The sequence below is a fragment of the Streptomyces sp. NPDC057307 genome (assembly GCF_042667665.1).
GTDB lineage: Bacteria > Actinomycetota > Actinomycetes > Streptomycetales > Streptomycetaceae > Streptomyces.
On the sequence record NZ_JBHUZM010000012.1, the window covers coordinates 55,993 to 110,031 of the forward strand.

Here is a 54,039-nt window from a genome sequence, read left to right on the forward strand (position 1 = left end):
CCCCACGACCGAACGGGCGACCGAACGGGCGACCGAACGGGCGGCGACCACCCCGCCACCCACCCCGCCGCCCACCCCGGCGACCGTCCCGCCGGCCGCCAACCGGAACCGCCCGCTCCCCGCGTTTCGCAGGAATCGAACGACTACGGCCGTCCGGATAGCCCGTCCGTGGCTGTTTGACTGCCTGTTTGATCACACCGAAGGGCCCCCGGGCAATCGAACCGACAAAGCGTCGCTACGATGGCCAGGGCCGGTGGACCGTACCCGGCCGGGCGCGACCGACACCACTGTGCTTCATCGAGTAGAAGATGGCGGCCGGCCCCGATCCCCGCTCCCGGAGGGCTTTTCCGTGCCGGCAGGAACGCTGTACCGCGGCCGGGAAGGAATGTGGTCATGGGTGGCTCATCGAGTCACCGGCGTCACCATCTTCTTCTTCCTGTTCGTCCATGTGCTGGACACCGCACTCGTCCGCGTCTCCCCCGAGGCATACGACGACGTCGTAGCCACCTACAAGACGCCCCTCGTCGGCGTGCTGGAGTACGGCCTCGTGGCCGCCGTCCTCTTCCACGCGCTCAACGGACTGCGTGTGATCGCCGTGGACTTCTGGTCCAAGGGCCCGCGCTACCAGAAGCAGATGCTCTGGAGCGTCGTGGGTGTCTGGCTCGTCCTCATGCTGGGCGCCATCTACCCCGTGCTCGGCCACGCAGCACGTGAACTCTGGGGGAGCTGACCGATGTCCGCAGACACCACCGCGACCGGTTCCACCGCCGCGATCAGCCAGGTCGAGAGCGTGAGCGTCTTCGACGTCGACCACCCGGCGCCGCTCATCGAGCCGCCGCGCAAGCGCACCGCCAAGACCCCCAAGTCGACGCGCGGCAACTTCGAGATGGCCGCCTGGCTGTTCATGCGCCTGTCCGGCGTCGTCCTCGTCGTCCTGGTCATCGGCCACCTGATCATCCAACTGGTCCTCGACGGCGGCGTCTCCAAGATCGGCTTCGCCTTCGTGGCCGGCCGCTGGGCGTCCCCGTTCTGGCAGGCCTGGGATCTGCTGATGCTGTGGCTGGCGATGCTGCACGGCGCCAACGGCATGCGCACGATCATCAACGACTACGCGGAGCGTGCCAACACGCGCCTGTGGCTCAAGGGCCTGCTGTACACCGCCACGGTGTTCACCATCCTTCTGGGCACGCTGGTGATCTTCACCTTCGACCCGAACATCCGCTAAAGCCGGGGCTGACGAGAGCAATGAAGATCCATAAGTACGACACCGTCATCGTCGGCGCCGGTGGCGCCGGTATGCGCGCGGCCATCGAGTCGACCAAGCGCAGCCGTACCGCCGTGCTGACGAAGCTGTATCCCACCAGGTCCCACACGGGCGCCGCGCAGGGCGGCATGGCCGCCGCGCTCGCCAACGTGGAGGAGGACAACTGGGAGTGGCACACCTTCGACACGATCAAGGGCGGCGACTACCTGGTCGACCAGGACGCCGCCGAGATCCTGGCGAAGGAGGCCATCGACGCGGTCCTCGACCTGGAGAAGATGGGCCTGCCGTTCAACAGGACGCCGGACGGCACCATCGACCAGCGACGCTTCGGCGGCCACTCCCGCAACCACGGCGAGGCCCCGGTCCGCCGGTCCTGCTACGCGGCGGACCGCACCGGCCACATGATCCTCCAGACGCTCTACCAGAACTGTGTCAAGGAGGGCGTGGAGTTCTTCAACGAGTTCTACGTCCTGGACCAGTTGATCGTGGAGATCGACGGCGTCAAGACGTCGGCGGGCGTGGTCGCCTACGAGCTGGCCACCGGCGAGATCCATGTCTTCCAGGCCAAGTCGGTCATCTACGCGTCCGGCGGCACCGGCAAGTTCTTCAAGGTGACGTCCAACGCGCACACGCTCACCGGTGACGGCCAGGCGGCCTGCTACCGGCGCGGACTGCCCCTGGAGGACATGGAGTTCTTCCAGTTCCACCCCACGGGCATCTGGCGCATGGGCATCCTCCTCACGGAGGGCGCCCGCGGCGAGGGCGGCATCCTCCGTAACAAGGACGGTGAGCGCTTCATGGAGAAGTACGCGCCCGTCATGAAGGACCTCGCGTCGCGCGACGTGGTCTCGCGGTCGATCTACACCGAGATCCGCGAGGGCCGCGGCTGCGGTCCCGAGGGCGACCACGTCTACCTCGACCTCACGCACCTGCCGCCGGAGCAACTGGACGCCAAGCTCCCGGACATCACCGAGTTCGCCCGTACGTACCTGGGCATCGAGCCGTACACGGACCCGATCCCGATCCAGCCCACCGCGCACTACGCGATGGGCGGCATCCCGACCAACGTCCAGGGCGAGGTGCTGCGCGACAACACCACGGTCGTGCCCGGTCTGTACGCGGCCGGCGAGGTCGCGTGCGTGTCGGTGCACGGCGCCAACCGTCTGGGCACCAACTCGCTGCTCGACATCAACGTCTTCGGCAAGCGCTCCGGGATCGCCGCCGCCGAGTACGCGGCCAAGCACGACCACGTCGAACTCCCGGAGAACCCGGCCGAGCTGGTCGAGGCGCAGGTCGAGCGGCTGCGCTCGGCGACGGGCCACGAGCGGGTGGCGGACATCCGCCGCGAGCTGCAGGAGACCATGGACGCGAACGTCATGGTGTTCCGCACCGAGCAGACGATCAAGACGGCCGTCGAGAAGATCGCCGAGCTGCGCGACCGCTATCTGCGGGTGTCCATCCAGGACAAGGGCCGGCGCTTCAACACGGATCTGCTGGAGGCCGTCGAGCTGGGCAACCTGCTCGACCTGGCCGAGGTGATGGCCGTGTCCGCGCTCGCCCGCAAGGAGTCGCGCGGCGGTCACTACCGCGAGGACTTCCCCAACCGGGACGACGTGAACTTCATGCGCCACACCATGGCGTACCGCGAGGTCGGCGACGACGGCACGGAGTCCATCCGTCTCGACTACAAGCCGGTCGTCCAGACCCGCTACCAGCCGATGGAGCGTAAGTACTGATGGCAACTCCCCTACTGGACAAGGTCGAGGCCGAGTCAGCGGCCTCGCCGTACATCACGGTCACGCTGCGGATCCGCCGCTTCAACCCGGAGATCTCCGACGAGTCCCACTGGGAGGACTTCTCGATCGAGATCGACCCCAAGGAGCGTGTGCTCGACGCCCTCCACAAGATCAAGTGGGACGTCGACGGCTCGCTGACCTTCCGGCGCTCCTGCGCGCACGGGATCTGCGGCTCGGACGCGATGCGGATCAACGGCAAGAACCGCCTCGCCTGCAAGACGCTGATCAAGGACATCACGTCGCTCGACAAGAAGACGGGCGTCGCGAAGCCGATCACGGTCGAGGCCATCAAGGGGCTCACGGTCCTCAAGGACCTGGTCGTGGACATGGACCCGTTCTTCCAGGCGTACCGCGACGTGATGCCGTTCCTGGTCACCACCGGCAACGAACCGACGCGCGAGCGGCTCCAGTCGGCGGAGGACCGCGAGCGGTTCGACGACACCACGAAGTGCATCCTGTGCGCCGCGTGCACGTCGTCGTGCCCGGTGTTCTGGAACGACGGGCAGTACTTCGGCCCGGCGGCGATCGTCAACGCGCACCGGTTCATCTTCGACTCGCGTGACGAGGCGGGCGAGCAGCGCCTGGAGATCCTCAACGACAAGGACGGCGTGTGGCGTTGCCGCACGACGTTCAACTGCACGGACGCCTGCCCGCGCGGTATCGAGGTCACCAAGGCGATCCAGGAAGTGAAGCGCGCGCTGATCACCCGGCGCTTCTGAGGGCCGCGCGCCCTCCTGGCGGGTGAGGGCCCGTTTCCGTACAAAGCCGTAACGGCCCGTACGGAGCGGGCCCTTTCTGTGCCAGGATTCAGCCAGACCAAGCAGCAGGGGAAGCGGGGAGACATGAGTCAGGCGAATCCGAACCCGAATCAGGACGGCTCGGACGGAGCGTACGGATGGGGCCCCACCCAGCCGGGCTACGGCTATCCGAACCCGGCGCCGGGTTACGGCTATCCCGGCCAGGGCAGTCCGGGCTACGACCCGACACTGGCCGCCGGTCTGCCCGTCCCCGCGCCGCAGGGCGGCGGGGCGCCGCTGGTGTCGATCGGGGACATCACCGTCATGAACCACGGGATCGTGACACCGTCCGGCACGCTGCCGATCCAGGGAGCGGTGTGGAACGCGACGGACATGTCGCGTACGGAGGAGAAGATCCCGGCGCACGCCATCGTCCTGGCGATCGTCTTCTTCATCTTCTGTCTGCTCGGTCTGCTCTTCCTGCTGATGAAGGAGCGGAAGACCACCGGCTTCATCCAGGTGATGGTGACCAGCGGCGGCAAGCACCACTCGACGATGATCCCCGCGACCGGTCCGGAGAGCTTCCAGATCGTCATGGGGCAGATCGGCTACGCCCGTTCGCTCAGCTCCATGTGACGGTGGAGGTGGTGGCGGGCGTCTCGGCGGGCGTCTCGCCGGAGGTCGCGGCGTCCGGTTCGACGGCTCCCTCGGGCCAGACGGTCACCGCGCGCCGGCGGTAGCCGTCCTGCTCCGCCTCCTCGACGGAGAACGTGACGGCCTGGCCGACCCTGGGCTCGACGTAGTCGTCGCCCGCGACGGCCGAGAAGTGCGCCCACACGTCCTCCCGGAGGTTGGCGGCGTCCAGCACGCCCCACCCGTCCTCCTCGTGCCACGCGCGCACCCGTCCGGCCAGCGGTACGCCGAAGCGGTGGTGCAGGGCCAGGACGTCGCGTTCGTCGTCCTCGTCGATCGCGTACCCGGTGTGCGAGGCGACCTGGAACGCCGCCGTACCGCAGCCGACCCGGCGGCCCCGCACCCGCCCGCTGCCCGTCAGCGAGCCCACCGGATAGGGCAGGCCGCCGGGGCCGTACACCTCGACGCCCCGCTCGTCCGTACGGGTGACGCCGGTCAGGTCCACGGCGTGGACGTCGACCAGCCGGCCGCCGTCGTCCACCAGCACGTGGTTGTACGGTCCGTCGTCGCGGAACAGCCGGAAGCCGTGGTCGCGCATCGTCCGCCCGTAGTCGGCCAGGCTCTCGGCGCGTACGACGATGTCCAGGTCCTCGTGGGGCCGGGTCTGCTCGCACAGGAGGGCGTCGACGCCCCAGCCGCCGTCGAGCCAGACCTCGATGCCGGCCCGGTCGAGCAGGTCCAGGACGGCCAGCACATCCTCCGCACGCATCATGGGGCCGACTCTTCCCGATGAGGCGGCGGACGGCATCATATTCGGATGGGTGGTGCGACGCGCTGTCCCCCCGTTCGGACCCGAAGGATAGGAACGACATCAAGGTCTCCCGGAGCGAGCAGACCCGCACACTGATCCTCGAAACAGCGCTGCGCCTCTTCGAGGAGAACGGCTACGACCGGACGACCATGCGGGCCATCTCCAAGGAGGCGGGGGTCTCCGTCGGGAACGCGTACTACTACTTCTCCTCCAAGGAACATCTCGTCCAGGGCTTCTACGACCGGATCGCCGCCGAGCACGAGGCGGCCGTCAGGACCGTGCTGGCGGACGAACGAGATCTGACGGTCCGTCTCCGGGACGTCCTGCTCACCTGGTTGGACACGGCCGAGCCGTACCACCGCTTCGCCGCCCAGTTCTTCAAGAACGCGGCCGACCCCGACAGCCCGCTCAGCCCCTTCTCGCCGGAGTCCGCCCCGGCGCGCGAGGCCGCCGTCGCCATCCATGAGCGCGTACTCGCCGGCTCGTCGGCCCGGATGGACCCCGAACTGGCCGAGCAACTGCCGCACTTGCTGTGGCTGCTGCAGATGGGGCTCGTCCTGTACTGGGTGTACGACCGGACTCCGGGCACCGAGCGCAGCCGCCGGCTCGTCGAGCGGGCCACCCCGGTCGTCGCCCGGGTGATCACGCTCTCCCGCTACCGGCTGCTGCGCCCTGTCGTGCGTCAACTCCACGAACTGCTGGTCGAGTTCATGCCGGGTGCGATGGGGACGCGGCCTCCGAGGGGCTGAGGGTCAGGTCGTGGACGAGCGGATCGCCGCCGACCGCGAGGTGCCGGGTCCACGGCTCGTACGCCCCGGACGTCACGGCCAGCAGGTACGAGCCGCCGGCCGGGGCGCTGAGGATGTACGCGCCGTCGGCGAGCGTCGCCACCCGGTCGAGCTGCTTGCCCGCGGGCGAGACCAGGGTCAGTACGGCGTCGGGGACGGGCACGCCCTCCTCCGTACGGACGAAGCCGTGGATGACGGTGGTGCCGGAGAGGTCGGTGCCCGAGGGCCCGGTGCCGGAGGGGCCGTCCGCTGGAGAAGGCTCGTCGGCGGTCGTCGGCGGCGCGGTCTCGGGCGCCTCCACCGCCAGATGCGGGAGCCGGCTGTCCAGCCACCCCGGCAGCCACCAGTTGGCCCGTCCGAGCAGATGCATCGCCGCCGGGACCAGCGCCGTACGCAGGACGAACGCGTCGAGCGCGACGGCGGCGGCCAGCCCGACCCCCGCCACGGCCCCCTCGGTGTCACCGCTCAGCACGAACGCCCCGAAGACGCAGATCATGATGAGCGCGGCGGAGTTGATGACGCGGCTGGTCTCGGCGAGCCCGACGCGTACCGCGCGGGCGTTGTCCTTGGTGTGGACCCACTCCTCGTGCATCCGGCTGACGAGGAAGACCTGGTAATCCATCGAGAGCCCGAACAGCATCGACAGCATGATCACCGGGAGGAACGCGGTGATCGGACCCTCCTTGCCGAAGCCGAGCAGTTCGGCCCCCCAGCCCCACTGGAAGATCGCGACCAGCACGCCGAAGGACGCCGCCGCCGCGACCAGGTTCATCACGGCGGCCGTCAGCGGCACCACGACCGAACGGAAGGCCAGGAGCAGCAGCAGAAAGCCGAGGCCGATGATCGTGGCGATGAACAGGGGCATCCGGTCGGCGGTGACGGAGGAGAAGTCCTTGAAGACGGCGGTCACTCCGCCGACATGGACCTCCATCCCGGAGTCGGGGATGACGTCGTCGCGCAGCCGGTCGATGAGCCGGTCGGTCCCCGCGTCCTGCGGTGAGGTGGTGGGGACGACCTGGATGACCGTGACGGGAACCGGTGACGCGGACGGCACGGGCATCGCGGCGGCCATCGCCACGCCGTCGTCGGCGGCGACGCGTTCGACCAGCGCGTCCACGGCCGCCTTGACGTCCGGGGAGCCCGGGTCGCCGAGTTCGCCCGTCTCCGCGACGAGTTGGAGCGGTCCGTTGAAGCCGGGGCCGAAGCCCTCGGCGAGCAGGTCGTACGCCTGCCGGGTCGTCTGGCTCTCGGGGTGGTTGCCCTGGTCGGTCGCGCCGAGCCGTAGCGACAGGACCGGGATCGCCAGCGCGGCCATCACGACGACCGCGACGGCGGCGATCGCCCTCGGGCGCCGCTGGACGGTGGCCGACCAGCGGGCCGCCGGGCCCTTCGCCTCGGCGGGCTCGGGCCCGTCGGCCGCCAGCCTGCGGCGTTGCCGGCGGCTCAGTACCCGCTCGCCGAGCAGTCCGAGGAGGGCGGGCAGCAGGGTGATCGCGGCCAGCACGCTCAGGACGACGGTCAGCGACGTCGCGATGACGACGCCTTCGAGGAAGCTCATGCGCGTCACCAGCATGCCGGCGAGCGCGATGCAGACGGTGCCGCCGGCGAAGAGCACGGCCCGGCCCGCCGTGTTGAGCGCGAGGGCGGCCGAGTCCTCGGGCGATCTGCCGCCGAGGAGGGCTCTGCGGTGCCGGGTGACGATGAACAGCGCGTAGTCGATGCCGACGCCGAGACCGATCAACGAGCCGAGCAGCGAGGCCACTTCGGGTACATCGACGACATGGCTGAGCAGCAGCGTCGACATGAGCCCGGTGCCGACGCCGAAGACCGCCACGGTGATCGGCAGCAGCATCGAGAAGAGCGAGCCGAAGGCGAGGAAGAGAACGACACCCGCGGCGAGGATGCCGACCAACTCGGCCAGGCCGGTGGGCGGTTCGGAGATCCGGGTGATCGCCTGCCCGCCGAGTTCGACCTGGAGCCCGGCGCGCTCCGCGTCCCGCGCCGTGTCCACGACGTCCTGGACCAGCTCCTTCGGGACGGCGTCCGCCTGCTGGGCGAAAGTCACCTGCGCGTACGCGGTCCGCCCGTCCTCGCTGATCCGCGCCGCGCCGCCGGGCCCGGGACCGTACGGGCCGGCGACGTCCCCGACGCCCGGCAGGGATCCGATCCGGTCGAGGGCCGGTTCGAGCCGGTCCCGTACGGCGCTGTCGCCGACGGCCCCCGAGTCGACGCGCCACACCACGTTGACCGTGTCGCCCGCGCTCTCCGGGAAGACCTCGGCCATCCGGTCGTACGCCCGGGACGAGTCGGTGCCCGGGATGCCGAACATGTTCGCGTAGTTGCCGCCCGCCGTACCGCCGGCCACTCCTAGACCTGCCAGGGCCCCCACCCACAGCACCAGGACCACCAGCTTGTGCCGGTAGCACCACCGTGCCCATGCCTCCACAGTTGTTCCTTCCGTTCGTGATCGGCCGGTTCGGCCACTTCGGTCAGTGCGGCCGCTGCCGCCGGTTCGGCCGGTTCGGCCGGTTCGGTCGCTGCCGCCGGTTCGGCCGGTTCGGTCAGGACCCCAGAATCGGGGCGGGGCACCGGTGCGGGCGGGGTCGCGGGCGGGACTCTCAAGGAACTCCAAGGCGGCGCCCACCGGTCGGAGCGGGTCGCGCGCGGATACTGGAGCCATGACCCTGACGGATGGAGCGGCGACCGTGCTGCTGGTCGAGGACGAGCCGAGCATCGCCGACGTCCTGACCATCGCCCTGCGCTACCACCGGTTCGAGGTGGTGGTGGCGGGCTCGGTACGGGAGGCGGCGGAGGCGATACGGCGCACACGCCCCGACGTCGCGCTGCTCGACGTGATGCTGCCGGACGGCGATGGCCGCGACATCGCCCACCAACTGCGGCTCTCCCACCCGCGGATGGCGGTGGTCTTCCTCACCGCGCGGGACGCGCCCGCGGAGATCGTCGGCGGGCTGTCGCTCGGCGACGACTACATCACCAAGCCGTTCAACGTGGACGAGGTGGTCGCCCGGGTCCGGGCGGTGCTGCGCAGGACGCTGCCGGAGGACCGGATCGCGGTCCGGCCGCCGCTGCGGTACGGCGATCTGGAGCTGGACGAGGCGACGTACACGGTGCGCAGGGCGGGGCGCACGGTGGAGCTGACCCCGACCGAGTACGCGCTGCTGCGGTTCCTGGTGCGCAACGCCGGTGCGGTGGTGACCAAGGAGCAGTTGCTGCGGCATGTGTGGCGGTACGAGCACGCGGCCGAGTCCACGGTGGTGGAGACGTACATCAGCTATCTACGGCGCAAACTCGACGTGCACGGGCCGCCGTTGATCATGACGAGACGCGGGGTGGGCTACGGTCTCGCGAGTCCGGGCCCCGCGTGAGCCCGCGCCTCCGTTCCATGAGCCCGCGCCTCGGCTTTCGCCGGACCTTCCGGCGGCCCAGACCCCGTACCCACTCGCTGCGTTCGAAACTGACGCTCATCAACGTGGTGCTGCTCGCGCTGGGCATCACCATCGCGACCGCCGTCAGCCTCTTCGGACTGCGGCACTATCTGATGGACGCGATCGACAGCGAACTGACCATGTCCCGCGACGGGTTGCAGCGTACGGAACTCTCCATCCACCAGATCGAGTCGCTGAGTTCACTCGCCGCGATCGTGGAGAAGATCTCGCCCCGGCAGCCGGGCGCGGGCACGCTGCCGGCCCCCGAGTCGGTCTTCGTCGCCGTCGACGAGCGCGGCAGGGCGCTGGACTTCGCCGGTGTCGTCCCGACCGAGCGGCAGCGTGACCTCGCGGCGGCCATCTCCGACCCGACGGCGCTGAGCAGGGAGAAGGGCGTCCGCGAGGTGACGGTGAACGGCGACCCGTACCGGGTGGTGGGGGCCCGCCTCAGCGACGGCAGCACCGTGCTGATCTCCACCTCCACCAAGGCGGTGCAGGAGAGTGTGCTGCGCGCGCTGAAGTTCGACGCCGCCTTCGGCGGGCTGCTGCTCGTCCTGCTCGCGCTGATCACCGTGATGAGCGCGAACCGTACGCTGCGGCCGCTCGGGGACATGGTCGAGACGGCGACGGCCATCGCCGAGGGCGATCTGGCCCGCCGGGTCCCCGGGCGGCCCGACCCGGTCACGGAGATCGAACAGCTGCGGCTCGCCCTCAACGCCATGCTCCAGCAGGTCGAGTCGGCGTACGTGACGCGCGAGCGCAGCACGACGCAACTGCGGCGGTTCGTCGCCGACGCGTCGCACGAGCTGCGTACGCCGCTGTCCGCGATCCGCGGCTACCTGCAGTTGTACGAGAAGGGGATGCTGGGCGAGCCGGCCGAACGCAGCCGGGCGCTGGCCCGCATGACGGGCGAGGCGGACCGCATGGCCCGGCTCGTCGACGAACTGCTCACCCTGGCCAGGCTGGACCAACGGCCGGTGCTGCGGCTGCGCCCGGTCGACCTGAGCCGACTGGTCCGCGACGCGGCGGACGACCTGCGGGCACAGCAGCCGGACCGGCCGCTCGACGTGGCGGCGGCGGGCTCCCTGCTCGTGCAGGCGGACGAGTCCGGACTGCGCCAGGTCATCGGCAACCTGCTCACGAACATCCGCACCCACACACCGGCCGACGCACCGGTCCGGGTGGAACTGAAGCGCTCGGACGGGGGCGAGGTGCGGCTGTGCGTCTCCGACGAGGGGCCGGGGATGAACGACGAGGACGCGGACCGCATATTCGACCGCTTCTTCCGCGCGGGTGGCGGCGGCGCGGGCAGCGGCCTCGGCATGTCGATCGTGCACGCGGTGGTGCGCTCCCACGGCGGCGCGGTGACGATACGAACGTCCCCGGGCACGGGCCTGACGGTAACGGTGACGCTGCCGAACTGAGTCACCTGTCCGGCCGCCGCTGGCAGGCGTGTGCTCGGGCTGCGCCCGGGGGACATCAGCCGGTCGGCCGGCTTGTCCAGCCGACTGACGCTTGAGGACACGGGGCGGGCCGTGCCCGGCAGGCACCCGCGTGGCGGGCCGTCTTTGAGAAGTAGCGCCGCCAGCGCCCCGCTGGTGGCTTGTCGGTGCGTGCCGATCGCACGCCGGGGGGGGCCGCCCTCGTACTGGACGTACGTGGGCGACCGACGGCGGCGCGGTGGCGTGCGACCGATCAGGCCTGGCGGGACGCCAGTTGTACGACCGTGATGTCCGAGGGCGCCCCGACCCGTACCGGCGGGCCCCACGCCCCGGCCCCGCGTGTCACGTAGAGCGCCGTGTCGCCGTACTGCTCAAGACCGGCCAGGGTCGGGTTGGCGGCCTGCGCGATGTAGCTCACCGGCCACATCTGGCCGCCGTGCGTGTGGCCCGACAGCTGGAGGTCGATGCCGTGCTTCACCGCGTCGTGGATCACGACCGGCTGGTGCGCCATGAGTACGGACGCCCTCGCCGTGTCGCGGTCGCCGAGCGCCTTGGCGAAGTCGGGGCCTTCGCCCTCCTCCTCGCCCGCGATGTCGTTGACGCCGACCAGATCGAACCCGTCGATCTCCACGCGCGCGTTCTCCAGCGGGTGCAGGCCCAACTCCCGTACGTGGTCGACCCATTCGCCCGCGTCGCCGAAGTACTCGTGGTTTCCGGTGACGAAGTACGAGCCGTGCCGCGACTTCAGCCCGGCCAGCGGCTCGGCCGCCGGCCCCAGGTCGGCGACTGTCCCGTCGACCAGGTCGCCGACGACGGCGATGAGGTCGGGGTTCGTGGAGTTGATGGTGTCCACGATGCGCTGCGCGTGGGCCCTGCCCAGCAGCGGGCCGAGGTGGATGTCGCTGACGACGGCGATCCGGTAGCCGTGCGCGGCACGCGGCAGCTTCGCGAGGGGCACCGTGACGCGCTTGACGCTGGGGCCGCGGAGCACGTTCGCCGTGCCGTACCCGACGGTGGCGAGCGCGGCGGCGGCAGCGGCGCCACCGACGACGCGGGAGACGAAGAGGCGCCGGGAGTGATCGGGGCCCGGGTCCGGGCCCGGGGCCGACGGAGTCGCCGGGGCCGTCGGCGGGACGTCGGCGGAGGCACCCGGTGTCGTCGCCGCCGGGGCTCCGACGGTCGCCGGCTCCTCGACAGGCGCGGACTCCGTCGCCGTACCGCCCGCCGTCGCCGCCCGGCGGTCGAGCACCCGGCGCAGCAGCGGCCGTACGGCTTCGCCCACCAGCAGCGCCAGCAGCAGATACAGCAGCGTCGCCAGCCACATGTACGCCGGCCAGCCGAGGATCTGCTTCAGCGCGAACGGGGTGTCCGCCCGGCCGACCGACACGCCCGCGAAGGTCAGGACCGGCAGCACGATGATCACGACGGTGCCCGCCTTGCGGGCCGTACCCCCCGCCTCGGTCGTGTCGCGGACCAGGCGCCGCCATATGTAGTAATGCGCGCCCGCCACCAGCGCGATGGCGGCGAGCGCCATCAGAACAACCACGACGATCACGAGCCGATCCCCTTTATCCCTGTCACTGTCTCTGTACTACGTGCTCGTCACCGGGTTCGTTCCGCGTTTCGCCGCCGGAGTCCTGACGCGAGTCGTCGGGCAACTCACCTCGCAAGGCGCGGACTCCACGGAACCCCACCGCCCCGACTCCCGTCCCCAGAAGAAAGGACGCGATGGCGAGCAGCAGATGAACCCAGAAGTAGCCCGTGGGGTCACCGGCGTCGTCGAAGGCGAGTCCGCTGCCGTCCTGCCACAGGTTCTTGACGAAAGTGATCCAGATGAACCAGCTCCACACCCCGAACGCGAGCAGGAACCAGGACACGGGGCGGCTGAGCTTCATGGATCCAGTATCGCCGGAGTCCTCCGACGCGGGGAACGCGGGTGGCCGGGGCGGCGGCGCCGGAGCGCGCCGATGGCCGGAAAGTGGTCTGACCCGGCGGTGGCAGCGGCGGGTCCGCCCGCCGGTGTTCGGATCCCCCGTCAGGCCATGTACGTTTTCGACCGTGTCCGCATTGAAAAAGACCGCGTTGACGGTCCTCACCGCCGCGTTGCTGCCCGTTCTGACCGCCGCGCCCGTCCTGGCGGACGACGCGGACGCGGACAGGGCGGAGGACAAGCAACCGAAGCCACCGGCGGCGATGTCGACGGTCGGCGGCTCCCTCCTCGGCAGACCCGGCACCCAGGTGAATCTCGCCCCCGGCGTGCCGGTCCTGCCGAAGAAGCTGACCGGCAGGTCCTGGATCGTCGCGGACGCCGAGAGCGGCGAGGTCCTGGCCTCGCACAACGCGCACTGGCAGCTGCCGCCCGCGTCGACGCTGAAGATGCTCTTCGCCGACACGGTCCTGCCCGTCCTGCCGAAGACCCAGTCCCACAAGGTGACGACCAGCGATCTGGCCGGCGTCGGCGAGGGCAGCAGCCTCGTCGGGGTGAAGGAGGAGAGCACCTACACGGTCCACGACCTGTGGATGGGCGTCTTCCTGCGCTCGGGCAACGACGCCGTGCACGTGCTCTCCGAGATGAACGGCGGCGTCGCCAAGACGGTCGCCGACATGAACAAGCACGCGGCGGAACTGAAGGCGCTCGACACGAATGTCGTCTCGCCGGACGGTTACGACGAGAAGGGCCAGGTCTCCAGCGCGTACGACCTCACCCTGATCGCCCGCTCCGGGCTGCAGAAGCAGGACTTCCGGGAGTACTCCTCGACCGTCAGGGTGCAGTTCCCCGGCGAGGAGAAGAAGGCGAAGAAGGGCAAGAAGGCGCCGAAGCGGGAGACCTTCGAGATCCAGAACACCAACCGGCTGCTGACCGGTGACTCCGGTCTGGAGCCGTACAAGGGCATCGCCGGCGTCAAGAACGGCAACACCACCAACGCGGGCTCCACCTTCACCGGTGTCGCCGAGCGCGACGGCAAGGTCCTGCTGGTGACGGTCATGAATCCGTCCCAGGAGGAGAGCCTGGCGGTCTATCAGGAGACGGGCCGGCTGCTGGACTGGGGCTTCACCGCCGCCGGGAAGGTCAAGCCGGTCGGCGAGCTGGTGAAGCCCGGCTCCACCGGCGGTGACTCCGACAAGGAGGCCGTGGGGCAGAAGGACTCGGGCGGCGGCAAGGGCGAGGCCGGCGGCAGCAGCAGCGGTACGGACCAGGCGTCGCTGGGTGACAAGGCCGCCGCGTCGTCCGGTTCGAGCGGCATGGGGATCGCGGTGGCCATCACGGGTGGTGCGCTGCTGTTGCTGGCGGTGGCCGTGTTCCTGGTGAACCGCCGGTGGCCCCTGCCGGACCTGGTCAAGCGCCTGCCGGGCCGTTAGTCACCGGGGCAGCGGCCGGTCCTCGCGGGTCGCGCCACCGGGCCTCCCCGGCCGCTCGCCCTCCCCCGCCTCCCCCGTCTCGTCCGTCTCGTCCGGGTCCTTCTTGGGAAGGTCGTCCTCGGGCGGGTTCTCCTCGTCCGGGTCCTCCTCCGGCAGGTCGTCCTTGCTCGGCGTCGCCGTCCAGGCGGCGCAGAACAGCATCAGCTTCGCCGTGAAGTTGATCCACAGCAGCAACGCGACGGGCACCCCGAACGCGCCGTACATGCTCTTGCCCGCGACCTCCCGCACATAGCCGCCGAGCAGCAGCTTGAGCACCTCGAAGCCGACCGCGCCGATGACCGCGGCGACGATCAGCCGGCGCCGTGGCGGCCGCACGCCGGGCAGCAGCGTCAGGACGTACAGCAGGATGAGGAAGCCCGCGACGGCGGCCACGGCGATCGCCACGATCTGGAGCAGCACCCCGCCCGCGCCGCCCTCGGGGATGCCGAGCCGGTCTGCGGTCCAGCCGACAGCCGTGGAGCCGACGGTCGACGCGCCGATCGAGGCGAGACCGGTGACGCCGAGGCCGACGAGGATGACCGCGTCCTTGCCCTTCAGTACGAAGGGGTTGCCCTCGTCCGTGTCGTCCAGCTCCCAGACGGCGCGCAGGCACTCCCGCATCGAGCCGACCCAGCCGATGCCGGTGAACAGCAGCAGCGCGCCCGCCACCAGCCCCACGGTGCCCGCGTTGGCGACCAGCGAGTGAAGATCCAGTTGGTCGGAGATGCCGGGGACCTGGTCGGTGAGCTTGCGCTGGAGACGGTCGAGCTGGTCCTGGCTCAGCAGCGCCGCCCCGATCGCCGCGCTCACAGTGATCAGCGGGAAGAGCGCGAGGAAGCTGATGAAGGTGATCGCCGCCGCGAGCCGCGTCCAGTGGGTCCGGTCGAGGGTCTCGTAGGACCGCCAGGTGTGCGTCAACATCAGCCGGGCCACGAGCGGGCCGACGACGGGGAGTTTTTTCAGCCAGTCCATGACGGAGACCTGCCCTCGGATCGGAGAACCAACGGTCAGGTACCCCGAAAGCCGATTCTCACGTCATCGTTCACCGACACTCACCGAACCACCCACCGAACCACCCATTCATACGAGTACGCCATCAAATACGGCTTACAACGCAAAGAATGACGTTTAGGGCGATACCGTCTCGACCATGTCTGCCGAGATCGCCGACCCTGTGATCGCCGACGCCGTGATCGCCGACCCTGTCACCGGCTGGGGCCGCACCGCCCCCACGGCCGCCGCCCGTCTCGTACGGCCACGTTCTTATGAGGAGACGGCCCGCGCCGTACGCGACTGCGGTACGCGCGGCGGCATCCCGCGCGGTCTCGGCCGCGCGTACGGCGACGCCGCGCAGAACGCGGGCGGCTCCCTCATCGACATGACCGCGCTGGACCGCGTCGTCTCCGTGGACGCCGAGGCCGGGATCGTGGAGTGCGAGGCGGGGATCAGCCTGCACCGGCTGATGGAGGTGCTGCTGCCGCAGGGCTGGTTCCTGCCGGTGACGCCGGGGACCCGCCAGGTCACGGTCGGCGGCGCGATCGGCTCCGACATCCACGGCGGGAACCACCATGTGTCGGGCTCGTTCTCCCGTCATGTGCTCTCCCTGGACCTGCTCACCGCCGACGGGGAGGTCCGTACGGTCGTACCCGGCACCCCTCTGTTCGAGGCGACGGCCGGCGGCATGGGGCTGACGGGGGTGATCCTCGCGGCGACCTTTCGGCTGCACCCCGTCGAGACCTCGCTGATGTCCGTCGACACCGAACGCGCCACGGACCTCGACGATCTGATGGCCCGTCTCACCATGTCCGACCACCGCTACCGCTACTCGGTCGCCTGGGTCGATCTGCTGGCGCGCGGCTCCTCCTTGGGACGCGGGGTCCTCACCCGTGGCGACCACACGCCACTGGCCGCGCTGCCCGCGCGCGCCCGCAGACAGCCGCTCGCCTTCCGGCCCGGACGGCTGCCCGGCGCGCCCTCCTACGTACCCGAGGGGCTGCTGGGGCGGACCACGGTGGGGCTCCTCAACGAGCTGTGGTACCGCGGGGCGCCCCGGCGGCGGACCGGTGAACTCCAGCGCATCTCGGCCTTCTTCCACCCGCTGGACGGCGTGCCGCACTGGAACCGCCTGTACGGGCGCGGCGGCTTCGTCCGGTACCAGTTCGTCGTCGGGGACGGCCAGGAGGACGCGCTGATCCGGATCGTACGGCGCATCGTCCGGCGCGGCTGTCCCTCCCTCCTCGCCCTGCTCAAGCGCTTCGGCGTGGGCGATCCCGGCTGGCTGTCCTTCCCGATGGCCGGCTGGTCGCTCTCGCTGGACATCCCCACCGGCGGGACCGGCCTGGGCCCGTTCCTCGACGAGCTGGACGAGGACGTCGCCGCCGCCGGAGGCCGGGTCTGTCTCGCGAAGGACTCACGGCTGCGGCCCGAACTGCTGGCCGGGATGTATCCGCGGCTGGACGAATTCCGGGCACTGCGGGCCGCACTCGATCCGCGCGGAGTCTTCGTCTCCGATCTGTCCCGCCGTCTCTCGATCTGAGCCTCAGATCCCGGTCCGAGCCTCCGATCTCGGTCCGCGCCTCCAATCTCGGTCCGCGCCTCCAATCTCGGTCCGCGCCTCCAATCTCGATCCGCGCCTCCAATCTCGATCTGAGCATCCGACTCCCCCAACTCCCCCTCGCTGCAAGGAGCACCGCACCATGAAGGACGCCTTCGGTATCCCGCAGTCCCTGCTCGTCCTCGGTGGGACGTCCGAGATCGCGCTGGCCACGGCACGCCGGCTGATCGCGCGCCGTACGCGCACCGTCTGGCTGGCCGGCCGCGCGTCGCCGCAGCTCGATACCGCCGCCGAGCAGCTGCGTACCCAGGGCGCGGACGTCCGCACCGTCGACTTCGACGCGCTCGACCCGGGCTCGCACGCGGAGGTGCTCGGCAAGGTCTTCGCGGAGGGCGACATCGACATGACGCTCCTCGCCTTCGGCGTACTCGGCGACCAGGCGCACGACGAGGCCGATCCGCCCGCCGCCGTCAGGGTCGCGCAGACCAACTACACGGGCGCGGTCTCGGCCGGTCTGGTGTGCGCGGCGGCGATGCAGACGCAGGGGCACGGTTCGCTGGTGGTGCTGTCGTCGGCGGCCGGCGAGCGGGCGCGGCGCGCCAATTTCATCTACGGGTCGAGCAAGGCGGGCCTGGACGCGTTCGCGCAGGGGCTCGGGGACGCGATGTACGGCACCGGTGTGCATGTGATGGTCGTGCGGCCCGGCTTCGTACGGACGAAGATGACAGCCGGGCTGGAGGAGACGCCGCTGGCCACCACGCCGGAGGCGGTGGCGGCGGCCGTGGAACTGGGGCTGCGGCGCCGCTCGGAGACGGTGTGGGTGCCGGGGGCGCTGCGGGTCGCGATGTCGCTGCTGCGGCATCTGCCGAGGCCGCTGTTCCGGCGGCTGCCGGTCTGACTCACCGCCGGGCGGGCTGGGGATGCTGCCTGTTGCGTGCTGCCTGCCCTGCCTGCCCGTTGCTGCTTGCTACCTGCTACTTGCGCAGGGAGGAGGTCGCGGGCAGGTCGACGGGGGTGCTCTGCGAGGGCACTCCGGTGATCTCCGTACCGCCGCCGAAGGCGTACTCGTGCAGCATCCGCCACACACCGTCGGGACCCTGCTCGTAGAGGCCGAAGGAGGCGCAGCTCCAGCGTGCCGTGTAGTCGGCCAGCTCCTCGTACGCCCGGTCCATCGCCTCCTCGGAGATGCCGTGCGCGACGGTCACGTGGGGGTGGTACGGGAACTGGAGCTCACGCACCAGCGGTCCGGACGCGTCCCTGACCCGCTTCTGGAGCCAGGTGCAGGCCGAGCCGCCCTCGACGACCTGGACGAAGACGACCGGCGAGAGCGGACGGAAGGTGCCCGTCCCGTAGAGCCGCATCGGGAAGGGGCGGCCGGCGGTGGCGACCGAGGCGAGGTGGGCCTCGATCGTGGGCAGCGTCGCGGCGTCGACCTCCGTGGGAGGGAGGAGCGTGACGTGCGTGGGGATGCCGTGCGCGGCGGGATCACCGAAGCCCGCGCGGCACTCCTGGAGCAGGCTGCCGTACGGCTCCGGGACCGCGATCGAAACGCCGAGCGTTACGGTCCCCACGTCGTTCTCCTCAGTCCGTGTGTGTGCGGGTGGTGCGTCGGTGCGGGTGAAGCGGTGGTGCGGGTCAAGCGGTGGTGCGTCGGTGCGGGTACGGCCGGGGTGTGGCCGAATCCGTCCCCGCGCCAGTGTGACGCTCGCACCGCCCGGCTGGCCAGGGTCCTTGGTCAGCAGTACGCGGGCGGCGCGGATGCGGTATGGGTCCGGGCGGCCGACCGGGGCGGGCGGGCCGTGATCGGCGGACCCGCCCCGATGCCGCTCGGGTGACGCTCAGTGCTTCGCGGGCAGGAAGCCGATCCGGTCGTACGCCTGGGAAAGCGTCTCCGCGGCGACCGCGCGGGCCTTCTCGGCTCCCTCGGCCAGGATCGAGTCCAGCGTCTCCGGATCGTCGAGATATTCCTGCGTACGGCTCCGGAAAGGTGTGACGAAGTCGACCATGGCCTCGGCCAGATCCACCTTCAGGGCGCCGTACCCCTTGCCCTCGTACCGCTGCTCAAGATCCGCGATGCCCGTGCCCGTGAGCGTCGAGAAGATCGTGAGGAGATTGCTGATGCCCGGCTTGGCCTCGGCGTCGAAGCGGATCTCCGTGCCCGTGTCGGTGACGGCGCTCTTGATCTTCTTCGCCGTGACCTTGGGGTCGTCGAGCAGATTGACCAGGCCCTTCGGCGCGGACGCCGACTTGCTCATCTTGATCGACGGGTCCTGGAGGTCGTAGATCTTCGCGACCTCCTTGACGATGTGCGGCTTCGGGACCGTGAACGTGCTTCCGAAGCGGGTGTTGAACCGCTCGGCGAGGTCACGTGTCAGCTCGACGTGCTGGCGCTGGTCCTCACCGACCGGGACCGAGTCCGCCTGGTAGAGCAGGATGTCGGCGACCTGGAGGATCGGGTACGTGAAGAGTCCGACGGTGGCGCGGTCGGCGCCCTGTCTGGCCGACTTGTCCTTGAACTGCGTCATGCGCGACGCCTCGCCGAAGCCCGTCAGACAGTTCATCACCCAGCCGAGCTGGGCGTGTTCGGGCACATGACTCTGGATGAACAGGGTGCAGCGCTGCGGATCGAGGCCCGCGGCGAGGAGCTGCGCCGCCGCGAGCCTGGTGTTGGCGCGCAGGTCGGCGGGCTCCTGCGGAATGGTGATCGCGTGCAGGTCCACGACCATGTAGAACGCGTCGTGGGTTTCTTGCAGCGCCACATACTGCCGGATCGCACCGAGGTAGTTCCCGAGATGGAACGAGCCTGCGGTGGGCTGGATACCGGAGAGCGCGCGAGGACGAGTGGCCATGAGGAACATTCTCTCAGGTGGCGCAGACAGGTCGGGACAGGCCGGGAACCGATCTGCGGTGAGCGGTGTATCAAAGGCGTGAGGACACGGGAGGGGACCCTGGAGGGGGGCCGCATCCTGACGGTTGCGGATGAGTCGGCGGTGATCGCGCGTGTGCGTTCCGGGGAGCGGGAGGCGTACGCGGAGCTGGTGCGCGCGTATACGGGGATCGCTCTCCGGGTGGCGGTGGCCTGCGGGGCGGGCGCGGACGCGGAGGACGTGGTGCAGTCCGCGTTCATCAAGGCGTATCTGTCGCTGGGGAGCTTCAAGGACGGTGCGCCGTTCCGGCCCTGGCTGATACGGATCGTCGCCAACGAGACGAGGAACACCGTGCGGTCGGCGGTCCGGCTGCGGGCCGTGACGGGGCGCGAGGCGGCGCTGCTGCGGGGCGAGCCTCGGATACCGGACTCGGCGGATCCCGCGGTGGCGGCGATGGAGGAGGAGCGGAGCGCCGAGCTGTGGGCGGCGCTCGACGAGCTGAGCGACGAACATCGCGATGTGGTGGCGTGCCGCTATCTGCTGGAGATGAACGAGGCGGAGACGGCCCAGACGCTGGGCTGGCCGCGAGGCACGGTGAAGTCCCGGCTGAGTCGGGCGTTGAAGCTGATGGGCGGGCTGCTGGCGGCGGAGCCGGGATCGGAGAAGGGATCCGAGAAGGGAGGAGGTGAGGGGCAGCATGGCTGACGGTGAGCGCGAGGATCTGCCGGAGGAGTTGCGGGCGCTGGGGCGCGGTATGCGGGTCCCGGATGTGGACGGCGGGACGATGGCCGAGCGGGTGCTGGCCCAGCTCCTCGCCGACGCGGCGCCCGTCCCGTCGGCGCCGGACCCGGTGCCTGTCCCGACGCGCGCGGCGCGGCTGCGCCGTCTGCTGCGCCGCAGATGGCGTGTGCTGGCGGCCGGGCTCTCGGGGCTGCTGGTCGTGCTGGTGCTGACCCCGCCGGTGCGGGCGGCGGTGGCCGACTGGTTCGACTTCGGCGGGGTCGAGGTGCGGTACGACCCGAAGGCGACGCCCAGTCCACGCGCGCCGGTGGCGGGCTGCGCCGATCCGCTGCCGATCGGGGAGGTGGAGCGGCTGGCGGGCTTCAGGCCGCGGATCCCGGCCGAGTTCGGGGCGCCCGACCAGGTGTCGCTGGACTGGGTGTCGGCGGGGCGGCCGGTCGTGAGTCTGTGCTGGACGGACTCCGGCGGGCGGACGGTACGGCTGGACGAGTTCCCGGCCGGCCTGGACCCCGCGTTCTCGAAGCGGATCCGGCAGATGCCGGAGTGGGTGCCCCTTCATGCCGGGGAGTCGAACGAGTCGACGGGCCTGTGGTTCGCCGATCCTCATCTGCTGCGGTTCCGGATGCTCGACGGGCAGGGCGCCGGGTGGGCCCAGTCGGCGCGGACGGCGGGTCCCACGTTGCTGTGGGAGGACGGCGGACCGGGCGGGAGCACCGAGGAACGGCTGACGCTGCGGCTGGAGGGCGTGGCGTCGTTGGAGCGCGCGAAGGCGGTCGCGGAGTCGATGCCGTGACTCCGGGCCCCTGATTCGCGTCCCTGGTTCGTGCCCTGATCTCCGTGCCGGGGAATTGGGAACCGGTCCGGCTCGGGCGGTGTACAGGAAGTGACGCGAAGGCGGTCCGGACGGTCCGGGCCCGGCGTCGGCAGGGGGAATCATGCGACTGCTACGCACGAGCACGGTCCGACGGCTCGCGGCCCTGATCGCGGCGACGGCGCTGACCTGGGTGTCCGCCCCGAGCGCGGTGGCCGGTGGCCCCACGAGCGTGCTGGTCACCTCCCCGGAGAGCGCGGAGACGGCCTCGCTCTACTACAGCGACAGGGAGTACGAGGCGCTGTCGAAGCAGCTCGACGGCCAGGAGATGGGGTCGCTGCCGGAGGGCCAGGAGAAGCGTCCTTCGTCCCTGGACTCGGCGGTGGGGTCCCGACTGATCAATGTGACATGGCTGGCCCACGATGTACGGCCGTGGCGGCTGGACCGGGTGTATCCGAGCGCGGACACCTCGGCCGTATGGATACATACGTCGACGGACATGCCGGGGACGGAGAGCGGGATCTGGCACAAGGCGAAGCAACCGGCCGCTCTGCGGGCGCTGTTGACGAAGATCGGTGTCATGGGCGAGAAGCAGGGCCACGGGGTCGGTGCGGAGGTGCCGCCCCCGTGGGCGACGGACGACACGACAGCGGCGGCGGCTGACACTCCCGCGACGGACCCGACGCAGGGGCCGGAGCAGCGGGCCACGGCGGCCGGGGCTCCTTCCGGCGGCGCGGACGGCTGGTGGTGGGCGATCCCGGCGCTGGGGGCCGGGGTGGTGCTGGGGCTGGTGCTGCGTCCGCTGGCGGGGCGGCTGCCCCGGCCGCCGTTCGGACGGGGCGGGAACAGGCCGGAGGGAGGTCCCCGCCGGCAGCTGCTGGACATGTGATCCGACTGGGCCCGCCTGCGGGGTTGTCTCCCGGGGCACGCCGAGGGCAAGGTTTCTTCGTCCACACTGGCGAGTGACGATAGAAACAGGGGCGCCACCCCGCCCTGACCGGATGGCTTGTCTCGACCGATCGGAGAACCCGTGACGACAACGGACCGTGCCATCGCCTCCTCGGAGGCGCACAGCGCGCACAACTACCACCCCTTGCCCGTCGTCGTCGCCACGGCGGACGGCGCGTGGATGACCGACGTCGAGGGGCGCCGCTTCCTCGACATGCTCGCCGGCTACTCGGCGCTCAACTTCGGCCATGGCAACCGACGTCTCATCGACGCCGCCAAGGCCCAGCTGGAGCGGGTGACGCTCACCTCTCGGGCGTTCCACCACGACCGGTTCGCCGACTTCTGCACCCAGCTCGCCGAGTTGTGCGGCATGGAGATGGTGCTGCCGATGAACACGGGCGCGGAGGCGGTGGAGACCGCCGTGAAGACGGCCCGCAAGTGGGGCTATCGGACAAAGGGGGTACCGGACGGCACGGCGAAGATCATCGTCGCGGCGGACAACTTCCACGGCCGTACGACCACGATCATCAGCTTCTCCACCGACGAGGAGGCCCGAGCGGACTACGGGCCGTACACGCCGGGCTTCGAGATCGTTCCGTACGGGGATCTCGCCGCGCTCGACGCCGCCATGACGGACAACACCGTCGCCGTCCTGCTGGAGCCGATCCAGGGCGAGGCGGGGGTGCTGGTGCCGCCGCCGGGCTATCTCGCGGGGGTGCGGGAGCTGACCCGGGCCCGGAATGTGCTGTTCATCGCGGACGAGATCCAGTCCGGTCTGGGCCGGACCGGAAAGACCTTCGCCTGTGAGCACGAGGGCGTGGTGCCCGACATGTATGTGCTGGGCAAGGCGCTCGGCGGCGGGGTGGTGCCGGTGTCGGCCGTGGTGTCGTCGGCCGAGATCCTCGGGGTGTTCCGGCCCGGGGAGCACGGCTCGACGTTCGGCGGGAATCCGCTGGCGTGTGCGGTGGCCCTGGAGGTGATCGCGATGCTGCGCACCGGTGAGTATCAGCAGCGGGCGGCGGAGCTGGGTGATCATCTCCACCACGAGCTGGGGCTGATGACGACCGGTGGCGCGGTGGAGGCGGTGCGCGGCCGGGGGCTCTGGGCAGGTGTGGACATCTCCCCGTCGTACGGCACGGGCCGGGAGATCTCCGAGAAGCTGATGGATCGGGGTGTGCTGGTGAAGGACACCCATGGGTCGACGATCCGGATCGCCCCGCCGCTGGTGATCAGCAAGGAGGACCTGGACTGGGGCCTGGAGCAGTTGCGGGCGGTTCTGGCCCGGTAGATGCCGGGGCCGGGGCGGTGGTCGGCGCGGCCGGCCGCCGGCCACCGGCCTACAGGATGACGTGCGGGAGGAAGCGGGCGTACTCGTCCGTGATCAGGCCCGACGATTCACGGATGCCGAGGCCCGCCGACTCGTTCTCGACGACCCAGGCGCCGAGTACGACGCGGTTGCCGTCGAAGTCGGGCAGTGGCGCCAACGCTTGGTAGCAGCAAGCCTCTTGGCGCACGGCCGGGGCGTGGCCGGGCTCATGGACGGTGACTCCGGCGCCCTCGCGGCCGAGCAGGGGCTTGGAGACGTAGCCGCCGGTGCGAGCGAGTTCGCGGGGCCCGTCGAGATAGGCGGGCAGCAGATTCGGGTGGTCCGGGTTGAGTTCCCAGAGGATGGCCAGCAGTGCCTTGTTGGAGAGCAGCATCTTCCAGGCCGGCTCTATCCAGCAGGTGCTGCCGGTGCCGCCGCCGTTGTCGAGCGTGTCGAGTACCTGGGGGCCGAAGCGGTCCGTGGTCAGCCACTCCCACGGATACAGCTTGAAGCAGCTACGGATGAAGCGCAGCCGTTCGTCCACGAAACGGCCGGTCAGCTTGTCCCAGCCGATCTGTTCGACGGACAGGGCCTCGGTGTCGAGGCCCGCCTGCTGGGCCGTCTCCCGCAGATAGGCGACGGTCATCAGGTCCTCGCCCAGTTCGTCGCCGTCGGAGTGCGCGAAGTGCAGGGGGCCCGGAGGGAGGAGGTGGGCCTGGCGGCGCCAGGCTTCGACGAGCCGTTCATGGAGGGAGTTCCACTGGTCGGCGCCGGGAAAGCGCTCCTCCATCCAGAACCACTGCGGGCTGGCGGCCTCGACCAGGGAGGTGGGGGTGTCGGCGTTGTACTCCAGCATCTTGGCCGGGCCGGTGCCGTCGTAGCGGAGGTCGAACCGGCCGTAGATGGAAGGAAGTTCGTCCCGGCGGTGCCAGGACTCGGCGATCAGCGCGGCCAGTCGGCCGTCGGTGATGCCGAGATCGGCGAAGCGGTCGTTCTTCACGATGTGCTCGGCGGCGGCGAGGCACATCGCGTGCAGTTCCTCCACGACGACTTCGAGGGCCTCGACCTCGGGAAGGGAGAAGACGTAGTAGGCGCTCTCGTCCCAGTACGGACGCAGGGAGTCGTCCGGGTAGCGGGTGAGCGGATAGACGAGTCCCTGTTCCTCGACCGTCTGCTGCCAGCCGGGGCGGGGTTCGATGGTCCGGCGCTCCATCATCGCGCGCCTACGCCCGCTCAGCCGCCGCCGGTGCCCGAGCAGCCGAAGCCGCCGCGGTCGACCGCCGACTTGTCGAAACTGCCGTCGTGGACGCGGCCGTTGCTGCTCTTGCCGCCGTAGTAGTACGAGCCGGAGCCGCTGCTGTCGCAGTCGGAGCTGGACAGTTCCTCATAGGTGTTCCGGTCGGCGCAGCGCCGGTCCGGTTCCGAACTGCAGGAGGTGACCGTGAGTGCGAGTATCCCCATGCCGCCGAGCACCACTGTGCTCGACCGCAACCTGCGTTGTTTTACGGCGGCCATGGCCCCGTCCTCCCCCGTCTGCGGTCGATCCGTCGACCCGTCAATCCCGTGCTCGCCGCACACATTAGATGCCTGGCCGCCACGGCGGACAAGGCGGTCCGTCAACTCTCCCCAACTACCTTCCTTTTGGGCCCTTTGGAAGGATCTGTGCGCTCGATCTCGGACTTCGGGAACGGGGTCCGTTTGCTCTCCCCGAGGAGACGGCGGAAGAAGTCTCCCAGGACGAGCGCTGATCGCACGTGCCGGTCGAGGAGTGCGGCGGCCTCGGCCCGTACGTACGCGGGACGGCGGCCGGCCGCCCAGTCCCGCAGGAAGCGGGCGTGCTCCGCGTTGTCGCGCTCGCCGTCGAGCAGATGGTGACGGAGGAGATGGGTCGTGGTGTAGCAGCGGTCGTAGGAAAGGTGGTCGGTGAGGAAGTCCGCCTCCGGCGGGGTGAGTTCGAAGCGCGAGCTGAGGGCGAGCCCGAAGTCGGCGAAGTAGATCAGCCGCCCGTCGGTCAGGACGTTACGGAAGTGCGCGTCGAAGTGGACCAGGCCGCGCGCGCTCATGAAGTCGGCGCCCCGGGTCAGGGCGTCCTCGACCCAGGCGTACGGCGACACCTCCGAATCCGCCGCGACCTCCGAATCCACCTCCGCCCCCGACTCCGGCGGGGCGGCGGTCCGTCGGTCGGCCAGCCAGGTACCGAGCGTCTGCGGCACGTACTCCAGGAACAGGAACAGGCCGGCCGTCGACCCGCCGATGGCCTCCAGTCGACGGCGTACGGCGGGCGAGCCGTCCCAGTGCGCGACGGCCTTGTCGAGACCACCGAACTCGTCCAGGAAGCCGTCGGGGCTGGAGTCGGGCAGAACACGCCAGTGGTACAGCAGCGGGAAGCCCGCGTAGGCGTCGCCGTCGCCGATGACCCAGTTGGTGGTCATGGTGTGCGCGGCGAGTTCACGCCAGGCGCCGAACCCGGAGGAGCCGATGCCGTATTGGTAGAAGAGCGGTAGCTCGAAGAGGTTGGCGGTCGAGTGCAGATGCTCCGGCCGCAGTTCGAGGTCGGTCAGCGGGACGCGTTTGACGAAGACCCGCGTCCCTTCGACGTCCAGCTCCGCCGACCGCCCGCCGACGCCGGACCCGAGCGGGGTGGCCCCGGCCACGACCTCAGCGAGCCGGCGGTCGCTGAGCAGGGAGAGCGCGGTGCCGACGGCCCCGTGGGCGGCCAGCCGGGCGCCACGCGTGTCACGCGCGGCACGCGCGTCACGTGCGGCCGGTACCTGCGCGCCGTACCCGTACGGCGCATCGGGGGTGTTCATCCTCGGCTCCTCGGTCCCTCGGTCCCTCGGTCCCTCGGTTCTTCGGCTCTTCGGCTCTTCGTCGGTTCGGCTTCGGGGCGGGGTCACGGCAGCACTCGGCAGAGCGCGTCCAGCGCGCCCGCCCACGCGCTGTCCGTCGGGGCGCCGTAGCCGACGACCAGTGCGTCGCGGCCCGGGGCGACGGACGGGTGCCGGAAGCCGGAGAGCCCCTGGATCGCCAGGCCCTGCCAGGCCGCCGCCTCGATCATGGTGCGTTCGTCGGTGCCCGGCGGGAGTTCGACCACCGCGTGCAGCCCGGCGGAGATACCGGTCACCCGGCACCCCGGCGCGTGCTCGGCGAGCGCCTCCACGAGTTGGTCGCGCCGTCTGCGGTAGCGCAGCCGCATGGACCGTACGTGACGGTCGTACGCACCGCAGGAGATGAACTCGGCGAGCGTGAGCTGGTCCATCGCGCTCGGCACCGCCGCGACCTCGCCCTTCGCCTCGATCACCTCCCCCACCAGCGCCCTGGGCAGCACCATCCACGCGAGCCGCAGCCCGGGGGCGAGGGACTTGCTCGCCGTGCCCAGGTACACCACCCGCTCCGGGTCCAGGCCCTGAAGCGCGCCGACGGGCTGGCGGTCGTAGCGGAACTCCCCGTCGTAGTCGTCCTCCAGAATCAGCCCGCCCGCGCCACGCGCCCAGTCCACCACCGCCGCACGCCGGTCGGGATGGAGCGCGGCACCGGTCGGGAACTGGTGCGCCGGAGTCATCAGCACCGCGTCGACACCGCGCAACCCGCCCGGTCCGGAGGACAACTCCTCCGTGCGGGTGCCGAGTTCGTCGAGGGCGAGCGCGGGGGTGCGCAGCCCGGCGGCCGTCAGGATGTCGCGGTGGAAGTCGAGCCCGTACGACTCGACCGCCACCGCCGCCCGCCCCTTCCCACCGGCCTTCCCGCCGGCGCTCCCGGCAGCGCTCCCGGCGGCTTTCCCCGCCGCACTCCCCCGGCGGGTCGCGAGCACCTGGGCCATCAGTGCCAGGCCGTGGACGAACCCCGAGCAGAGGACGACCCGCTCCGGGTGGGCGTACACCCCGCGCGTCCGGGCCAGATAGTCGGCGAGGACGGTACGCAGTTCGACGCGCCCCAACCGGTCGCCGTAGTCGAACGCGTCGTTCGGCGCGGCGGTCAGCGCCCGGCGGGAGGCGGCGAGCCATTCGGCCCGTGGAAAGGAGCCGAGGTCAGGAGTGCCGGCCCGCAGATTGTGCGCGGGCTTGCGGTGGACGGGCCGGGCCGGCGGGCGGCCGAGGGCGGTCGTCGTACGCGGCTCGGCCCGCCGGGCGACCCGTGTCCCCGAGCCCTGCCGCGCCGTGAGCCACCCTTCGGCGACGAGTTCGGCGTACGCGTCGGCCACGGTGTTGCGCGCCATGCCCAGATCGGCGGCGAGCGTACGGGACGAGGGCAGCCGGGTGCCGGGCGTCAGCCTCCCCGTACGGACGGCTTCGCGCAGGGCGTCCATCAGCCCCGTACGGAGCCCGGGACCGCGCAGTTCAAGGTGGAGATCGGCGCCGACCGTGACAGCGGTGACCCGTCGTTCGCCGCCCGCCTCATTGGCCCACGAATCCGTCATGGAAATGGACCATACAGCTGTGCCACCGGGCGCGTAGCGTCTTATACATGACCACGAACCAGAGCGACCGGAACAGCGCAGACCACACCCACCAGCACGACCGCGTCCCCGAACACGAGCCCCGCCTGCCCTGGGCGAAGCTCGCACCCGACGTCTCCAAGGCGATGTTCGGCCTTGAGAAGGCGGTACGGCAGGGCATCGACCCGGTGGTGTACGAGCTGGTGAAGATCCGCGCGTCGCAGCTCAACCACTGCGCCTTCTGCCTGGACATGCACACGAAGGACGCGCTGGCCGCCGGGGAGTCGGCGGAACGGATCGTCCAGCTGAGCGCCTGGCAGGAGTCGCGCCACTTCTACTCGGCGAAGGAGCTCGCGGCGATCGAGCTGACCGAGGCGGTCACCGTGCTGACGGACGGCTTCGTGCCGGACGCGGTGTACGAGCGGGCGGCGGCGCACTTCGAGGAGACGGAACTCGCCTATCTGATCGCGGCGATCACCGTCATCAACTCGTGGAACCGCTTCGCGGTGACGACCCGCATGGTCCCGGGCCACTACACGCCGGGGACGTACAAGTGACGGCGTCCGACCTGGTGACGGCGTTCCGCGCGCTGCACCACGACCGGGCCGCCGATGACCCGCTCGTCCTGCCGGGGCCGTGGGACGCGGGCAGCGCGCGCGTCTTCGCGGAGGCCGGTTTCCCGGCTCTGGCCACGCCGAGCGCGGGGGTCGCGGCGTCGCTAGGGTACGAGGACGGCGCCACCCCGCCGGACGAGATGTTCGTGGCGGTGGCCCGTATCGTCCGGGCCGTCTCCGGCTCCGGCTCCCCAGGCGGCACGCCCGTGCCCGTCAGCGCCGACATCGAGGGCGGTTACGGACTGGCCCCGGCCGAGTTGGTCGCGCGCCTCCTCGACACGGGCGCCGTGGGCTGCAATCTGGAGGACTCCGCCGACGGCGGTCTCAAGGACCCGCACCGGCACGCGGACTGGCTGGCGGAGGTCCGGGCGGCGGCCGGTGACCGGCTGTTCATCAACGCCCGCGTCGACACCTTCATCCGTGGCGTGCGCGACCCGGCGAAGGCGATCGCCCGCGCCCGGCTGTACGTGGCCGCCGGGGCGGACTGCGTGTACCCGATCGCCGCCCCGCCGGAGGCGATCCCGGTCCTGCGGGCAGGCATCGAGGGCCCCATCAACGTCGGGGCGGCGCCCGCCGGTGCGGCGGAACTGTCCGAGCTGGGCAAGCTCGGCGCCACACGCATCACCTTCGGTCCGGGGCTCCAGCGGCAGGCGATGGCGGCGGTACGGGAGGGCGCCGCGCGGCTGCGTTCCTGAGCCCGAGCCCGGGCCCCGCCGCAGCGGACAGCGAGCCCCGCACGAACCGCGCCGCAGCGGACGGCGAGCACCGCGTGAACCGATCCCCGGCAGGCGACCGCCCACCGGGGATCCGCCATGCCTGGCCCCTCGCGATATCTGCCCATCCCGGACAGTGACCTTGAGAGAGCGCTCTCCCACTCGCACAGGCGGCAACTCCCCTGAATATGGGGCTACTTGACGGTCTCTGTCGCAACTATTGACACCTCTGCGGCCCACTCCTACGTTCACGTCCAGAGAGCGCTCTCTGAAAGTGATCAAAGATCAAGGAACCCCCAATTCCTCAGATTGGAGTGCCGTGCTCCACAGACCCTCCCGCACCCCCCGCACCGCCAGCACCCCCCGCCCCGCCCCATCCCTCCGCAAGGGACTCGCGTCCTGGCGCCGACGCGTCGTCGCCCTGGCTCTGGTCGCGCTCACCGCGTCGCTGCTCCAGGCCAACATGAGCAGCGCGAGCACCGACACCGTCTCGGCCGGCAAGGCCGCGTCGGGCACCAAGGGCGCCGCCGTCGTCCGGGTGTCGGAGTTCCTCGCCGAATGCCCCTACAGCCACCGCCTCCCGGACGACCCGATCGTCTTCCCCGGGCTGCCCGGCGCCTCGCACATGCACAGCTTCTTCGGCAACGACACCACCAACGGCCGCTCCGACGTCAACAGTCTGGCGAAGGGGCGCAGCACCTGCTCGCCGAAGGAAGACCTCTCGTCGTACTGGGTCCCGACCCTGTACGACGGCACGAAGGAGGTGGAGCCGACCGGCACCACCTTCTACTACCTGGGTGAAGGCGTACGGGACGACATCATCGCCCAGACCCAGCCCCTGCCGTACGGACTGCGGATCGTGGCGGGCAACGCCAAGGCGACCGGCCCCAACGACAACACGCGGGCGCGCTGGTCGTGTCTGCACCACGGCGAGGTCAACCCGTCGACCGACTTCGTCAACTGCCCGGCGGGCGCGATGCTGGAGTCGTATCTGGACTTCCCGCAGTGCTGGAACGGGCGGGATCTCGACTCGGCGGACCACAAGAGCCATATGTCGTACCCGGTGGCGGGCGCCTGCCCGTCGACCCACCCGGTGCCGGTGCCGAAGTTGCGGCAGGTGCTGAGGTATCCGGTCAACGGTGATCCGGCCCGGCTCTCGCTCGCTTCGGGTCGCGGCTACACGATGCACGGCGACTTCTTCAACGTCTGGCCCGCCGCGGAGATGGAGCGGCGCGTGCGTGACTGCATCCGTCCCATCATCAAGTGCGGTGCGAACGGAGTGCCTTCCTGACGGACCGGTCCGATCCTGTCCGGGGCCGCACAGTCCCGGACAGGCGTCCGGTCCGCCCACCACACCCCCCGAGGACTCTCCATGAAGGCGGTACACGCTACGGCGGCGGCACTCGTCGCCCTCCTGGTGGCGACGGGCTGCTCGTCCGCCCCGGAGCCGAAGACGGACTCGCCCGCGCGGCCGACTCCCGTAAGCACCCCCGACGCGTCCAGCACCCCCGGCACCCTCTCCGGTGCGACCGACGCCGCGTGGCTCCAGCTCATGACCCCCATGAACGAGGGCGCGGTCGAGCTGCTGACGATGGCCGCCGACCGGACCACCGACCCCGGGCTGCGGAGCTGGGCGAACGATCTGGCCGACGCGCACCGCGCCGAACTCGGCCGGATGCGGCCGCTGTTGAAGGAGCTGGGCCTCCCGGACACGAACGTCCACGAGGGCCATGAGATGCCCGGCATGGTGACGCCGGGCGATCTCGCCCAGGCGCGCGCCGCCAAGGGCGCTGCCTTCGAGAAGGTCTTCGTCACACAGATCCGCGAGCACCTGGAGCACTCCGCGCGCGTGTCCCGCTCGGAGGTCGACGCGGGCAGCGAGGCGGCGGCCAAGAAGCTCGCCGCCGCGCTGGTCGAGGCGAGGCGGGGCGAACTCGACGGCCTGAAGCGGGTCGCCGCGTAGGCCGTGTCCGCGGCGCCGCGCGGCGCGGTACCGACAGCCCCGGGGACCCACTCGGGGCGCCGAGTACCAACCGGTATAAAGGCTGCATGACTGCCGACGTCTCCCCGCCCGCGCGCCCGACCCTGGAGGACGTGGCCGCCGTCGCAGGCGTCTCTCGCGCCACCGTGTCCCGGGTGATCAACGGAGCGCCGACGGTGGATCCGGCGCTGCGCCGCATCGTCGAGGAGGCCATCGCGACCACGCACTACGTGCCGAACCGCGCCGCGCGCTCCCTGGTGACCCGGCGCACCGACTCGGTCGCGCTGGTCGTCTCCGAGCAGGAACGGCGGCCGGTGGCCGAGCCGTTCGTGGGCCGAATGTTCTCGGACCCGTACTTCGGCCGGGTCGTGGGCGGGCTGCTCGACGTGCTGCGGCCGGCCGGTGTCCAGATGGTGCTGATGCTGGCGGACGACGCCGCGTCGCGCGAGCAGTTGCTCTCGTATCTGCGTCAGGGCCATGTCGACGGCATCGTCCTGATCTCGTCGCACGCCGGTGATCCGCTGCCCCGGCTGGTCCACGAGACCCGGCTGCCCGCCGTGCTGGCGGGCCGGCCCGGACAGCCGTCGCCGCTCACGTACGTGGAGGCGGACCAGGCGGCGGGCGCGCGGCTGGCCGCCGGGCATCTGGCGGGGCTGGGGCGGCGCAGGATCGGTACGGTCGCGGGGCCGCAGGACATGCCGGCGGGGCAGGAACGGCTCGAAGGGTTCCGGACGGCGATGGCCTCGTACGGCATCGAGGACGTGGCCGTCGCGGAGGGCGACTTCACCCACACGGGCGGCGCGGCGGCGATGCGGCGTCTGCTGGCCGAACACCCGGATCTGGACGGGGTGTTCATCGCGTCCGACCTGATGGCGCTGGGGGCGCTGCCGGTCCTGCTCCGTGCGGGCAGACAGGTGCCCGACGAGGTGGCCGTGGTGGGCTTCGACGACAGCAACGCGGCGCTGACCTGCGATCCGGCACTGACGACGGTACGTCAGCCGGTCGAGGAGATGTCCTCGGAGATGGCCAGGCTGCTGCTGAAGCAGATCACCGCGCCGGGCAGCCCACTGCCGTCGATGATCTTCACGCCGACGCTGGTGGTGCGGGAGTCGGCGTAGGCCCCTCGACACGCCGCGCCCAGCCCCGGCCCGGTGATCGGTTCAGCCGTTCAGCCGTTCAGCCGTTCAAGCATCCAGCCGTTCGGACATTCAGGCGTTCGGGCATTCAGGCGCTCCGGCCGTGCCGTTCCTCGTCCTCCAGCGCGGCGGCCTCCTGCGACAGCCGTGTGGCCTGGAGAAGGCTCAGCCCCGGCTGCGCTTCACGGAGCGCCTTCACCGCCTGTACGGAGTCGGCGCGCCCCTTCACCCCCGCCTCGGCCATCTTCCGGCGCGCCCAGCTCCCGCGCAGCTCGGCGTCGGTGGTCTCCTTGGCCGCGGCGAGCAGTGCGGCTGCCCGCTCCAGCCCCGGCCGTTCCTCGGGACCGGCGGTCTTCAGCGCCTGGTCGACCGCCTCGGCGATCTCGTCGGCCTCGCGCACGACGAGAACCGTGAACTCTTCTTCCTTGTCCTGTCCGAATAGCTTCATCTCTGGATCCTGTCCTTCGCGTATCCGCGAGCTCAAGAGAGTTGAGCCAGTTCTGAGGTACGCACCCGCACGGACGGCCCGGACGGCTCGGAGCCGGTGAGCCCTCCGGGCCGTCCGTGCGGGTGCGACGGGTTACTTCTTGGGGAGCCATGCCTCCCAGACGGACTTGTTCGCCTTGACCCACTGCTCGGCCGCGTCCGGGCCGCTCATCTTGTCCTTGGCGATGGCCTTGGCGACCTCGTTCTGCGCCTCGGTGCTCCACTTGAAGTTCTTGATGAACTCGGCGGCGTCCCCGCCGTCCTTCGCGAAGTCCGCGTTGAGGTACTTCTGAAGCGGGGTGTTGGCGTACGCGCAGTCCGTCGCCGTCTCCGGGACGTTGCAGCCCTCCTCGTACGCGGGCAGCTTCACCTCGACCAGGTCGATGTCCGCGTTGAGCCACTGCGGGTCCCACCAGTAGGTGATGAAGGGCTGCTTGTCGCGGTACTTCTGCTGGATCTCCTTGATCTGGGCGGCCTCGTTGCCCGTCTCCTTGATCTTGAGATTCAGCTTGAGGTTCTTGACCAGGTGCTCGTCGTACGTCGTGTACGAGGGCGCCGCGCCGAGGAACTCACCCATGTCGCCGCTGTTCGCGGAGCTGAAGTCCTTGGTGAACTTGTTGAGCTTCGTCGCGTCCGTGACCTCGGGGTTGGCGTCCGCGTAGTACTTCGGGACGAACCAGCCGATGTGACCGACGACGCCGAGGTCGCCGCCCTTGACGATGGTCTTCTTGTCCTCGATGTAGAGCTTCTCCTTCTTCGGCGAGCCGCCCCAGTCCTCCAGGATCGCGTCGGCCTTGCCGTTGTTGAGCGCGTCGAAGGCGACCGGCTCGTCGAGCTGCTGCAGCTCGACCTTGACGTCCAGCTCCTGCTCCATGATCACCTTGGCGACCTCGGCGTTGGCGCGCGCGCCGACCCAGGAGGGGACGGTCAGGGTGATCTCGTCGGACGCCGACTTGGACTCGGTCTCGGCGGCGCACGCGCTGAGCGCGAGCATGCCGAGCGCGCCGACTCCGGCGACCAGGGTGGTGCTTATCCGCTTGCTGTGGTTCACGTCGTTGTTCTTTCTGTCGCGGTTTCAGTTATGGATTCAGTTGTGGATTCAGCTGTGGTTTTCAGCTCTCGGTGCGGGTGTCGGGGGCCCACGGCGCGTTCACACCAGGGCGCGTTCCTTCGCCGCCGCGCTCGGCTGCGAGATCCGGTCGAGCAGCAGCCCCAGGCACACGATCGCGATACCGGCCGTCATGCCGAGCCCGAGGTCGCCCTTGGCCAGGCCCTTCACCACGTCGACGCCGAGCGCGCCGCCGCCGATCATGCCGCCGATGACGACGATGGCCAGGACCAGCACCACGCCCTGGTTGACGGCAAGTTGGAGGGCGGGCCGGGCCAACGGGAGCTGGACCTGGCGCAGTTGCTGCCCCGTACCGGCGCCGAGCGAGCGCGCGGCCTCCAGGGCCGACGGGTCGATCTGCCGGATTCCCTGGGTGGTGATGCGTACGACGGCGGGCAGCGCGTAGACGACGGCCGCGGCGACGGCCGCCGTGCGGCCACCGCTGAACAGCGCGATCACCGGGATCAGATAGATGAACTGCGGCATCGTCTGCATGATGTCGAGCACCGGCCTGATCACCCGCTCCACCCGCTCGACGCGCGCCGCGAGGATGCCGATGGCGAAGCCGAGGACCAGGGTCACCACGAGCGCGGCGAGGACCTGGGACAGCGTGTCGAGCGAGCGGTCCCAGAGGCCCATCGCGCCGATCGCGGCCAGTGACAGCACCACCGTGACGACGGCCTTCCAGCCGGTCCGCAGCGCCAGCACACCGGCGACGAGGAGCAGCGCCCACCAGGGGGTGGCCAGCAGCGCGTCGCGCACGGGGTTGATGACGTAGTTCGCAAAGCCTTCGGACCAGGTGAGGGTGCCGCCCAGCACCGGTACGCCGGAGCCGAGTTCACGCTCGATCCAGTCGACGACGGTGTTGACCGGCTCGCTGATCGCGACGGTCCACGCCTCCGGCCACTCCTTGCGGCCGAGTACGGCTCCGAGCACCGCGCCGCCGGCGACGGCCGCGACGATGCCGGACCAGAGCGCCCACCACTTGGGACGGCGCCCGGCGGCGGGGTCCTCCAGCTGTTCGCCTGCCGCGGCGGTCGTGCGGTCCAGCCAGATCGCCAGCAGGACGACGGCGATTCCGGCGGGCAGCGCGAGGCCGACGTCCACGGTGGAGAGCGCCGTGAAGATCTCGTCGCCGAGTCCGCCCGCGCCGATCATCGAGGCGAGGACGACCATCGACAGACACATCATGATCGTCTGGTTGAGGCCGAGGAGCATCTGCTTGCGGGCGAGCGGCAGCCGCGCCGTCACCAGCCGCTGCCAGGAGCTGGCGCCCAGCGAGGCGGACGCCTCCAGTGCGGCGGCGTCCGCGCCGCGCAGCCCGAGGGCGGTCAGCCGGGCCATCGGCGGGGCCGCGTAGATCACGGTCGCGACGAAGACCGACGGGATGCCGATGTCGAAGAGCAGCACGAACGGCAGCAGGTACGAGAAGGCGGGCAGCACCTGCATGGTGTCGAAGACCGGCCGCAGCACGCGCTGGCAGCGGTCGGACAGACCGGCCGCGAGGCCGAGGAGCGCGCCGACGAGGGCCGCGACGGTGACGGAGACGATCATCAGCGCCAGCGTCTCCATCGCCGGTTCCCACATGCCGAGCAGCCCGATCACCGCGAAGGTGGCGAGGGCGGTGGCGGCGGTGCGCAGTGCGCGGCGGCGCAGGCCGGCGCCGCCGGCGTACCAGGCGATCAGTACGGCGGCCAGGGTGACACCGATGAAGCCGAGGCTCTCCAGCACGCTGAACACGCCGTCGACCGAGCTTTCGGCGGAGTTGCTGATGTGCAGGAGGAAGTAGAGAAAGAGGGGGTGGGTGGTGCGGTTGTCGACGAGCCAGCGGTTGAGGTCGTCGAGCGGCGAGCGTACGTCGACGGTCAGGTCGGCCGGCCAGGCGCCGCTGCCGGTGACGGCGGCGCTGACGATCGCGACGAGGACGGCGGCGATGAGCAGCATCGCGCGGGGGTTGCCGGCGAGGCGGGCCCAGGGGCCGGGGGCGCCGTCGGACGGGTCGGTCTTGCCCACGCGTACGTCGTCCGCGCCGCCCGTGTCCCCCGGGGCCCGGTCGGTCTTCTCGAACACCGGATTGGGAGCGGCGCTCATACCGCCGCCACCTCCTTGGGTTCCGCTTCGTCGTCCAGCCCCGCGACGACGGCGAGCAGTTCCTCGTAACCGACGACGCCGAGCGTCCGGCCCTGCTCCACGACCCGGCAGTAGGAGCCGCTGCGTGCGACGGCCTCGATGGCGTCGGAGACCAGCGTGTCCGGCTGGAGCGCGACACCCGACTCGCCCTCGCCGTCGCGTGCGGGGCGCATGGCGCGGCGTACGGAGATGACCTGCTCGCGCGGGACGTCGCGGACGAAGTCGCGTACGTAGTCGTCGGCCGGGTTGGCGACGATCTCCTCCGGGGTGCCGAGCTGTACGATCCCGCCGTCGCGCATCAGCGCGATGCGGTCGCCGAGGCGCAGCGCCTCGTTCAGGTCGTGGGTGATGAAGACCATCGTGCGGCCCTCCTCGCGGTGCAGCCGGATGACCTCCTCCTGCATGTCGCGGCGGATCAGCGGGTCGAGGGCGCTGAACGGCTCGTCGAACAGCAGGACTTGGGGGTCGACGGCGAGCGCGCGGGCGAGGCCGACGCGCTGCTGCTGGCCGCCGGAGAGCTGGCCGGGGCGGCGGTCCTCCAGGCCGGCGAGGCCGACCAGGGTGGCGACCTGGGCCGCCTTGGCGCGCCGCTCGGGGCGGCTCATGCCCTGGATCTCCAGGCCGTAGGCGACGTTGTCGAGGACGGAGCGGTGCGGCAGCAGACCGAAGTGCTGGAAGACCATGGCGGCGCGGTGCCTGCGCAGTTCGCGCAGCCGGTTCTTGTCCATGGCGATGACGTCCTCGCCGTCCATGGTCAGTTGTCCGCTCGTCGGCTCGATGAGCCGGGTCAGACAGCGTACGAGGGTCGACTTGCCCGAGCCGGAGAGGCCCATGACGACGAAGACCTCGCCCTTGTGCACGTCGAAGGAGACGTCGCGGACGGCGGCGGTGCAGCCGGTGCGCTCCCTCAACTCCTCTGCGGACAGGGCCGCGTACTCCTTGTTGCCCGGTATTCGGTCGGCCTTGGGTCCGAAGACCTTCCACAGATCGCGTACGGAGAAGACCGGTTCGGTGGCGGTCATCACGCATCACCTCCCGGTGCGGTTGTGTTGGTGGTGTCGGTTGTCGCAGGTGCGTCGGCCGTCTCGACCGTCTCGGCCGTCTCGACCGTGTCGGTTGTCGCGGTGAGCAGGTCGGCGCACTTCTCGCCGACCATCAGGACGCCGATCATCGGATTCACGGCCGGCATGGTGGGAAAGACGGACGCGTCGGCGATTCGGATCCCGGTCAGCCCACGAATCGTCAGATCCGGTCCCACGACGGCCTGTTCGTCGCCCGAAGCGCCCATCCGGCAGGTGCCGGCGGGGTGGTAGACGGTGTGGGCGACCTTGCGGGCGTACTCGCTCAGCTCCTCGTCGGAGGTGAGGTCCGGGCCCGGACAGACCTCGCGGGTCAGCCAGTTGGCGAGCGGTTCGGCGGCGGCGATCCGCCGGGCGAGCCGGATGCCGTCCACGAGGGTGCGGCCGTCGTAGTCGTCCTCGTCCGTGAAGTACCGGAAATCCAGGGCCGGTTTGACCTCGGGGTCGGCGCTCGTCAGATAGAGGCGGCCCCGGCTGCGGGGCTTGGGGATGTTCGGCGTCATCGAGACGCCGTGCGCGGGGCGTTCGTACCCCAGGCGCTCGGGGTTGTCCGTGAACGGGATCTGGTAGAAGTGGAACATCAGGTCCGGGCCCTGGACGTCCGGGTCGCGCCGGACGAAGAGGCCCGCGTCGGAGTCCATCGCCGAGTTCTCGGGGATCGGCCCGTCGGTCTCCCAGACGATGACCGACTCGGGGTGGTCGAGCAGGTTCTCTCCGACACCCGGCAGGTCGTGCGTGACGGGGATGCCGAGCGCCTCCAGATCGGCGCGCGGCCCGATGCCGGAGTGCAGGAGCAGCCGGGGGGTGTCGACGGCCCCGGCGCAGACGAGGACTTCACGCCGGGCGCGTACGTACGACTCCGTACCGTCGGCTGCCCGTACGCGCACGCCGGTCGCGCGGGTGCCGTCCAGCTCCAGCCGGTACGCCCAGGTCTCCAGCAGCAGCTGGAGGTTGGGCCGGTCCAGGAAGGGGTGCAGATACGCCACCGAGGCGGAGGACCGCTGGTTGTTCTCGGGGTGGTAGGCGAGGTCGAAGAAGCCGGCGCCTTCGTGGAAGGGCTTCTTGTTGAAGCCCTCCACGCGCGGGACGCCGAGCGCCGCCTGCGCCGCGTCGACGAAGTCGCGGGCGATGGGGTTACGGTCACGCTCGTCCACCGGAACGATGTTGTTGCGCAGCCGCCCGAAGTACGGCTCCATGGCCGCCGCGTCCCAGCCGTCGGCCCCGGCCGCCGCCCACTCGTCCCAGTCGGACGGCAGCGGCTTGAAGGCGATCAGGGTGTTGTGCGAGGAGCAGCCGCCGAGGACCCGGGCCCGGCTGTGCCGGATGTGGGAGTTGCCGCGCGGCTGTTCGGTCGTCGGGTAGTCGTAGTCCAGCTCGCCGCCGAGCAGCCCCATCCAGCGCCGGAGCGTCAGTACGTCGGGCCGGTCGATGTCGGACGGCCCTCCCTCGATGACGGCGACGGTGACGGCGGGGTCCTCGGTGAGCCGGGAGGCGATCACCGATCCCGCGGTGCCGCCTCCGACGACGACGTAGTCGTATGCGGCGTCGTGTTCGGCCATGGGTGTCGTCTACTCCACTTCCCTGGGATGGTTCAAGGTTCTTGCGCGTAACGAGGCGTAACGAGACTGAGCCGTAAGGCAGTTGACCGTCGGGCGGTTGGCCGTCACGTGGTTGGCTGTCAGGTGGTCGGGACCGCTAGGTCAGCCGGCGAACCAGCGCACCGGCCTCGGCGCGAGGTTCTGGTAGATGTGCTTGGCCTCGCGGTACTCGGCGAGACCGGCGGGCCCCAGCTCGCGCCCGATGCCGGACTTGCCGAAGCCGCCCCACTCGGCCTGTGGCAGATAGGGGTGGAAGTCGTTGATCCAGACGGTGCCGTGCCGCAGCCGTCCGGCGACGCGCCGGGCGCGGCCGGGGTCCGCCGTCCAGACACCGCCGGCCAGTCCGTACTCGGTGTCGTTGGCGAGCGCGACGGCCTCGTCCTCCGTACGGAAGGTCTCGACGGTCAGTACGGGGCCGAAGACCTCCTCGCGGACGACCCGCATCTCGCGGTGGCACTGGTCGAGGACGGTCGGCTCGTAGAAGTACCCGGTGGCGGGACGGAGTTCGGCGGACTCGGGCCGCTTGCCGCCGGACCGCAGCACGGCGCCCTCGGCGATTGCGGACGCGACGTACTCCTCGGTCTTCGCCAACTGCTGGGCGGAGACGAGCGGTCCGCACTCGACGCCCTCGCCGGTGCCCCGGCCGAGGCGGATCTTCGCGGCGCGCCGGGCGAGTTCGGCGACGAAGCGCTCGCGCAGCGACTCCTCGACGATGAGGCGCGAACCGGCGGAGCAGACCTGGCCGCTGTGGATGAACGCGGCGTTCAGGGCCTGGTCGACGGCGGTGTCGAAGCCCTCGTCGGTGGCGCAGGAGTCGGCGAAGACGACGTTCGGGTTCTTCCCGCCCAGCTCCAGCGCGACCTTCTTCACGCCGGGCGCGGCGGCCTGCATCACCTTCGTACCGCTGGCGAGTCCGCCGGTGAAGGACACGAGGTCCACGCCGGGGTGCTCGGCCATCCGGGCGCCCACGGGGTCACCGGCGCCGGTCACCAGATTGGCGACGCCCGGCGGCAGCCCGGCCTCGGTGAGCAGGTCGATCAGCGCGACGGTGCTGAGCGGGGTGATCTCGCTCGGCTTGACCACAAAAGTGTTGCCCGCGGCGAGCGCCGGGGCAATCTTCCAACTCGCCTGGAGAAGCGGATAGTTCCAGGGCGTGATGAGCGCGCAGACGCCGACGGGTTCGTGCACGACGACGCTGTGCACGTCCGGGGACCCGGCGTCCACGACCCGGCCGCCGCTCTCGTTGGTCACGAGATCGGCGAAGTAGGCGAAGGCGTCGGCGACGCAGTCGACGTCGACGCGCCCCTCCTCGACGGTCTTGCCGGCGTCGCGGCTCTCCAGCGCCCCGAGCGCTTCCCGGTCCCGCCGCAGCAGTCCGGCGACCCGCCGCAGCAACGCGGACCGCTCGCCGACGGACGTCCGGGGCCAGTCCCCCGCGCCCCCGTCGAAAGCCTTGCGCGCGGCGTCAACGGCGGCGTCGACATCCTCGGCCCCGCCCTCGGACACCACCGCGAACGGCATGGCATCGGCGGGGTCGATGATCTCGCGTGTGGCACCGGAGGCGGCTTTGCGCCACTCTCCGTCCACAAAGATGGTCTGTTGTGCCGACACGTCGCGTTTGGCCTTCCGTTCCCGATATGCACCACCACCAGCAACAACTGGCGATCTGGGCCCCTGCCCCGGGATGGGGGAAGCATGCGTGTTCGATGGCCGAAAGTGTTCAGGGTCACTCGCCGGTGGGGGTTTCGGTGGGGCGCGGCCGGCCGGGACCCGGGCGGCACGAGAGCCCCTCGCTGGGGGGCGAGGGGCTCTCAGTACGGGGTCACGGCGGATCGGGCCGCCGTGAGGTCGGTCAGGCGACCGACTTGTTGCCGTCGGCCAGCGCGGAGCGGCCGAAGATGCTGACGGCCTGGTAGTACGTCCACGCCGTGCCGTTGCACGAGGTCTTCGTGGCGCCCGAGTAGCCGTTGCACACCCGCTTCAGGTCCTCGTAGAACGCGCTGTCCAGCCGCGACTTGTTGGCGTCGAACGAACCGGCCGCCTTGTAGTTGCGGTAGCCGAAGTCGTGGCGAGCGCAGGACGTCTGGAACGGGAAGCCGAAGGGGTTGTCCGGGGAGGACGAGCAGTAGTCCGTGGACCAGTCGAAGCCGTACGCGGACCAGGCGCCCTGGTTGCCGCGCGCGGAGACCCACGAGTTGTAGCTGGCGGCGCTGGTCTGCGTCCAACTGCTCAGGACCTGCGGCTTGTCGGCCGGGGCGGCGGCGGCCGAGTTGGCGGACATCAGGGTGGCGGGGAGGGCGAGAGCGAGGGCGGCGAGCGGCATGGCGAGACGACGGCGCATTAGGAAAACCTCCGGTGGGGCGACAGGTTGACGCTCCGTGTCCGGTGACACGGAACTTCCCTCAGAGCGAGCGGCGCGGTCGCCGCACGGGTCTACGCGCGATGACCGACGCGGGAATGGTGCCCCAGATACAGCGCGCTGTCACCATGTTCATGGCGAAACAAGGGGGAAACAGGGGGCCAACTCGGTGACATAAGCGGCAACTTGGTGTTCGACGGGCACACCCCCTCGGGCGGGCGCCTGCCGCGCCGGCGGCGGTCGGGTGGGGGCGGTCGGGCCGGTGGCGGTCGGCACGACAAAGCTCCCGGTGGCCGGGTGAACGGCTGCCAGGAGCTTGGTCGTACTACGCGCGCTACGTGCTAAGTGCGTCTGCCGATCAGAGAAGGCCGAGCTCGCGGACCGCGTCGCGCTCCTCGGTCAGCTCCTTCACCGAGGCGTCGATGCGCGCACGGGAGAAGTCGTTGATGTCCAGGCCCTGGACAATCTCGTAGGCACCGTTCTTCGTGGTCACGGGGAACGACGAGATGATGCCCTCCGGGACGCCGTACGAGCCGTCCGACGGGATGCCCATGGAGGTCCAGTCACCCTCGGGGGTGCCGTTGACCCAGGTGTGCACGTGGTCGATGGCGGCGTTGGCGGCGGAGGCCGCCGAGGAGGCGCCACGGGCCTCGATGATCGCCGCGCCGCGCTTGGCGACGGTCGGGATGAAGGTGTCGGCGAGCCACTGCTCGTCGTTGACCGTCTCGGCGGCGTTCTTGCCCGCGATCTCCGCGTGGAAGATGTCCGGGTACTGGGTGGCGGAGTGGTTGCCCCAGATGGTCAGACGCCGGATGTCGGAGACGGCCGCACCGGTCTTCGCGGCGAGCTGCGAGATCGCGCGGTTGTGGTCGAGGCGGGTCATCGCGGTGAACCGCTCGGCCGGTACGTCGGGGGCGGCGGCCTGCGCGATGAGCGCGTTGGTGTTGGCCGGGTTGCCGACGACGAGGACCTTGATGTCGTCCGCGGCGTTGTCGTTGATGGCCTTGCCCTGCGGCTTGAAGATGCCACCGTTGGCGGAGAGCAGATCGCCGCGCTCCATGCCCTTGGTACGGGGGCGGGCGCCGACGAGCAGCGCGACGTTGGCACCGGAGAACGCGGCGTTGGCGTCATCGGTGATCTCGATGCCGCGAAGGAGCGGGAAGGCGCAGTCGTCAAGCTCCATGGCGGTGCCCTCGGCGGCCTTCAGCCCCTGCGGGATCTCCAGGAGACGCAGGCTGACCGGCACATCCGCGCCGAGCAGTTGGCCGGACGCGATGCGGAAGAGCAGCGCGTAGCCGATCTGGCCGGCTGCGCCGGTGACGGTGACATTCACGGGAGTGCGGGTCATGGCGGTCTCCGTTAGACAGCGGTGGAACGGCGGGCGGCAGGGGCCCTGCCCCTGGTGCGGGCCATCTCTCCGACGGCGGGCGAATCTTGTCTTGACGTGAAGAGACAACCGCCGGTCAGGCTATCCGACGGGGAGGGGGCGGGGCGCGACGGGGCGCGGCAGCCTCGGGACGGCGGGGCCGCCGTCGCCCCGCGAGGGTGGCCACCGGCCGCCGCGCGCCGCCGTGACCGCAGCCCATGGCGTGTGCCGCACTTGGAGCGCGTGCTGGGTCGGTGCCTGGATGAGAGCGCCGGTCGCACGGTGGGTGGCGCACGCCGTGGGAGGCCGACGGAAGCGCTCGGTTCGCCACGGCCGGGCGGGCGGGCGGCCCACGAAGGGTCCCGTGCGGGCCCGCCCGGTCCGGACCTGACCGACACGGCGCTCGGTGGCACCGGCGCAACACACCCGCGAGGCGCCGTCCTGACCGGCCCGGCACGGACGGGGCCGATACGGCCCTCGGCGGAATCGCAACCCGCCCGCGAGACCGACGGCCGCCCCCGAACCGCCGACAGAAGCACCCCGCACACCACGGACAGCCGCACGGACAACGACGAGGCGCCGTCCTGACCGCCCGGCGCGAACGGGCCGACACGGCCCTCGGGGAATCGCAGCCCGCCCGCGAGACCGGTCAACCGCCGACCGAGGCGCCCCACATCACGGTCAGGTGAGCCCGGCCAGAGGTCTCACCGACCCGCCGCCGTGCAGCCCTCCACGCCCGTCGTCAGCGTCGCGCACGCCTTCGCCTCGGTGGCCGTGGCCACCGCGACCATCGGGGTGTACGCGTCCTTGTCGGCGTTGACCGTGCCCGTCTGGGGCGCGCCCTCGCCCTGGTCCGCCGCGATTTCGACCGTGTCTCCCGGTGCCGCCTGGGTGATACGGGCCCAGGCCACCCCGCACGTCTTGCTGTAGCGGACCTCCACGACCGCCGTGCCGACCGTCGCGGTTGTGGCCGTCTCGGCGAACTCGCCGCCGCAGCCCATGAGTTCGGGGTCCTCGCCCGTGCAGTCGTCGCCGGCGCACTTCACTCCGGCGGGCAGTTCGGGCGCGCTGGTGGTCGGCTTCGCCGACGGGGGTTCGGCAACCTTCTCCTTGTCGCCGCCACCGCCCAGGTCGGTGAGCAGTACGGCTCCGGCTATCACCAGCAGCGCGCCGACGAGGGCCGCCACGAATATCGTCGTCCGGCGCCGGCCGCGTCCGCCGCCCTGGCCGGACGAGGCTGGAGGCTCCGGAGGGGCCGACGGTGGGAAGCCGGTCGGCGGGCCCTGGGGGTCGCCGACCGGCCGGACGGTGGGCCAGCCCCCGGCGGTACCGGGGCCGGCGGACCGTGGTCCCGTACCCGTACCCGTACCCGGACCCGGGCGCGGAGGCGTCGCCGTACGTCCGCCGGGGCCGCCGACCGGGTCGCCTCCGAACTCGCCCAGCGCGTCCCGCGCCTGGGATATCCGGATCGCTTCCATCGTCATGTCGTGACGCATCTCGGAACGGCTCCACGCACGCTCCGACAGCTCCCACATCGTCGTCAGATGCAGCGGATTCGTACCGGTCACCTCGGCGAGCGCCACGATCGCGCCCTTGGGCGCGAGCAGCCGCCCGTTGAGATACCGCTCCCACGACGTCTTGCTGTAGCCGGTGCGGTCCGAGACGGCGGCGATACTGAGGCCGCTCTTGTCCACGAGCCTGCGCAGCTGCGTGGCGAACTCCCTGACCTGTGGGTCGAGCTCCTCCGGTAGTGCCTTCCAACGAGGCATTACTTCCCCCTTGTCCCCCCGCACGCGCCTGAATGTGCTCCGCCGTGCCGCGCCCCCACGCCGGCCGACGACTACCCCAAGGGATGCGTGGAGCCAGGGCGTCAGTTCCAGAAATGGGAGTGCACCGGAGCATTCGGGACAGTCCCCGCGCCCCCTCGCGCGCCGTCTCCGATTCCGTCCCCCAGTCTCGCATCCGTTGCCCGGCGATCACACCATGCCGGAATGGTCACTTCCGTGCCACAGGCCACCGCCGCCCCTTGATCCCGTTTGGCACGTCCATGACGCTGGCCCCATGCCGACGGCGCCCGTCCTGACTCGGGGGAGGGGATGGGCGCCGTCTTGTACTTCGTCCGTCTTGTACTTCGTCCGTCGAACGTCGGCGGGATTTACGGAACCGTGGAGTGGACCACGTCCTCCAGGAACGGGATCTCCAGCCACGGGTCCGGCTGCGTCATCAGCGACAGCAGCACGATCGCCACGCCGAGCAGGCCGTACGTGACCATGTCGGTGAAGCGCGACCGTACGGCCAGCATGCCGACCGACGGCAGGATCCGCCGCAGGATCGCGCCCGTGATCAATGCCACACCGATCAGGATCGTGCCCCAGCGGAACGACTGCTCGAACGAATCGAGCCCGACGATCAGCAGCCCGAGCCCGGTCGCGCCCAGCACGGTCAGCAGCGGCCACTGACGGGCGGGCGCCGGAGCGTCGCCGGCTGCGGCACGGCCGCCGCCCTCGGGACGCGCGGTGTCCTGGGTGACGGTCGGAAAGCGCCGCGAGGTGCTGGGGGCCGCGTCGCCGTCCCCCTCCCCCGCACGTACGGGCTCGGGCGCCCGCTCCGGCACCGGCTCACGTACCGCCTCGCTCGCGTCGCCGGTCGCGGCGTCACCACCACCGCCGGGCTCCGCCGCCGCGTCGGCGCCCGGACTCGTACCAGCACCCATGGGTGCCCCTTTCACGTTCCGCTACCGCTTCCGGCGCGCTCCGCCGCCTCGACGACGTTCACGAGCAGCTGCGCGCGGGTCATCGGGCCCACCCCACCGGGGTTCGGTGAGATCCAGCCTGCCACTCCCGCGACGTCCGGGTGGACGTCGCCGGCGATCTTGCCGTTCTCGTCGCGGCTGACGCCGACGTCCAGCACCGCCGCGCCCGGCTTCACGTCCTCCGCCTTGATGATGTGGCGCACCCCGGCCGCCGACACGATGATGTCGGCCTGCCGCAGATGCGCGGAGAGGTCACGGGTGCCGGTGTGGCACTGGGTCACGGTCGCGTTCTCGGACTTGCGGGTGAGCAGCAGCGGGATCGAGCGGCCCACGGTGATCCCGCGCCCGACGACCACGACATGCGCGCCCTTGATCTCGACACCGTGCGCGCGCAGCAGCTGGATGATGCCGTACGGGGTGCACGGCAGCGGTCCCGTCTCGTTCAGGACCAGCCGGCCGAGGCTCATCGGGTGCAGTCCGTCGGCGTCCTTCTCCGGGTCCATCAGCTCCAGGACACGGTTGGTGTCGATGCCCTTGGGGAGCGGGAGTTGGACGATGTAGCCGGTGCAGTCGGGGTTGGCGTTGAGTTCGCGTACGACTGCCTCGATCTCCTCCTGGGAGGCGGTGTCGGGCAGCTCACGCTGGATCGAGGAGATGCCGACCTCGGCACAGTCGCGGTGCTTGCCGTTGACGTACCAACGGCTGCCCGGGTCGTCCCCGACGAGCAGGGTCCCGAGTCCCGGGGTGATGCCCTGCGCCTTGAGGGCCGCCACGCGGGCGGTCAGGTCGGACTTGATCGCGGCTGCGGTGGCCTTGCCATCGAGAATTTGGGCGGTCATGCGTCCATCTTCGCGGATGACCCCACCGCTGTTCCAATCCAAGGTCCGGTACGGGGAAACGTACGAGGTCGCGCACGGGGTCGGGTACGAGTTCGGCCCGCCGTCCGGCGCGAGGCCGGGCGGCCAAGATCAACGGCCCGGCCCAGGTTGCGCTTGCACAACACATACGGATACCGACTGGACAAAAAGTCACCCCGAACAGCACGATGAGCCGCGCAGTGCGCGGGCAGTGTTGGGGGGCAAACCGCTCGGTTTTGTGACGTTCCTCCTTCGGTTCCGCGATGTCCCCGCATTACCAACGGAGGAAACCCGCCATGAGCTTTGGCGACCCGAACAACCCGTACGGACAGCAGGGCCAGCAGCCCCAGGGCCAGCCGGGATACGGCTACCCGCAGCAGGGCCAGCCCCAGCAGCCGCCCGCCAACTACGGCTATCCGCAGGCTCCCCCGGTCCAGCCCGGCTACGGCGGCTACCCCGGTGGCCCCGGTGGCGTCCCGCAGCAGATGCCGGGCGGTGTGTCGGCGTCGCGCGTGTTCCTCTGGATCCTCTCCGGTCTCAGCCTGATCGGCGGCGTGATCTTCCTGTTCGCCGCGATCGCGCTCAACGCGGCCAAGGACAGCGACGAGTTGGCCAACGACTCGCAGTTCCAGGACCTGGTGGACCAGTCGAGCGGCGTGCTCTGGTTCATGACCTTCATCGCGTTCGTGTGGACCGTCGCGTCGATCGTCCTCGCGATCAAGTTCAAGTCCGGTGGCAGCGGCCTGCGCACCGCGCTGATCGTCTACGGCGCCCTGACCATAGTCCTGGGTCTCTACCCGTTCGGTGGCATCGCGGGCATCGTCCACATCGTTCTCAGCATTCTGCTGATCGTCTTCGTGTCGAAGGCGGACGGCGCGGCGTGGTTCAAGCGCCCCCGTTACTGACGTACCGACGCGCACCGCGCTCGCGCACAACCCGCCGGCACACACGCCGGGGCGCATGCCAGAAGGCCGTAACACCCGTCGTAACGGCGGGGTTTACGGCCTTCTGGCGTTTGTCGCCCCGTACGGTGGCTGATCCTCGCCAAGGAACCGACCGCGCTCCCGTGGCTTCCTATCCTGACAAAGATTCCGTTCGGGAAGTCGGGGAAGTCGGGGAAGGGATCACCGTGGCCAGGGCACACGACAGCGCGTACGGCGGCAGCGGCGGCAGCTCCATGTACAGCGTCATCGTCGTGCCGATAGGCAGTTCGCACCCCGACGAGCAGCTGAGGCTCGCTCCGGGCGAGACGCTGCGGTTCGGCCGCACCCCGGCGGACGACCCCACCGGCTTCCTGACCATTGCGCACCACGGTGTGTCCCGGCGGGCGGGCGAGATCTCCGCCGCGGGCTCCCACTGGACGCTGAGCAATCTCAGCCGTACGTCCACGTATGTCGTGGAGAATCCGGAAGGCGCCGGGGAGCACATCAAGATCGCGCCGGGGCGGATCGAGGCGCCCATCCCGTTCGAGTTCTCCCGGGTCGTCCTGCCCGCCGCCGACGACCTGCTGAGCTTCGACATCTGGGCGCCGCGGCACGATTACGCCGACGAGCCCGCCGCCCACTGCGACGGCGGCGAGCCGACGGCGCACCCGTTCCCGCTCGACCGCACCAAGCGCTACTTCCTGGTCCTCGCCGCGCTCTGCGAGGCCCGGCTGCGCGGCGCGCCGCACGCCCCGCCACCCACCGTCGACCAGGTCGTGGACCGGCTGGGCCGGGTCTGGCCGACGGCGAGCCGCACGGCCGTCCAGTGGAACATCGACTATCTCGCCGTCAAGTTCCGGATGAAGCAGCCGCCGGAGTCGGCGGACTGCGGGCCCCGGCTGAACGGCAAGAAGGAGTCGCTGGTCTCGCTCGCGCTCCGGTTCGATCTCGTACGGGAGGCGGAGCTGGCCGTGCTGGACGCGGAACCGGCAGTCCCGGAGCCGGAGCGGGGGCCGGGGCTGGTGTCGGGGCCGGCGGCGCCATGAGGCGGGAGTCGCTGGCCGTCTCCGTCCCGTACGGCTTCCGGGTCGGCGTCTGGGAGGTGCGCGAGCCGATCGGCTCCGGCGCCTTCGGCAGTGTGTACGCGGCCCGACGCGCGACGGACGGCGCCCTTCCGGCGCAGGCGGCGCTCAAGTTCCTCCCGACCGGCACCTGCACCCCGCGCCACTTACGCCATCTCCAGGAACTCGCCCACCGCGAGCTGGAGATGCACCACAGGCTCAAAAGCCCCCGGCTGATCCGCATGTACGAGGCCCTGACCGTCTCGGCCCCCGAATCTCCCGAACTCGACGGTGCCACCGTGCTGGTCCTGGAGCGCGCCGAGGGCTCCCTCGACACCCTGCTCGCCCGTACCTCGCGACCGGCGGCCGGCCCCGCCCTCCTCACCCAGATCTGCGAGGGGCTGCACCAGCTCCACCACGCTGGCTGGATCCACGGCGACATCAAGCCCGCCAACGTACTGCTGATGGCCGACGGCACCGCCCGCCTCGGCGACTTCAACCTCGCGGCGGAGCTGGAGGGCACGCACGCCTACTCTCCCGCGTTCTTCACCTCCGACTACACACCGCCCGAGCTGCTGTGGGCGGAGATCAGCGACCGGGGCCGGCAGACCCGCCCGAGCACCGACGTCTGGGCCTTCGGCGTCCTCGCCCATCTCGTCCTGACCGGCACCATGCCACTGCCGGGCGCCACCCGGACGGCACGCAAGGAGACACTGCTGCGCTACGCGCGCGGCGAGTACGAACTGCGGCTCTCGCCCGAACTGACCGGGCCCTGGCGGGAGATCGTCACGGACTGCCTGTCGCGCACGCACCAGGAACGCGGCAGGCACGACGCGGCCTCCCTGCTCCGCCGGGCGGAACGGGCGACGGACACACCCCGTGCGTCCCGCGCGGCACGCCTGCCCCGACTGCGCCCACGCCGCCTCCGCCACGACCCGGCGCCCCTCCTGCCGCGCCTCCTGCCGGGCCTCTTCCCGCGCCGCCTCGCGGCCTTCGCGCTGACGACGGCGGCGGCCGTGGTCGGGGCCGGTGCCCTCCTGGCCCTGCGGGACGAGCCGGCGTACGGCTACGAACGCTGCCCGGCCGGCTCGGTCTGCTTCTTCGGCGACTACAACGGGGGCGGTGAGATGTGCCGTTGGACGGGCGACGACCCGAACTGGCTGACGGGCGGGGAGTCGTGCTCCTGGACCCGGACCGGCCCCGTCAAATCGGTCTTCAACAACGGCTCGGAGCGCGCGGGCGACCGCGACCTGGCCTACTTCTGGCAGCCCGGCTGGAAACCCCGCCCGGCTGACGGCGACCGACGGATCGGCTGCACACTCGTCGGTGTCCGGGGCAATCTGGCCGGCTTCTACGCCCCGTTGTCGCACAAGTGGGTGCCGAGCTGCTGAGCCATCCTCCACCGCCCCCGCCCCGAACCGCACCCTGAGACATCTGAGGTACCTCTCCCACCGCCCCGGCGGAACGATGAAGTCGTGCCGTCAAGGGGCGGCACAAGGGACACAACGGGGAAGCACCACCGGCTGTGTGGTGCGGGAGGAGTAACCATGCGCAAGATCCGTACGGCCGTGGCGGGAGTCACGATCGGCGCGGCACTCGCCTTCGGCAGTCTGGCCGGGACCGCACAGGCCGACCCGACGGCCGACCGGGGGACGCGGGCCACGTTCGACGGCCGCAGCATCGACCTGTCCGGCGGGTGGCAGGGCGCACGGGCCTGCGCGGTGTTCGCGGAGGACGACGTCCGCTGCTACGAGACCACGGAAGCCGCCGACCGGGCGTCCGGCTACAACCGCGCCGCCGACCCGCTGGCGGCCCGCGCCCCGGCGTGCGCGTCCGGCTGGGTGTGCCTGTACCAGTACGAGAACGGCGGCGGCCGGCGCCTCATCTTCAACGACGAGTACTGGGACAACCTCGGCAACTACGGCTTCGACAACAAGACCTCGTCCTGGCGCAACAACCAGAGCAGGGGGGACAACGCGTCCCTGGCCCGGAACGCGAACGGCTCGGGGACCCGCGTGACCCTGTCGGCCCCGGGCTACGCCTCGGCGCTCGGCGCCTTCGACAACAGGGCGAGCGCCGTGCACGGCTGACGGACCCACCCATCCGTCCGTCTGTCCGACGTGAACGGCGATGGCCGCCCCCGTGACGTACGGGGGCGGCCACTGCCGTACAACAAGCTCGGCTCAGTGGAAGAAGTGCCGCGTCCCGGTGAAGTACATCGTCGCGCCCGCCTTCTTCGCGGCCTCGATCGTCAGCTCGTCACGCACCGAACCACCCGGCTGCACCACGGCCTTGACGCCCGCGTCCAGCAGGATCTCCAGTCCGTCGGGGAAGGGGAAGAACGCGTCCGAGGCCGCGTACGACCCACGGGCCCGCTCCTCGCCCGCGCGCTCCACGGCGAGCTTCGCCGAGTCCACACGGTTGACCTGACCCATGCCGACGCCGACGGACGCGCCGTCCTTGGCGAGCAGGATCGCGTTGGACTTGACCGCGCGGGACGCCTTCCACGCGAAGGCCAGCTCCCGCAGCTCAGCCTCCGACAGGGCGTCGCCGGTCGCGAGCGTCCAGGTCGACGGGTCGTCGCCGTCGGCCTGGAGGCGGTCGGCGACCTGGAGCAGCGCGCCGCCGTCGATGGGCTTCACCTCGACGGGCGCGGAGGGACCGCCGTCGCAGCGCAGCACGCGGATGTTCTTCTTGCGGGACAGCACCTCGACGGCACCGTCCTCGTAACCGGGCGCGACGATGACCTCGGTGAAGATCTCCGCGACCTGCTCGGCCATCGCGACGGAGACCGGCCGGTTGACGGCGATGACGCCGCCGAACGCGGACAGCGGGTCGCAGGCGTGGGCCTTGCGGTGCGCCTCGGCGATGTCGTCGGCGATCGCGATACCGCACGGGTTGGCGTGCTTGATGATCGCGACGCACGGCTCGGTGTGGTCGTACGCGGCCCGGCGCGCGGCGTCGGTGTCCGTGAAGTTGTTGTAGCTCATCTCCTTGCCGTGCAGTTGCTCCGCCTCGGCGAGTCCGCCGGTACCGCTGGTGTAGAGCGCGGCGGCCTGGTGCGGGTTCTCGCCGTAGCGCAGGACGTTCTTGCGCTCGTACGTCGCGCCGAGGAAGTCCGGGAGAGCTGAATCGTCAGCGGCGGCGTAGTCGGCGGCGAACCAGGAGGCCACGGCCACGTCGTACGCGGCGGTGTGCTGGAACGCCTCGGCGGCGAGCCGCTTGCGCGTCGTCAGGTCGAACCCACCGTCCTGTACGGCCGCGAGGACGTCCCCGTACCGCGCGGGGCTGGTGACGATGGCGACCGACGGGTGGTTCTTGGCGGCGGCGCGGACCATGGACGGGCCGCCGATGTCGATCTGCTCGACGCACTCGTCGGGGGTCGCCCCGGACTCGACGGTCTCGCGGAAGGGATAGAGGTTGGAGACGACCAGCTCGAAGGGCTCGATGTCCAGTTCGGCGAGCTGCTCGCGGTGCGAGGCGAGCCGCTGGTCGGCGAGGATGCCGGCGTGGACGCGCGGGTGCAGCGTCTTGACGCGGCCGTCGAGGGTCTCCGGGAAGCCGGTCAGCTCCTCGACCTTGGTGACGGGCACACCGGCGGCGGCGATCCTCCCGGCGGTGGAGCCGGTCGAGACGAGCGTGACGCCTGCCGCGTGCAGTCCACGGGCGAGGTCTTCCAGGCCGGTCTTGTCGTAGACGCTGACCAGCGCGCGGCGGATGGGCCGCTTCGTACCTTCGACGGCCTGTGCGGCGGTCGCTCCGGCGGTCTCTTCGACGCTCACTGGATTGTTACCTTTCGTCCCTCAATGCGGTAGCCGTGCAGGGCGAGCCGCCCCACGACATCGACGAGCAGCCGTCGCTCGACGTCCTTGATGCGCTCATGGAGAGCGGTGCCACCGTCCGCGTGATCCTCGTCCCGCACCTCGACCACGCCTTGCGCGATGACCGGGCCGGTGTCGACGCCGTCGTCGACGAAGTGGACGGTGCAACCGGTGACCTTCGCCCCGTACGCGAGCGCGTCACGCACCCCGTGGGCACCGGGAAAACTGGGCAGCAGAGCGGGGTGGGTGTTGATGAACCGTCCGCCGAAGCGGGCCAGGAACCGCTTCCCGACGATCTTCATGAAGCCGGCCGATACGACGAGATCGGGCTCGTACGCGGCGGTGGCCTCGGTGAGCGCGGCATCCCACTCGTCACGCGTCGCGTGGTCCTTGACGCGGCGGACGAAGGTCGGCAGCCCGGCGCGTTCGGCACGCTCCAGACCGGCGATGGAGTCGCGGTCGGCGCCGACGGCGACGACGCGGGCGCCGTATCCCCGCGGGTCGGCCTCGACGGCGTCGAGCAGGGCTTGGAGGTTCGTACCGGAGCCGGAGACAAGGACCACGAGCCGGGCCGGGGAGCCGAATTCGACCGTGGAGCCGGATTCCGGCGGGGTGACCGGGTCGTCGGGGGCGGGCGGGGACGGCGGGGAGGCCACGGCGGAACGCCTTTCTGGACGCGAGCACAGCCTCGCTGGTCGTGCGGGTCGTGCGGCTTTGTGTGGTCGTACGAACGAATCGTGTCTCCCGTATCGGGGAACTCTACGAAGGAGCCGACCGTCAGCAACGATACCGGCACACCGAACGGCCCCCGGGGGACGGGGGCGCGGCCGGGAGGTAGCGTCTGGGGACACGGACCTGTCTCCAGACGGGCCATACGACACAAGACCCCTTGCGCCAAGGGTCTGAGGGGAAGACGTTCACCAGATGCCGGACCGACGACACCGCACGGCACTCCCTGTCCCGCAGCTCACCGGGCCGGTGCTTCTGCTGCGGGAACGCCAGTCCTCGTCCGCCGGGTCCTCCGGGCCGGAGGGCTCTTCGGGGTCCTCGGGTTCTTCGGGGAGTTCCGGAGGTTCGGGAGGATCGGGAGGTTCGGGAGGTTCCGGCGGCGACGGATCCTCGGGCTCCTCAGGGGCCTCGGGTTCTTCAGGATCCTCCGGGTCCTCGGGGTCCTCCGACGACAATCCGTTCGCGCCGCCGCCGGAGGACAGGCCCGACCAGCCGTGGCAGCCGCGCCACCCCCAGAACGGCGGGACGCCGGACGACCAGTCGTCGGGCGGTGACCGTTCGTCCTGGGGCAGCCAGTGGAGCAGCCGTCAGCCGGGCCGCTCGTCGGGCGGCTTCGGCGGCAGGCCCGGCGGCCAGAACGGACCGGGCGGCCAGCAGAACGGCCCCGCTGGTCCCGGTGGCCGCCAGGACGGCCCGGACGGGCGCCCCGGCAGGGGGCTGCGCTGGGATCCGACCGACCCGTTCCAGCGCCGCGCCCGGTACTCGATCCTCTCGGGCATGTGGGCGTTCTTCTTCGCCCTCTTCGACTTCCCGGAGGTCGCCCTGCTCCTCGGGGCACTCGCGCTGTACTGGGGCATCAGTTCGCTGCGGGCCAAGGCTCCGCTGCCGCGTACGCCGGTCGACGGCGGCACGGGCGCGAGCCGTTCGGACGTGGGGACGACTTCGGGCCGCGAGGGGGTCGGCTCCGGCTCGGACTCCGGTACGACGTCTCCCGCGCCGACCACCACGGACGCACCGCCGGTCCCGAGTACGCCGCCCGGCGCCCCGGCGCAGGGCACGACGGCGCAGGGCACGACAGCGCACAAGCCGCAGACGACGGCCGCGGTGAGCGGGATCGTGACGGCGTCCATCGCGCTGCTGGTCGTGGCGGCGACGTTCACCGTGCAGCTCGTCTACCGCGACTACTACACGTGCGTGAACGACGCGCTGACGAAGACGGGCCAACTGGCCTGCAACGACAAGCTGCCCGACTCGCTTGTCCCGATCTTCGGCGTCCAGAAGTAGCCGAGCGGCTGCCTGGCGCAGCCCGGAGCATCCGACGGCGGCCCCGCCCCTCCCAATTCAGGGA

Annotated in this window: 49 protein-coding genes; 25 read left to right on the top strand and 24 right to left on the bottom strand. The window is 70.8% G+C overall.

The genetic code is table 11. The annotated features are described in order from the left end of the window. Positions 1-349: 349 nt before the first annotated feature. From sdhC to ACFUN8_RS07635, 5 genes are all read left to right on the top strand, one after another. The gene (gene sdhC / locus ACFUN8_RS07615) at positions 350-730 is read left to right on the top strand and encodes a succinate dehydrogenase, cytochrome b556 subunit (RefSeq protein WP_382565221.1); all 381 of its coding nucleotides are present in this window, start codon (positions 350-352) and stop codon (positions 728-730) included. A 3-nt stretch (positions 731-733) separates the two neighbouring features. Beyond that, positions 734-1,225: a succinate dehydrogenase hydrophobic membrane anchor subunit gene (locus ACFUN8_RS07620; protein WP_383632961.1), complete on the top strand. Its 492-nt coding sequence runs from the start codon at positions 734-736 to the stop codon at positions 1,223-1,225. A gap of 20 nt (positions 1,226-1,245) precedes the next feature. Beyond that, positions 1,246-3,000 (top strand): succinate dehydrogenase flavoprotein subunit, encoded by a 1,755-nt coding sequence (gene sdhA, locus ACFUN8_RS07625; RefSeq protein WP_383632963.1) that lies wholly within the window; start codon positions 1,246-1,248, stop codon positions 2,998-3,000. Next, positions 3,000-3,779, top strand: coding sequence for a succinate dehydrogenase iron-sulfur subunit (locus tag ACFUN8_RS07630; protein WP_382565226.1), 780 nt, complete (start codon positions 3,000-3,002; stop codon positions 3,777-3,779). Before sdhA ends, ACFUN8_RS07630 begins: the two co-directional genes overlap by 1 nt. A 123-nt stretch (positions 3,780-3,902) precedes the next feature. Then, positions 3,903-4,433 (top strand): hypothetical protein, encoded by a 531-nt coding sequence (locus tag ACFUN8_RS07635; protein ID WP_383632966.1) that lies wholly within the window; start codon positions 3,903-3,905, stop codon positions 4,431-4,433. On the opposite strand, the gene ACFUN8_RS07640 is transcribed toward ACFUN8_RS07635, so the two are convergent. Then, the gene (locus tag ACFUN8_RS07640; RefSeq protein ID WP_383632969.1) at positions 4,420-5,202 is read right to left on the bottom strand and encodes a nucleotidyltransferase domain-containing protein; all 783 of its coding nucleotides are present in this window, start codon (positions 5,200-5,202) and stop codon (positions 4,420-4,422) included. The genes ACFUN8_RS07635 and ACFUN8_RS07640 overlap by 14 nt on opposite strands. Positions 5,203-5,219: 17 nt before the next feature. Between ACFUN8_RS07640 and ACFUN8_RS07645 the strand changes: the two genes are divergently transcribed. Then, entirely contained in the window at positions 5,220-5,990 is a 771-nt protein-coding gene (locus ACFUN8_RS07645) for a TetR family transcriptional regulator (RefSeq protein WP_383632972.1), read from the top strand. Here the strand turns inward: ACFUN8_RS07645 and ACFUN8_RS07650 are convergent. Next, positions 5,950-8,475, bottom strand: coding sequence for an MMPL family transporter (locus tag ACFUN8_RS07650; RefSeq protein WP_383632975.1), 2,526 nt, complete (start codon positions 8,473-8,475; stop codon positions 5,950-5,952). The genes ACFUN8_RS07645 and ACFUN8_RS07650 overlap by 41 nt on opposite strands. Before the next feature lie 232 nt (positions 8,476-8,707). Here ACFUN8_RS07650 and ACFUN8_RS07655 point away from each other — a divergent pair, with 232 nt between their 5' ends. Further along, complete coding sequence (locus tag ACFUN8_RS07655) at positions 8,708-9,415, top strand: response regulator transcription factor (protein ID WP_383632978.1); 708 nt, start codon at positions 8,708-8,710, stop codon at positions 9,413-9,415. A 17-nt stretch (positions 9,416-9,432) separates the two neighbouring features. After that, positions 9,433-10,899 carry an ATP-binding protein gene (locus tag ACFUN8_RS07660; RefSeq protein ID WP_383632981.1) on the top strand — a complete coding sequence of 489 codons (1,467 nt, stop codon included), beginning with the start codon at positions 9,433-9,435 and terminating at the stop codon, positions 10,897-10,899. A 271-nt stretch (positions 10,900-11,170) separates the two neighbouring features. On the opposite strand, the gene ACFUN8_RS07665 is transcribed toward ACFUN8_RS07660, so the two are convergent. Together ACFUN8_RS07665 and ACFUN8_RS07670 are read right to left on the bottom strand one after the other, a co-directional pair. After that, on the bottom strand, positions 11,171-12,472 hold the full coding sequence (locus ACFUN8_RS07665; RefSeq protein WP_383632984.1) for a metallophosphoesterase: 1,302 nt from the start codon (positions 12,470-12,472) through the stop codon (positions 11,171-11,173). Positions 12,473-12,494: 22 nt separating this feature from the next. Then, positions 12,495-12,812 (bottom strand): SCO4848 family membrane protein, encoded by a 318-nt coding sequence (locus ACFUN8_RS07670; protein ID WP_383632987.1) that lies wholly within the window; start codon positions 12,810-12,812, stop codon positions 12,495-12,497. A 163-nt stretch (positions 12,813-12,975) separates the two neighbouring features. Here ACFUN8_RS07670 and ACFUN8_RS07675 point away from each other — a divergent pair, with 163 nt between their 5' ends. After that, positions 12,976-14,277, top strand: coding sequence for a D-alanyl-D-alanine carboxypeptidase family protein (locus ACFUN8_RS07675; protein WP_383632990.1), 1,302 nt, complete (start codon positions 12,976-12,978; stop codon positions 14,275-14,277). On the opposite strand, the gene ACFUN8_RS07680 is transcribed toward ACFUN8_RS07675, so the two are convergent. Then, positions 14,278-15,288 carry a YhjD/YihY/BrkB family envelope integrity protein gene (locus ACFUN8_RS07680; RefSeq protein WP_383632993.1) on the bottom strand — a complete coding sequence of 337 codons (1,011 nt, stop codon included), beginning with the start codon at positions 15,286-15,288 and terminating at the stop codon, positions 14,278-14,280. A gap of 178 nt (positions 15,289-15,466) precedes the next feature. Between ACFUN8_RS07680 and ACFUN8_RS07685 the strand changes: the two genes are divergently transcribed. After that, the gene (locus ACFUN8_RS07685) at positions 15,467-16,852 is read left to right on the top strand and encodes an FAD-binding protein (RefSeq protein WP_383632996.1); all 1,386 of its coding nucleotides are present in this window, start codon (positions 15,467-15,469) and stop codon (positions 16,850-16,852) included. A 160-nt stretch (positions 16,853-17,012) separates the two neighbouring features. Further along, on the top strand, positions 17,013-17,768 hold the full coding sequence (locus ACFUN8_RS07690; RefSeq protein WP_383632999.1) for a decaprenylphospho-beta-D-erythro-pentofuranosid-2-ulose 2-reductase: 756 nt from the start codon (positions 17,013-17,015) through the stop codon (positions 17,766-17,768). A 76-nt stretch (positions 17,769-17,844) separates the two neighbouring features. Here ACFUN8_RS07690 and ACFUN8_RS07695 read toward each other — a convergent pair whose 3' ends face one another. Continuing rightward, the gene (locus ACFUN8_RS07695) at positions 17,845-18,441 is read right to left on the bottom strand and encodes a 2'-5' RNA ligase family protein (RefSeq protein ID WP_383633002.1); all 597 of its coding nucleotides are present in this window, start codon (positions 18,439-18,441) and stop codon (positions 17,845-17,847) included. A gap of 267 nt (positions 18,442-18,708) precedes the next feature. Further along, the gene (gene trpS, locus ACFUN8_RS07700) at positions 18,709-19,719 is read right to left on the bottom strand and encodes a tryptophan--tRNA ligase (protein ID WP_383633005.1); all 1,011 of its coding nucleotides are present in this window, start codon (positions 19,717-19,719) and stop codon (positions 18,709-18,711) included. Between the two features lie 78 nt (positions 19,720-19,797). Between trpS and ACFUN8_RS07705 the strand changes: the two genes are divergently transcribed. The 4 genes from ACFUN8_RS07705 to rocD all read left to right on the top strand — a co-directional run bounded on the left by ACFUN8_RS07705 (position 19,798) and on the right by rocD (position 23,525). Continuing rightward, positions 19,798-20,442 (top strand): RNA polymerase sigma factor, encoded by a 645-nt coding sequence (locus tag ACFUN8_RS07705; RefSeq protein WP_383633008.1) that lies wholly within the window; start codon positions 19,798-19,800, stop codon positions 20,440-20,442. Further along, positions 20,435-21,271: a hypothetical protein gene (locus ACFUN8_RS07710; RefSeq protein ID WP_383633011.1), complete on the top strand. Its 837-nt coding sequence runs from the start codon at positions 20,435-20,437 to the stop codon at positions 21,269-21,271. The genes ACFUN8_RS07705 and ACFUN8_RS07710 overlap by 8 nt, the downstream gene beginning before the upstream one ends. Positions 21,272-21,413: 142 nt before the next feature. Continuing rightward, a complete protein-coding gene (locus tag ACFUN8_RS07715; protein ID WP_383633014.1) occupies positions 21,414-22,178 on the top strand; it encodes a hypothetical protein in 765 nt (254 codons plus the stop codon). A gap of 141 nt (positions 22,179-22,319) precedes the next feature. Beyond that, positions 22,320-23,525 (top strand): ornithine--oxo-acid transaminase, encoded by a 1,206-nt coding sequence (rocD, locus tag ACFUN8_RS07720; RefSeq protein WP_383633017.1) that lies wholly within the window; start codon positions 22,320-22,322, stop codon positions 23,523-23,525. A 49-nt stretch (positions 23,526-23,574) separates the two neighbouring features. Here the strand turns inward: rocD and ACFUN8_RS07725 are convergent, their stop codons facing one another. The 4 genes from ACFUN8_RS07725 to ACFUN8_RS07740 form a co-directional block, all read right to left on the bottom strand. Then, positions 23,575-24,756: a glutathionylspermidine synthase family protein gene (locus ACFUN8_RS07725; RefSeq protein ID WP_383633108.1), complete on the bottom strand. Its 1,182-nt coding sequence runs from the start codon at positions 24,754-24,756 to the stop codon at positions 23,575-23,577. 20 nt (positions 24,757-24,776) lie between these two features. Then, positions 24,777-25,058 carry a hypothetical protein gene (locus tag ACFUN8_RS07730; protein ID WP_383633020.1) on the bottom strand — a complete coding sequence of 94 codons (282 nt, stop codon included), beginning with the start codon at positions 25,056-25,058 and terminating at the stop codon, positions 24,777-24,779. A 101-nt stretch (positions 25,059-25,159) separates the two neighbouring features. Then, entirely contained in the window at positions 25,160-26,353 is a 1,194-nt protein-coding gene (locus ACFUN8_RS07735; RefSeq protein WP_383633022.1) for a protein kinase family protein, read from the bottom strand. An 83-nt stretch (positions 26,354-26,436) separates the two neighbouring features. Continuing rightward, the gene (locus tag ACFUN8_RS07740; RefSeq protein ID WP_383633025.1) at positions 26,437-27,960 is read right to left on the bottom strand and encodes a PLP-dependent aminotransferase family protein; all 1,524 of its coding nucleotides are present in this window, start codon (positions 27,958-27,960) and stop codon (positions 26,437-26,439) included. Between the two features lie 47 nt (positions 27,961-28,007). On the opposite strand from ACFUN8_RS07740, the gene ACFUN8_RS07745 reads away from it, so the two are divergent. From ACFUN8_RS07745 to ACFUN8_RS07765, 5 genes are all read left to right on the top strand, one after another. Continuing rightward, entirely contained in the window at positions 28,008-28,535 is a 528-nt protein-coding gene (locus ACFUN8_RS07745) for a carboxymuconolactone decarboxylase family protein (protein ID WP_383633028.1), read from the top strand. Further along, entirely contained in the window at positions 28,532-29,287 is a 756-nt protein-coding gene (locus ACFUN8_RS07750; RefSeq protein WP_383633031.1) for an isocitrate lyase/phosphoenolpyruvate mutase family protein, read from the top strand. The genes ACFUN8_RS07745 and ACFUN8_RS07750 overlap by 4 nt, the downstream gene beginning before the upstream one ends. A 481-nt stretch (positions 29,288-29,768) precedes the next feature. Further along, positions 29,769-30,596: a DUF1996 domain-containing protein gene (locus ACFUN8_RS07755; protein ID WP_382565332.1), complete on the top strand. Its 828-nt coding sequence runs from the start codon at positions 29,769-29,771 to the stop codon at positions 30,594-30,596. Positions 30,597-30,677: 81 nt separating this feature from the next. Then, positions 30,678-31,268 carry a DUF305 domain-containing protein gene (locus ACFUN8_RS07760; RefSeq protein ID WP_383633034.1) on the top strand — a complete coding sequence of 197 codons (591 nt, stop codon included), beginning with the start codon at positions 30,678-30,680 and terminating at the stop codon, positions 31,266-31,268. A gap of 86 nt (positions 31,269-31,354) precedes the next feature. Beyond that, positions 31,355-32,404 (top strand): LacI family DNA-binding transcriptional regulator, encoded by a 1,050-nt coding sequence (locus ACFUN8_RS07765; protein WP_383633037.1) that lies wholly within the window; start codon positions 31,355-31,357, stop codon positions 32,402-32,404. 106 nt (positions 32,405-32,510) lie between these two features. Here ACFUN8_RS07765 and ACFUN8_RS07770 read toward each other — a convergent pair whose 3' ends face one another. The 11 genes from ACFUN8_RS07770 to ACFUN8_RS07820 form a co-directional block, all read right to left on the bottom strand. Beyond that, entirely contained in the window at positions 32,511-32,870 is a 360-nt protein-coding gene (locus tag ACFUN8_RS07770) for a hypothetical protein (protein WP_383633040.1), read from the bottom strand. Between the two features lie 132 nt (positions 32,871-33,002). After that, a complete protein-coding gene (locus ACFUN8_RS07775; protein WP_383633043.1) occupies positions 33,003-33,959 on the bottom strand; it encodes a glycine betaine ABC transporter substrate-binding protein in 957 nt (318 codons plus the stop codon). Positions 33,960-34,058: 99 nt separating this feature from the next. After that, a complete protein-coding gene (locus tag ACFUN8_RS07780) occupies positions 34,059-36,107 on the bottom strand; it encodes an ABC transporter permease (RefSeq protein WP_383633046.1) in 2,049 nt (682 codons plus the stop codon). Next, the gene (locus tag ACFUN8_RS07785; RefSeq protein ID WP_382565273.1) at positions 36,104-37,168 is read right to left on the bottom strand and encodes a glycine betaine/L-proline ABC transporter ATP-binding protein; all 1,065 of its coding nucleotides are present in this window, start codon (positions 37,166-37,168) and stop codon (positions 36,104-36,106) included. The genes ACFUN8_RS07780 and ACFUN8_RS07785 overlap by 4 nt, the downstream gene beginning before the upstream one ends. Continuing rightward, positions 37,168-38,784, bottom strand: coding sequence for a GMC family oxidoreductase (locus ACFUN8_RS07790; protein ID WP_383633050.1), 1,617 nt, complete (start codon positions 38,782-38,784; stop codon positions 37,168-37,170). Before ACFUN8_RS07790 ends, ACFUN8_RS07785 begins: the two co-directional genes overlap by 1 nt. Positions 38,785-38,925: 141 nt before the next feature. Continuing rightward, positions 38,926-40,434, bottom strand: coding sequence for an aldehyde dehydrogenase family protein (locus ACFUN8_RS07795; RefSeq protein WP_383633053.1), 1,509 nt, complete (start codon positions 40,432-40,434; stop codon positions 38,926-38,928). A 241-nt stretch (positions 40,435-40,675) separates the two neighbouring features. Next, the gene (locus tag ACFUN8_RS07800; RefSeq protein ID WP_383633056.1) at positions 40,676-41,164 is read right to left on the bottom strand and encodes a phospholipase; all 489 of its coding nucleotides are present in this window, start codon (positions 41,162-41,164) and stop codon (positions 40,676-40,678) included. 376 nt (positions 41,165-41,540) lie between these two features. Then, a complete protein-coding gene (locus tag ACFUN8_RS07805) occupies positions 41,541-42,530 on the bottom strand; it encodes a malate dehydrogenase (RefSeq protein WP_383633060.1) in 990 nt (329 codons plus the stop codon). 722 nt (positions 42,531-43,252) lie between these two features. Then, a complete protein-coding gene (locus ACFUN8_RS07810; protein WP_383633063.1) occupies positions 43,253-44,317 on the bottom strand; it encodes an XRE family transcriptional regulator in 1,065 nt (354 codons plus the stop codon). A 386-nt stretch (positions 44,318-44,703) separates the two neighbouring features. Continuing rightward, a complete protein-coding gene (locus tag ACFUN8_RS07815) occupies positions 44,704-45,261 on the bottom strand; it encodes a DUF3017 domain-containing protein (protein WP_383633066.1) in 558 nt (185 codons plus the stop codon). 11 nt (positions 45,262-45,272) lie between these two features. Then, positions 45,273-46,139 carry a bifunctional methylenetetrahydrofolate dehydrogenase/methenyltetrahydrofolate cyclohydrolase gene (locus tag ACFUN8_RS07820; protein ID WP_383633069.1) on the bottom strand — a complete coding sequence of 289 codons (867 nt, stop codon included), beginning with the start codon at positions 46,137-46,139 and terminating at the stop codon, positions 45,273-45,275. Positions 46,140-46,453: 314 nt separating this feature from the next. On the opposite strand from ACFUN8_RS07820, the gene ACFUN8_RS07825 reads away from it, so the two are divergent. The 4 genes from ACFUN8_RS07825 (at position 46,454) to ACFUN8_RS07840 (ending at position 50,231) form a co-directional block, all read left to right on the top strand. Beyond that, the gene (locus tag ACFUN8_RS07825) at positions 46,454-47,062 is read left to right on the top strand and encodes a hypothetical protein (protein WP_383633072.1); all 609 of its coding nucleotides are present in this window, start codon (positions 46,454-46,456) and stop codon (positions 47,060-47,062) included. 272 nt (positions 47,063-47,334) lie between these two features. Continuing rightward, positions 47,335-48,126 (top strand): FHA domain-containing protein, encoded by a 792-nt coding sequence (locus ACFUN8_RS07830; RefSeq protein WP_383633112.1) that lies wholly within the window; start codon positions 47,335-47,337, stop codon positions 48,124-48,126. Next, positions 48,123-49,532: a protein kinase gene (locus ACFUN8_RS07835; protein ID WP_383633075.1), complete on the top strand. Its 1,410-nt coding sequence runs from the start codon at positions 48,123-48,125 to the stop codon at positions 49,530-49,532. The genes ACFUN8_RS07830 and ACFUN8_RS07835 overlap by 4 nt, the downstream gene beginning before the upstream one ends. 156 nt (positions 49,533-49,688) lie before the next feature. Then, a complete protein-coding gene (locus tag ACFUN8_RS07840) occupies positions 49,689-50,231 on the top strand; it encodes a peptidase inhibitor family I36 protein (RefSeq protein ID WP_383633078.1) in 543 nt (180 codons plus the stop codon). 93 nt (positions 50,232-50,324) lie between these two features. Here the strand turns inward: ACFUN8_RS07840 and purH are convergent, their stop codons facing one another. After that, positions 50,325-51,923: a bifunctional phosphoribosylaminoimidazolecarboxamide formyltransferase/IMP cyclohydrolase gene (gene purH / locus ACFUN8_RS07845; protein WP_383633081.1), complete on the bottom strand. Its 1,599-nt coding sequence runs from the start codon at positions 51,921-51,923 to the stop codon at positions 50,325-50,327. Further along, on the bottom strand, positions 51,920-52,525 hold the full coding sequence (gene purN / locus ACFUN8_RS07850; RefSeq protein WP_383633115.1) for a phosphoribosylglycinamide formyltransferase: 606 nt from the start codon (positions 52,523-52,525) through the stop codon (positions 51,920-51,922). Before purN ends, purH begins: the two co-directional genes overlap by 4 nt. 361 nt (positions 52,526-52,886) lie before the next feature. Between purN and ACFUN8_RS07855 the strand changes: the two genes are divergently transcribed. Beyond that, complete coding sequence (locus tag ACFUN8_RS07855) at positions 52,887-53,975, top strand: hypothetical protein (RefSeq protein WP_383633084.1); 1,089 nt, start codon at positions 52,887-52,889, stop codon at positions 53,973-53,975. The last annotated feature ends 64 nt before the right edge of the window (positions 53,976-54,039 follow it).

Coding starts and splice junctions, on each gene's coding strand:
- ACFUN8_RS07620 (WP_383632961.1), top strand. CDS start 734: ATGTCCGCAGACACCACCGCGACCGGTTCCACCGCCGCGATCAGCCAG.
- sdhA (WP_383632963.1), top strand. CDS start 1,246: ATGAAGATCCATAAGTACGACACCGTCATCGTCGGCGCCGGTGGCGCC.
- ACFUN8_RS07630 (WP_382565226.1), top strand. CDS start 3,000: ATGGCAACTCCCCTACTGGACAAGGTCGAGGCCGAGTCAGCGGCCTCG.
- ACFUN8_RS07635 (WP_383632966.1), top strand. CDS start 3,903: ATGAGTCAGGCGAATCCGAACCCGAATCAGGACGGCTCGGACGGAGCG.
- ACFUN8_RS07640 (WP_383632969.1), bottom strand. CDS start 5,202: ATGATGCGTGCGGAGGATGTGCTGGCCGTCCTGGACCTGCTCGACCGG.
- ACFUN8_RS07645 (WP_383632972.1), top strand. CDS start 5,220: ATGAGGCGGCGGACGGCATCATATTCGGATGGGTGGTGCGACGCGCTG.
- ACFUN8_RS07655 (WP_383632978.1), top strand. CDS start 8,708: ATGACCCTGACGGATGGAGCGGCGACCGTGCTGCTGGTCGAGGACGAG.
- ACFUN8_RS07660 (WP_383632981.1), top strand. CDS start 9,433: ATGAGCCCGCGCCTCGGCTTTCGCCGGACCTTCCGGCGGCCCAGACCC.
- ACFUN8_RS07670 (WP_383632987.1), bottom strand. CDS start 12,812: ATGAAGCTCAGCCGCCCCGTGTCCTGGTTCCTGCTCGCGTTCGGGGTG.
- ACFUN8_RS07680 (WP_383632993.1), bottom strand. CDS start 15,288: ATGGACTGGCTGAAAAAACTCCCCGTCGTCGGCCCGCTCGTGGCCCGG.
- ACFUN8_RS07685 (WP_383632996.1), top strand. CDS start 15,467: ATGTCTGCCGAGATCGCCGACCCTGTGATCGCCGACGCCGTGATCGCC.
- ACFUN8_RS07690 (WP_383632999.1), top strand. CDS start 17,013: ATGAAGGACGCCTTCGGTATCCCGCAGTCCCTGCTCGTCCTCGGTGGG.
- trpS (WP_383633005.1), bottom strand. CDS start 19,719: ATGGCCACTCGTCCTCGCGCGCTCTCCGGTATCCAGCCCACCGCAGGC.
- ACFUN8_RS07710 (WP_383633011.1), top strand. CDS start 20,435: ATGGCTGACGGTGAGCGCGAGGATCTGCCGGAGGAGTTGCGGGCGCTG.
- ACFUN8_RS07715 (WP_383633014.1), top strand. CDS start 21,414: ATGCGACTGCTACGCACGAGCACGGTCCGACGGCTCGCGGCCCTGATC.
- ACFUN8_RS07725 (WP_383633108.1), bottom strand. CDS start 24,756: ATGGAGCGCCGGACCATCGAACCCCGCCCCGGCTGGCAGCAGACGGTC.
- ACFUN8_RS07730 (WP_383633020.1), bottom strand. CDS start 25,058: ATGGCCGCCGTAAAACAACGCAGGTTGCGGTCGAGCACAGTGGTGCTC.
- ACFUN8_RS07735 (WP_383633022.1), bottom strand. CDS start 26,353: ATGAACACCCCCGATGCGCCGTACGGGTACGGCGCGCAGGTACCGGCC.
- ACFUN8_RS07740 (WP_383633025.1), bottom strand. CDS start 27,960: ATGACGGATTCGTGGGCCAATGAGGCGGGCGGCGAACGACGGGTCACC.
- ACFUN8_RS07745 (WP_383633028.1), top strand. CDS start 28,008: ATGACCACGAACCAGAGCGACCGGAACAGCGCAGACCACACCCACCAG.
- ACFUN8_RS07755 (WP_382565332.1), top strand. CDS start 29,769: ATGAGCAGCGCGAGCACCGACACCGTCTCGGCCGGCAAGGCCGCGTCG.
- ACFUN8_RS07760 (WP_383633034.1), top strand. CDS start 30,678: ATGAAGGCGGTACACGCTACGGCGGCGGCACTCGTCGCCCTCCTGGTG.
- ACFUN8_RS07765 (WP_383633037.1), top strand. CDS start 31,355: ATGACTGCCGACGTCTCCCCGCCCGCGCGCCCGACCCTGGAGGACGTG.
- ACFUN8_RS07770 (WP_383633040.1), bottom strand. CDS start 32,870: ATGAAGCTATTCGGACAGGACAAGGAAGAAGAGTTCACGGTTCTCGTC.
- ACFUN8_RS07780 (WP_383633046.1), bottom strand. CDS start 36,107: ATGAGCGCCGCTCCCAATCCGGTGTTCGAGAAGACCGACCGGGCCCCG.
- ACFUN8_RS07785 (WP_382565273.1), bottom strand. CDS start 37,168: ATGACCGCCACCGAACCGGTCTTCTCCGTACGCGATCTGTGGAAGGTC.
- ACFUN8_RS07790 (WP_383633050.1), bottom strand. CDS start 38,784: ATGGCCGAACACGACGCCGCATACGACTACGTCGTCGTCGGAGGCGGC.
- ACFUN8_RS07800 (WP_383633056.1), bottom strand. CDS start 41,164: ATGCGCCGTCGTCTCGCCATGCCGCTCGCCGCCCTCGCTCTCGCCCTC.
- ACFUN8_RS07805 (WP_383633060.1), bottom strand. CDS start 42,530: ATGACCCGCACTCCCGTGAATGTCACCGTCACCGGCGCAGCCGGCCAG.
- ACFUN8_RS07810 (WP_383633063.1), bottom strand. CDS start 44,317: ATGCCTCGTTGGAAGGCACTACCGGAGGAGCTCGACCCACAGGTCAGG.
- ACFUN8_RS07815 (WP_383633066.1), bottom strand. CDS start 45,261: ATGGGTGCTGGTACGAGTCCGGGCGCCGACGCGGCGGCGGAGCCCGGC.
- ACFUN8_RS07820 (WP_383633069.1), bottom strand. CDS start 46,139: ATGACCGCCCAAATTCTCGATGGCAAGGCCACCGCAGCCGCGATCAAG.
- ACFUN8_RS07825 (WP_383633072.1), top strand. CDS start 46,454: ATGAGCTTTGGCGACCCGAACAACCCGTACGGACAGCAGGGCCAGCAG.
- ACFUN8_RS07830 (WP_383633112.1), top strand. CDS start 47,335: ATGTACAGCGTCATCGTCGTGCCGATAGGCAGTTCGCACCCCGACGAG.
- ACFUN8_RS07835 (WP_383633075.1), top strand. CDS start 48,123: ATGAGGCGGGAGTCGCTGGCCGTCTCCGTCCCGTACGGCTTCCGGGTC.
- ACFUN8_RS07840 (WP_383633078.1), top strand. CDS start 49,689: ATGCGCAAGATCCGTACGGCCGTGGCGGGAGTCACGATCGGCGCGGCA.
- ACFUN8_RS07855 (WP_383633084.1), top strand. CDS start 52,887: ATGCCGGACCGACGACACCGCACGGCACTCCCTGTCCCGCAGCTCACC.